Raw genomic sequence first — 57,671 nt, 5'->3', positions numbered from 1 at the left:
GCTCGTTAGCCGCTGGCTGCAACAGCGTCACTGTGTTTGGAACAACCGGTGAAGGCAGCACCATCGGCAACAGGGAACGCGCGGAAGTGCTGTCGGCATGCCTCGATGCGGGTCTCGATGCAAAGTTTCTGGTTGCGGGTGTGCTGGTCGACTCGGCGCAAGACGCCGCCGATCAGGCAGGAGCCGCGCTTGACGCCGGTGCACGCAACATTCTTCTGGCACCTCCTTCCTATTTCAAGAACGTCACCGATGATGGTCTGTTCGAATGGTTCTCGTCTGTTTNCCAGCAGCTTGGAGACAAGGCGCGCGACATTCTCGTTTACAACATCCCCTCTGTCACCATGGTGGCACTGTCGGTCGAACTGATCGGTCGCCTGCGCCATGCCTTTCCGGGTATCGTCACTGGCGTAAAGGATTCGTCCGGTGACTGGCCCTATACGCAAAGACTGCTGGCCGAACACCGTGACCTCATCATCCTCATCGGCGACGAGCGTCATCTGGCACAAGGTGTTCGCCTTGGGGGNCAGGGTGCGATTTCCGGCTGCGCAAACTTCCTACCGTCTGAAATCCGCGCCATGGCCGTGGACGGCGTGGAAGACAAGCGCATCGAAGACCTGGTCGTCGAGCTTCTGAAATATCCAGTCACACCCGCCGTCAAGGTTCTCGTCTCTCATGTGACCGGCGAAAAGATATGGCATTCCGTTCGTCCACCACTGGTTTCCATTTCCGCTGAAAACCGTACAAAGCTTGTGGCGGCGTTCGAGTCGCTTTTCCGCAGCCAAGCGGCTTAGAAAGAAAATGCATGGATGACACTGGCGAACAGACTACGTTGCGCGAAAGGGCCTATGAGAGCTTTACGCTCCATCTTCTCGCGCGTGATGTTCGCCCTGGTCAGTTTATTTCCCAACGCCGCCTCGTGGAACTGACAGGCTTACCGCTTGGCGCAATCCGCGAAGCTATTCCAAGGCTGGAAGCGGATGGATTGATCAAGACGGTGCCGCAGCGCGGACTTCAAGTGGCGCATATCGACATCAACCTCATCCGCGAAGCATTCCAGTTTCGCATCTTTATGGAAAAGGAGGCCGTGGCTATTTTTACGCGCACAGCTTCCGACGAGACGATTGCCGAGATGATAAAGGACCACCGTGATATTGGAGAGGCAGCCCAGAGCGGTAAAAGTTCACCGGAACTGGATGCGCGCGCCCAAGCGGTTGATTGGGGGATGCACGACGCCTTCATAGACTCGCTGGGTAATTCCATTATCTCGAATGCCTACCGCGTGAACTCGATCAAGATGCGACTGATCAACCAGGAACGCTTTCGCATTGCCGGTCACGTCAAATCCGTAATGGCTGAACATCTGACCATTCTCGAAGCCATCGAGCGGCGGGCACCCGAAGAGGCCTCGGAAAGACTGGTCGCCCACATTCGCAATGCGAGGGACCGGGCTCTGGCAGTTTAGACCATCGGTCGATCCGATGAGGAACGAATTATAAACAATCGGCCGAAGGTGAGGAGATTTTCGGCCAAACAGGAGGAGGAAAACATGACGCATTCACTGCTCAATCCTACACGCCGTGCATTTATGGCCGGAACGGCAGCCATTGCCGGGACTGCCGCGTTCGGCATTCGCCCCGCAGCCGCTGCTGTCGATTGGAAGAAGCACGCTGGCACGACGCTGGAAGTCAACCTCGTCAAAAGCCCGCGCAGCGAAACGCTTCTGAAATACATCAAGGAATTCGAAGAACTGACCGGCATCAAGGTCAATGCCGAGGCAACACCTGAACAGCAGCAGCGCCAGAAGGTCGTTATCGAACTATCCTCCGGAAGGCCAAGCTTCGACGTGGTGCATTTGAGCTACCACGTCCAGAAGCGCCAGTTCGAAAAAGGCAAGTGGCTGGCTGATATCAGCGGCTTCCTCAAGGACCCGACACTGACCGATACTTCGCTTGTCGAAAGCGATTTTGCAGAGGCGGGTATGCAGTTTGCCAAGGATAGCGATGGCGTTCTGCGCTCCCTGCCCTTCTCGGTGGATTACTGGATCCTCTACTGGAACAAGGAATTGTTTGCAGCCAAGGGCCTGAAATATCCACAGACCTTCGAAGAGCTTGTCACCGCAGCAGAAGCGCTGACCGATCCTTCCACCAATACCTATGGTTTCGTGGCACGAGGCCTCAAGAACGCCAACACGCCGGTCTGGACCTCGCTGATGCTGGGTTATGGCGCCGCGCCAATCGTGGACGGCAAAATCGACGCCATGACCAAGGAAGCGGTGGAGGCGGCAACGCTCTACCAGCGCTTGATGACCAAGTCGGCCCCTCCCGGCGTTTCCGGTTTCAACTGGGCGGAAGCGCAATCGGCCTTCCTTCAAGGCAAGATCGGCATGTGGTTCGATGGCGTCGGCTTTGCACCGCCAATCGAAAACCCGGAAAAGTCCCGCGTCGTTGGCAAGGCTGGTTACGGGGTCATGCCGAAGGGTCCGGCGCAACAGGCTGCAGGTACATTCGGTGATGGCCTTGGCGTGGTCGAAGCCTCCACCAAGAAAGAAGCAGCTTACCTCTTCTGCCAATGGGCAATTTCTCACGAAATGGGTGCGCGGCTGCTGCAGGCCGGTGCGGGTGTACCGTTCCGCCAGTCCATTCTGGAAGATGCCAAGGTACGTGAAGGCGTGAAGATGCCTGCCGAGTGGCTGGACGCCGTCGTCGGCTCCGGCAAGGTTTCCAAGCTGGCGCTACCCGTCATCATCCCGGTCACGGAATTCCGCGATATCTACGGCGTCGGCCTGACCAACATGATTGGTGGAGCAGACCCGGCGGCGGAACTCAAGAAAGCGACCGAGCAGTTCGCACCTGTTCTGGCACGTAGCGAGGGATAATGGTGTCCGTCAGCATCGAAAACACAGCAAAGACAACGAAACTCGTCAGAAGGAGCAAGCCCACGCGGCTTGCTCCCAACTACTGGCCTTTCGTTATTCCCGCACTCGTCGTCATCGCAGCTGTCATCGTTTTTCCGTGGGTGTTCACCCTGTGGATGAGCGCGCAACGCTGGACGCTGGGGCAGGAACAGAGCTTCATTGGTTTCGACAACTACATCCGTCTGGCAAGCGATGCGCGGTTCTGGGAGTCGCTCTGGCACACGCTGGTCTACACGACGCTATCGGTTGTCGCACCCTTGTTTCTTGGCACGCTGGCGGCATTGCTTTTCGATGCGCAATTTCCGCTGCGCGGCTTTCTGCGCGGCGTTTTCGTCATGCCGATGATGGCAACCCCGGTTGCNATCGCGCTGGTCTGGACCATGATGTTTCACCCGCAGCTCGGCGTGCTGAACTATCTCCTGTCCCTTATCGGCATCGGCCCGCTGGAATGGATCTACAACCAGTCTACCGTCATTCCCTCGCTGGTGCTGGTGGAAACATGGCAGTGGACACCGCTGGTCATGCTCATCGTTCTCGGTGGTCTCGCCGCCGTGCCGCGCGAGCCATACGAAAGTGCTGAAATCGACGGCGCAAACGCATGGCAGAAGTTCCGCTATCTCACCATGCCGATGATTGCGCCATTCCTGATGATAGCCGTCATCATCCGCTCCATAGATGCCGTCAAAAGCTTCGACATCATCTATGCGATGACGCAGGGCGGTCCCGGTACGGCGTCTGAGACGATCAACATCTATCTCTACAACACCGCCTTTGCCTATTACGACATCGGTTACGGCTCGGCCATGGCCGTCGTCTTCTTCATCGTCATCGTCGCGCTGTCCTTCGTACTCTTGATGGTACGTGCCCGCACCCAATGGAACGAGATGGAGGATCGCTGATGAAACGCAAGACACTCGACAAGATCGGCCTGTTCTTCGTGGCACTGGTCATGATCTCGCCCGTCATCCTGTTCTTTCTCTGGATGATCTCGCTGTCGCTAAANTATGAGATCGACAACGGTGCATATCCGCCCATCCTCATTCCAGAACGCTTTGCGTGGTCGAACTACATAAAGGTATTCGAGGAAAACAACTTCTTCCTCTATTTCTGGAATTCCGTACTCGTTACGGGAGCGGCAACCTTTCTCGCACTCGTCATCGGCGTTCCCGCAGGTTACGGCATTGCACGTCTGAAGGCAGAAAAGGCGGCCATCGTCATCATGATTGCGCGCATGACGCCCGGCCTCTCCTTCCTCATTCCGTTGTTTCTCCTGTTCCAATGGCTGAACCTGCTCGGCACGCTGTGGCCGCAGATCATCATCCATCTTGTCGTCACCGTGCCCATCGTGGTCTGGATCATGATCGGCTATTTCGAAACGACGCCGAAGGAACTGGAAGAGGCAGCAAGCATGGACGGCGCGTCCTCATGGCAAGTCTTCCGGCTTGTGGCACTGCCCATCGCCAAACCCGGCATCGTCGTATCCTTCATTCTCGCCGTCATTTTCTCATGGAACAACTTCGTCTTCGGCATCGTGCTGGCCAGCCGCGAAACGCGCACACTACCGGTCGCGGTCTATAACATGCTGTCTTTCGAGCAGGTCAGTTGGGGTCCGCTTGCGGCCGCTGCCCTCATCGTCACGCTGCCAGTGCTGTTACTGACGATGTTTGCGCAGAAACAGATTGTTGCCGGCCTTACCGCGGGCGCCGTCAAGGGCGGCTAACTCATCAAATTCATTACGGGATCAAAATCATGGCACCGGTCAATATTCAAAATGTTCAAAAGCGTTTCGGCTCAGTCAACGTCATCCACGGCATCGATATCGACATCGGCGATGGTGAGTTCGTGGTCCTTGTCGGCCCTTCTGGCTGCGGCAAGTCCACCTTGCTGCGCATGATTGCAGGCCTGGAAGAAGTCAGCGACGGAGAAATCCATATTGGCTCGCGTGAGGTCAGCAACCTGCCCGCCCGCGACCGGGATATCGCGATGGTGTTTCAGAACTACGCGCTTTATCCACATATGACGGTCAAAGAAANCATGGGGTTTGCGCTGAAGCTCAAGAAGGTCAGTGCCAACGAAACCGCAGAAAAGGTCAACAAGGCGGCGGCTATTCTCGGGCTCGACAAGCTACTGGATCGTTTCCCGCGCCAGCTCTCTGGCGGGCAACGCCAGCGTGTTGCCATGGGCCGCGCTCTTGTGCGTGATCCGCAAGTCTTCCTGTTCGATGAACCGCTGTCCAACCTCGATGCCAAGCTGCGTGTGCAGATGCGCGGCGAGATCAAGGCCCTGCACCAGCGCATCGGCACGACGACGATCTACGTTACGCATGACCAAGTGGAAGCCATGACCATGGCCGACAAGATCGTTGTGCTGCATGACGGCGTCATTGAGCAGATCGGCGCACCGCTTGAGCTTTACGACCGACCAGCCAACCTTTTTGTTGCCGGATTCATCGGCTCACCCGCGATGAATTTCATTCGCGGACACATCGAGGAAGGCGTTTTTCGTACGAGCAAGGGTCTCACACTGCCCTTGCCTGCAACGGCAAACCCTGCGGACCTTGGCGGGCGCGATCTCATTTACGGTATCAGGCCCGAACATATCCGCGTTGCCGAAAACGGGATTACGGGGCGCGTCGAACTGGTGGAAGGCACCGGCTCGGAAATCTATACGAAGCTGAACTGCATGGGCGAAGACGTCGCGTGCCTGTTCCGCGAGCGGCTGGATATCCGGTTCGGTGACACCGTCAGCGTTGCCATCGATCCCGCCTCCGTGCATCTGTTCGACCGGGAAACAGGCAAGCGAATCTGATCGCCCATGGATGACAACGCAAANCATCGCAAGCATGTGCTTTGCGTGGGTGCTGCTGTACTGGATACGCTGTTTCGGGTCCACGACATGCCCACCGGCCAGGGCAAGGTGTTGCCCTACGAGATGGTGCAGGTTGCCGAAGGTATGGCGTCGAGCGCAGCCTATGCCGTTCACCGCATGGGTGGTCGCGCCAGCCTCTGGGGAGCGGTCGGTGATGATGAAACAGGAAGCCGCATCCTTCGCGACCTTTCGGAAAGCGGCATCGACACATCCGGAATGACCATCGCGACGGNCGCACGCTCCGCCCTTTCGACCATCATTATCGATGACAGCGGCGAGCGATTGATCGTTCCCTTTTACGATCACAAACTGCATGAAACCAAACGTTCCTGCACGGCCGAAGACCTGTCGCCGTTCGATGCCGTACTGGTCGATGTCCGCTGGCCGGACTTGGCACTCGATGTGTTGACACTTGCCCGTTCTCTCGGCAAACCGGCTATTCTCGATGGCGATGTGGCGCCTGTGGAAACCTTGGAGCGCCTGGCGCCTGCTGCAACTCACATCATCTTTNCAGAACCCGCAGCCGAACGTCTGACCGGCACAGCCGACGTGCCCACCATGTTGCCGATCCTACATGCCCGATACCCCCAGACCTTCATCGCCGTAACAGCAGGACCTGCTGGCTGCTACTGGACAGAGCCGGGAAGTCCCGACGTTTACTTCCAATCCACATTAAAAGTGGTGGCGGTCGATACGCTGGCGGCGGGAGACGTATTTCATGGCACCTTCGCTCTTGCCATAGCCGAAGGGATGGCAAGCCGCACAGCAATCCAACTTTCCTCGGTCGCAGCCGCACTAAAATGTCAGGTCTTTGGTGGCCGCACAGGTACGCCGACACGTGCGGAAGCTGAAGCAGCGCTGAGTTTTNAAAAAAGTGGCGTCTACGAGAGGATTCGAACCTCCGACCCCAGGATTCATACCACTTCGGCTTTAACCGCCGCCCCATGAGGCGTTCGTGGTCTGGACTGTCCCTTCACCATGGACCTTGCGGCCTGTAGGTGCTGCCCTACCAGTCTCTACACCTTCACCCGGTTTCCCAGGAGCTTGGCTCGGGATTGGCATGCTGAAAGTTCAGCAAAGCGTTCCCCGAATTTGAGCAGATCGATCACGGAGTTTCCAACCGTAACCCCCAATTTAAAACCAGGAATCCTGTGCTCTATCCTACTGAGCTACGTAGACATTTCACTCGACTGCAAACAGCATTCTCCTAGCTGATATCATATTTGACATCAACCTCCTTCAATGCGTTTCCTGTTGAGGGGCCGCAAATGGGGGGNCTTCGGACTGACAGACGCTTTCAGTAGCATGCTCGTGTACCGCACGTCGCAATCCATATTTGCACAACAAGGCGGGGAAACGTTGCAACTGTGCAATTCAGCAACAGGCCTCTCGATAAAAATAATCAATCATTGCACGATCTTTTTNGGGACTAGCATCAGCGATCCGAGTTTNATAAACATGATAATTATTATCATGTTATCGGCGACCCATTCTCTGTCATATTTTGGGTCTTCCGAAAACTTTTGGAAACAGTTCATTTATGAGCAAGGCGTTGTTGCAGCTTTTAGAGACGGAGGAAGAGAACCGGCTGATGCGGTTTTTCCGTTACCGCCTTCAAGATCGTGAAGACGCAGCAGATGCAATGCAGGAGACGGCTTTGCGAGCGCTGGAAGTGTCCCAGGCGACCCTGATAGAAAACCCTCGCGCTTACCTCTACCAAATCGCGAAATCCGTTGCGCGCCTGACAATCATCCGACAATCGCGGGAGCGTCCTCTTCTCGTTTCCCTGGAAGACGGAGTGGGTGTTGCATGCGATAGACCTGACCAAGAACAGATCGTTACGGGACGCCAGCATCTTGCTGCGATGGCTGGTGAAATTGGACGTCTCCCAAAACGCTGCCAGCAGGTTTTCGTGCTCAGTCGCATTCATGGACTTCCCAACGGAGAGATCGCAGCCAAGCTCGGCATATCTCGAAACATGGTGGAAAAGCATATCATCAAAGCTTTGATTCACTGCCGCCAGGCCCGAGCTAAAATAAATAGCTGACCGAACATCAGGCCCTCGTATCTTTTNCACTCATTATATAAGGATGCACACCCCGACCCGAAATTGAGAGCGGCGATCTTCCCATGCGAAAAANCCCAGGCGACCTGATGGACGATGGTCTTGCTGAAGACGCCGCGCTTTGGGTTGCCCGCATGCAGTCTGCCGATGCTACCGAGGCAGATCATAACGCGTTTCGAGGCTGGCTCGCCTCAAATCCTGCCCACCAAGGCGCTTATGATGACATGAAGTCTGTTTGGGGGGATATGCGCGATGTCCCGTTTGCCCTTCCGGCAGATCGTCACCGGTCACGCTCCAGCAGAGCTGTCATAGCCACAGTTAGCCTTATCTGTCTTTTTNCCGTAGCGGCGTTCCTGTCTCGAGAAACGGGTATGATCGACCGACTGCAAGCCGACCACTATACCTCGATCGGCGAAACACGCGTAATAACCCTTGAGGACGGCACCGTCGTCAGCCTGAATTCCGATGCCGCTGTCCAGACACTTTATTCTGAGAAAGAACGACGCGTCGTACTTTTGAGAGGTGAAGCGTTTTTCGATGTAGCGAAGAATCCACACCGCCCNTTCATCGTGGAGAATAACGGTCTGAGGGCCAAAGCACTCGGGACGCATTACGCCGTGCGTGCTGCGCACGCGGCGCTGCCACAAGAGGTACAGGTCGAAGAAGGTCAGGTGGAGGTGGAAACCCCGACTGGCGTTACACTGCTTGGGACTGGAGATGTTGCAACGCTGGACAGCGACGGAAAAATAACCCGGTCGCGACAAGACGTGGCGAGCAATACGGCGTGGCGTGAGGGAAAACTTGTCTTTNCCGGGCAGTCGCTACAGGAGGTGCTGAGGATACTCGCACAATATCGCCATGGTCGGATCGTCATCCTTGATGACGCGGCGGCACGTCTGAGTGTTTCCGGCATTTNCGATCTCAAAGACACGGATCAGGCGCTTCACATTCTTGAAAGCAACCTACCCCTCGCCGTGACAAGACTATCGAGCATGATGGTGCTTGTGCGCTCCAGATAATTTTTTCACCATCCACATCAGGATGTCAGGTCACTTTTCACTCTAGGTCAACAGAAAGCATTGCGCGGTCGCGCAGTGAATTGCTGATCAGGCATGGAAGGGGACTAATATGACTTTGGCGAAGCGGGTACACAAACAGCTGTGGCTGACGACAACGGCGATAATTGGATTGTCTTTTGCAACTGTCGTCGGGACTGTTGACGCCNGGGCACAAAGCTCCACTGCTGCTACCCCTTTGTCGGTTCCCGCCGGACCGCTGGAAAGCGCAATCCTTACGCTTGGCCGTCAGGCCAACCTGCGCATGCTCTACCCATCCGCGATCACGAAGGGCAAGATGACGGCAGGGGTTCGTGGACCGCTCAGCGTGTCTGCAGCAGTCAGCCAGTTGCTCGCAGGTTCGGGTCTGAACTTCACGATCACCGGCTCCAACGTCCGCATTTTCGACCCNTCCGCTAGCACACAGCAGGCAGCAGTAAGCAATGATGGTTCAACGGTTCTGGAAACGATCGTCGTTCAAGGCACCGGCACCGGCGGCGTGACCGGTATCATCGAAACAAGCGGCTATGTTGCCAAATCCGGACGAACCGCAACGAAGACGGACACACCTGTCGCCGAGACGGCGCAGTCTGTGTCGGTCGTCAGCCGGAAGCAGTTGGATGACAGGCAACCTCAGAACCTGAAAGAGGCGATCAATTACACTCCTAGCGTTCGCAGTGGCGAGTATGGCGCCGAGCCGCGCTTTGACGCCTTTAAACTTCGCGGCATCGACCTAACCTACAATGGTGTCTTCCGCGACGGTTTGCGCCAGATCAGCAGTCCAAACGGTCTCTTTCGTCTGGAAACGTATGGAGCGGAAGCACTGACGATCCTGCGTGGTCCGGCAGCGTCAATCTATGGCGCAAGCAGCTCGGGTGGTATTGTGGACGTCATTTCTAAACGACCGACCGAAGAACCGTTGAGGGAAATCGAGCTGCAATACGGGTCGTATGGACGTGTCCAGGCTGCTTTTGATTTGGCTGGACCTGTTACGGATGACGGATCGGTCCTGTATCGACTGACAGGGGTCGGAAGAGATGCGCGCAACGAGGTCGAAGCGATCAAGGATGACCGCGTGATGATCGCACCGGCGATAACCTGGAAGCCGGACGAAGGCACTAAATTTACCATCCTTGGGGAGTATATGGACTCCACGACCGGCGCGACCTGGGGATATGTCAATGATGCAAACGGGGCGACGCCCGTCTATGGCGGCGACGAACGCTTTAATGATTTCAAGCAAAAGCAATGGCGAATTGGTTATGAGCTTGAACATGAATTGAACGAAAGCGTCACGCTGCATCAAAAGCTGCGTTATTCCGATCTTTCGACAGACCAGAAATATGCGTACCAGGGTTTTCCTGGGGTCGTTTATGAGGACAACAGAGGCCTTGCAACGGATACCTATCTGGAAGGCGAATTCCAAACTGGTGCCGCACAGCACAAGCTGATTGGCGGCATCGACTATAGCTTTATGGAATATCAGTCGCGCCAGGGTAGAGGAGGAACGCAGTTCACTGCGACCTCTATCTACGTTCCGACGGTTACCACCACCACAAATCAAAAGCAGAATTCAATCGGGATCTACGCTCAGGATCAGATTGAAATCGATGCATGGCGCATAGGCCTTGGTCTGCGTCACGACTGGCATGAAAGCGACTATGCGAGCAATGGCGTTGGAGGTTCACGGCGTGATAGCGAAACCACGTGGCGGGCATCGGTGGGCTACGTTACACCTTGGAATTTGATGCCATACATTAGCTACGGCACTTCCTATCTCGCAAACACAGGCGTGATCTTGGATGGTACGACCAGCCAGGCAAATCCAATGCTCGGCGAGCAATATGAAGTCGGTGTGAAGTATGAAGTTCCAGATCAGAACATTCTCATCTCTGCCGCCTATTTCGACATCGATCAGAAAAACGCCTCTCTTTATGACACCTCTTCGGGTACCTCCTTGCTGCGGCAGCTCGATCTCCGCTCACGTGGTTTCGAATTCGAGGTCACCGCTTCGCTTGACAACGGTTTGAGCTTCACTGGCGGTTACTCCTATAACGACGTTGAAATTACCAGGCAGTCTGCAGCGACTGTCGGTAATCAATTAGGTTCAACGCCGTATCATACGGCCTCGCTGTGGGCCGACTACGAGGTGCAGAGCGGCGTGCTTGAAGGGCTTGGCGTGGGAGCTGGCATACGTTACGTGGGCTCAAGCTTTGGCAACGATATTCACACGCCCGTCTACAATAACAAGCCCGGCACCTTCGTCGATGCAGCCTTGCGTTACGATCTCGGCAAACTCAACGACGCAATGGAGGGCGTGAAGTTGCAAGTCAATGCAACGAACCTGCTCAATGAGGTCAATCAGGTTTGCTCAAAAGGCTATTGCCTTTACGACGAGGGTAGAAAAGTTATCGGCAGCATAAAGTATAGCTTCTGATGTTGCAGCATGATCCCGCGCATAAAAGGCCCTCGCCAGCGTCCGTTTTTGCGGCCGTCGGCGGCCTTTATGTCGGGCAAAGCGTTATCGGTGGATTGACCTTTCTCGGCCTCCCGGCAGTCCTGAGAACTGCCGGACTGCCTCTCGATCAGATCGGACTATTGTATCTGATCGTTTTGCCATGGGCTCTGAAGTTTCTCTGGTCACCTTACATAGAGCGTTACAGGTTGCCCCGCTTTGGCAAAAACAGATCACGTATCATTGTCGGCGCTGGCGTCACCATTTGCGCGTCAGGCCTCGTCATTCTGGCGTTCACGGGGCCATCGCCCGTCAGCATGGCTATTGCCATTCTTTTCGTGGTCGCAGTGGTGACGGCAACGGTAGACATCGCGTGCGACGGCTATGCAGTCGAGACGCTGGCGGTGGAACATCACGGCTGGGGAAATGCTGCTCAGGTTGGAGGTTCGTATCTCGGCTCTGCCATCGGCGCGGGCCTGTTTCTTGTTCTTGTCGACTATTACGGGTGGCGAAATGCGACATTGGTCATGGCAGTCCTTGTCATGCTGCTCGCACTTCCCTTCATTTNCGGGCCCGCTGCGAAGGCGCAAGCTCAGACCCATGACCAGACGCCATCCATGCTGCGCGCACTTAAACGACCACAGGTCCAGGCGGGCCTGGTGATTGCGGCGGTCTACGTGGCTGCTCAGAAATGGGGACTGGCAATGCTGGGCCCGTTCCTGATCGACTACGGCTTTGATCTGGCGACTTTGGGAACGTTCAACGGTGCGGGGAGCATGATCGTGGGCTTTGGTGGGGCGCTTTTGGGTGGCTTTCTGGTGCGCCAGTACGGACCTTCGCGCGTGCTTGTTATGTCGATCATCGCCCAAACCGTACTTTNATGTGCCTTCGCCACCTTCAGCCTTCATCGCGACATCGCGCACTGGATTGTGATGATTGTAGCGATCACAAGTTCGTCCGGGATCATGTCGATTGGTTTCGTAGCACTCTATGCGTGTTTCATGGGCTGGTCCGACCCCCGTCAGGCAGGCATAGACTTCACCCTCTTCCAATGCATGGACGGCATCGTCAGCATGGCTGGCGGCATCGGCGCAGGTGCGATAGCCGAACGTTTTGGCTACCACACGTCCTTTCTAATCGCCGCGGCTGTTTCCGCGCTCTCCGCACCGGCGATTGCTCTTCTGCTGAAAAGTCAACTTGCTTCACAGCCCATGGGCCAAAACCCTCATAGGTAGAATTTATCTGCGACCGAATATTCTCGAGCTTAATGAGCGATGGAAATCCGCGCTCGGCGAAAACTGCATTCGCCATTAAACAGAAANCTCTAGGCGCCTGTTATAAAAATAAATAAATTCAATATTTTAATTATACGCCTCACACCCAGAATCAAAAACTTTCTAACCACATGAGCTTAAAAGAGCCTCCTAATATTTTTTCTTATCCCCAAAAAATCACCCTTTNAAATACTTGATTTATTTTCTCATGTTTATAAATCTACAAGAAAATTCTGGAGACACTCATGGAAGATGCAATTTATGATTTTACCGGCGTAGGCCTTGGGCCGTTTAACCTGGGCCTCGCTTGCCTTGCCAAGCCAGTACGTGAATTACGGTCGGTTTNCCTTGATCGTAACCAGGGATTCAATTGGCACCCTGGAATGCTTTTGGAGAACGCGACGCTGCAGACCCCTTTCATGGGTGATCTCGTCACATTGGCAGACCCGACCAGCCCGTTCACCTTCCTGAATTATATAAAAGAACAAGGGAAAATTTATTCGTTTTACACCAGGGAAGATTTCTTCCTGCTGCGCAACGAGTACAATCAGTACTGCCAGTGGGCTGCATCCAAACTCGACAATCTGAAGTTCGGTCACAGCGTCAAAGACGTCAGGCATGATAAGGCCACAGGCCTCTATAGATTGACAGTTGCCGACCGTCTTGGTGAGATAAAAAATATAAAAACCCGCCGACTGGTTGTGGGAACGGGTACTTCCCCTTCCATTCCAGCCTGCTGCAACAAGGTAGCGCCGCATACGACCCACTCCTCGCAGTATTTAAGCGACAAGAAGAGAACTCAGACACGCAAATCCATTGTCATCGTCGGAAGCGGTCAAAGCGCTGCCGAGATTTATTACGACCTTCTGTCGGACATCGACAGCCACGATTACAGCCTCGACTGGGTCACACGGTCGCCAAGATTCTTTCCGCTTGATTTGACGAAGCTCAATCTGGAAATGACCTCCCCCGACTATGCCCGCTACTTCCATAACCTGCCGGATGAAACGCGAGACCGTGTTTTACAGGAGCAGTCGGCATTGTTTAAGGGGATCAATGCGAGCCTTTTGAAAGACATTTACGATCTTCTCTACCGCAAAAGCCTGAAAGGAAATGTCGAGACCAACCTCATTCCCAACAGCGAGTTGATGGAGGTGCATCACTCACCGGCGAGGCAGGAATTTTCGCTGGAATTCAGGCAACGGGAGCAGGACATTACGTTCACACGCCAGGCGGACGCGGTCATTCTCGCAACCGGCTATAACTACAAGGAGCCGGAGTTTCTGAACGGCATTGCGGAGCGTCTGAAGCGAGACGGTAAAGGCAGGCTGGACGTAGGGGCCAACTATACGGTCGATCATAACGCTCGTGAGATCTTTGTTCAAANCCTCGACATTCATACGCATGGTTTCGTTGCGCCTGATCTTGGTATGGCCTGCCTGAGAAATGCGACGATCCTTCGCGAGATCGCCGGCTATGAGGTTTATCCCATCGAGCATGATACCGCGTTCCAGACTTTTGACGTCAGTGCTTTAAATGATCCTAAATCGGCACGCGTGGTGGCGTGATGCTGAGAATTGCTCTTCTGGTGATGACGGCCATCGCGGTCATCAGCGACACGATGCTTTNGCCCTATTACCCGCAGTTGTTTGTGGCGCGCTTTGATATTTCATCATCCTTCACCGTCGGCGCATATCTTGCATCGATCTCTTTGGCCGTCATGCTGGCCTTTCCAGCATGGGTCGCAGTCGCGAAGCGGCATGACACGATTGCAGTTTTGATCTGGACCCAGGTGGCGGCGGCGGGTTTCAGCCTTGCCTGCTACTGGGCGACAGACATTGCCAATTTCTGGATATTTNCAGTTTTGATGGTGTGCTTTAAGGCAAGCTACCTGTTGATGTACCCTTACGTCATCGCCATGCAGCCCATCGAAAAACACGCAGCGACCATCGGCGCGCTGGCCGTTATCGTCCATTTCGGAGGGATCATCGGCGCGGTATCCGGTGGCTATGTCGTGGAATCCTACGGATACGCCCTGCCCTATGTCGCCATGGCCGTAGGCGATATCGTTCAGGCCATCATTTGTGCCGTTTTGCTTAAAACTGCATCTGTAGCACGCGCCCGCCAGTCAAGCATGGACGACGCTCAACAACGCACTGTCGTGACGCAAGAGGACCGGAAACAGTTCGTCTTGCTTCTATTGGTGATGTTCGCCTTCTATTTNGGATTTNACATGTCGATGCCATTCATGACGGTGTGGTGGCAGTCCATTGCAACGGACGCTTTGCCCCACTGGACAGGTGTCGTTTACGCAATCCCTGGCTTCGTGGCCGTCGCAATATTGGCCTATGGCCACTGGCGCGGCGGCACCCGCTATGTCTGGCGGCACAACGAAGCAGGCCTTGCTCTCACAATGCTCGGCCTTGCCATACAGGCTGTGCCGAACGAAGCCTGCATCGTCATTGGTCGTATCATTNACGGAATCGGCCTTTACCAGGTCACCGTCGGTCTTGATGCGCTGTTTTNCGAGCGCGCCCAAAAGGCTCATTATGCTTCAGGATTCAGCCTCATCAACATCGCACGCAACAGCGGTGTCATGCTTGCTGCTTTGGCAAGCGGAATACTGACCCAGCAATTTGGCGAAGGCATCACGTTCCTTGCCGCAGCTTTCTTCGTCCTGGCAACGCTGCTTCTTTACGGCGCCACGCTTCGACAAAATCTGGCGGGTTCAAGCACCCGCACGAAACTCGCCTGACAAGGGGATGACAATGCTCAACAAGAAGATCTCGATCACAACAGAACGACCGGCGGTTTTTGCCCAGCATCACCAGCATGTGGGCGAGCTTAGTCTCAGCTTGCTGGACCCCGAAGAAGACAGCGCAAACCTTCATGACTGGTTCACTCGCGACTATGCGCGGTTCTGGAACATGGCGCATTGTTCAAAAGACGAGATCGCGGCGTTTTACACAAAGCTGAATGCCAGCGGACACGCGGCAAGCTATATGGGCTTTTNCCAGGGCGAGCCGACCTTCATCGTGGAATCGTACGATCCTCGACACGATCAGGTTGGCAAGCACTATGACCTGGAGACCGGCGATTGGGGAATGCATTTCCTCGTCGCGCCACCACGCCAGAAAATTCCCGGTTTCACGCTCAGCATCATCCGTACGATCCTGAGCTTTCACTTCAGCAACCCTCTCATACAGCGCCTGGTCGTTGAGCCGGACATCCGAAATGAGAAGGTTCATGAACTCAATCGAAAAGTCGGCTTCATCAGCGCCAGACCAATAGAGCTGGAAGAAAAAACCGCGCTTTTGTCATTCGTAACGCGCGATGCTTTTTACAACACTCTCGAACAGGACATAAAAGAATGAATATCTCCGCGTTCCAAACCACATCATTTCCACCTGAAANGGCCTCAGCACATCTCGGCCCGCTGGTGTGGGAAGACGTCAACAGGCACCTCGTGCACAAAGCACTGGCGGAGTTTTCACACGAGCTGATTTTGTCACCTACCCTTGTTTCGACAGAGGGGGCTTGGGGGACATACGAGGTTCGCCCGGAAGAGAACGGCGACACCGTTTACACATTCAAAGCCAGACGACTTGCCTTGGACCATTGGTCCATAGACCCGGCAACAATCGAGAAAAAGAGTGCAGGCAAGCCGACACCTCTCGATGCTCTTTCGCTGATCCTTGAATTTGCAGAGGTATTGGGCATACGCGAAGCCATGCTTCCGACCTATCTGGAGGAGGTCTCCACGACACTTTACGGCGCGTCATACAAGCGGGAGGAGCGCCATATTTCATCACGGCAGCTCGCTTTGGCGGACTATCAGACAATCGAGGCGGGCATGACCGAGGGACACCCCACTTTCATCGCCAATAACGGTCGCATTGGTTTCGACGCTGTCGATTATCGGCTCTATGCTCCAGAAGCCGCCCATCCGGTTCAGATCGTCTGGCTTGCGGTGAGCAAGGAGCGGGCAACGTTCACCTCGATCACGGCGCTAGATTACGACCGCTTGATCAGCTCCGAACTCGATGAAGCCACGTTGCACAGCTTCGAGACGCGGCTGACGCGGCTTGGTCTTGATCCTGATAATTACTGGCTGATGCCAGCCCATCCGTGGCAATGGTTCAACAAACTTGCCATCACCTTTGCAGCAGATGTCGCGCGACGTTACATCGTGTGCCTGGGATATGGCAGTGACAGCTACAACGCCCAGCAATCGATCAGGACATTTTTCAACACCACCGACAACCGCAAGCATTACGTAAAAACCGGTATTTCCGTTTTGAACATGGGCTTCATGCGCGGCCTTTCGCCGAAATACATGCTGACGACCCCNGCCATCAACGAATGGCTCGACGAGCTGATTTCAGCTGACGATTATTTGCGCCAGAACGGTTTCAGCATCCTGCGGGAAGTCGCCGCTATAGGCTACCGCTACCAGTATTATGATCAAGGGCTGAAACTGGATTCAGCCTACAAGAAAATGCTCTCGGCGCTATGGCGAGAAAGCCCCCTGCCGCGCCTGCGTGCAAACGAACGTATCATGACCATGGCGGCCGTGCTTCATAAGGACAAGGACGGCATATCTCTCGTGTCGGAACTGATCGCTGCATCAGGTCTGGATGCGGAAGACTGGGTATCGGCCTATCTGAAAGCCTATCTGGCGCCCCTCATTCATTGCTTCTACCGCTATGATTTGGCCTTCATGCCGCATGGCGAAAATCTGATCTTGGTTCTTGAAGACAATGTGCCTGTCCGGGCCATCATGAAGGATATCGGTGAGGAAATCGGCATTCTGAACGGATCGATAGACGTGCCTGCCGAGATATCTCGGATATCCTACACGCTAGACGAAAAAATGAAGCCAAATTGCATCTTCACCGACGTGTTCGACTGCTTTTTCCGTTATCTGTCCGCAATCCTGCATGAGACGGAGACGTTGCACGAAGATCGTTTCTGGGGCCTCGTCGCAGAGTGCATTCGTACCTATCAAACAGAGCACCCAGAATATGCTGACAAATACCAGCGCTACGACTTCTTCGCGGATCGGTTCGTGCGCAATTGCTTGAACAGGCTGCAACTCAACAACAATCAACAAATGTTGGACCTGCTCAACCCTGAAGATAGCCTGCAATATATCGGAGAGCTGGAAAATCCCTTGGCGCGCTTTCGCTAAGGCATCGCTTTTGATCAGGTGCGGGCCGTGAGGGCTCGCACCATTTATTGCTGACAGCATCCTCCTGCGTGATTGTTTTCGGGCCGATGATTTCGCCCTATTCGCCTGCCAAACTTGATGTGTTGCCGGTCAACAGAGATGCTACGCAGAAACTTCTGCGAGCATTTCCTCTTTGAATATCCAGCCGGTTATGCCATCGAGATCCAGAGATTCACAATCCAGATGTGGCAAAGCTTTTCCAATGAACAATGACGACCTAGATGGCTTCCTTTCTCGCGCACACGAGTTCGGTGCCGCTCAGCTTTTCGCCCTGCCTGACGCATCCATCGTCGATCTCGCGACAGGCTATATTCCGCTACTCGTCAATTTCACATTCGAGGATAGGGCGGTTAAGGTGCTGCCCAAACTGACCGCTCCGGCGGAGCTTGAACCCGCCATCTACTTCTCTGCGCTAGAANTGGTGCGTGATCATCCGGCAGTCGTTCTCACTGGAGAGACTGGAAGCGGTAAGACTACCTTTGCAAAGCATCTGGCTTATTCGTTGGCACAAGGCGCCTCTGCGCTGGCGCCACGTCCGGTTCCACGCAACGATCTCGGCGCGGTGCATGATGAGCATTGGACGCTGGACGGTATGCTGCCGCTTTATATTTTTGTCGAGCCTTCAAAAACGTTCGATGAGTTGCTTGCGTCTTCAACTGCTGCTTCCGTCTCTTCGGACAAGAAATTTTTGCTGATCCTCGATGGCATCGAGGTGGCGGGTGACGCTGGGGGTCGATTGCTGACCGATGCGCTGGCGTTCCAGAGCACCCGTCCCGGTACAAAGCTGCTCGTACTTGGAGAAATCTCTGTCGTCAAAAACTGGTCACTTCCGGCGGACTGTGTACGCTATGATCTGTTGCCGCTGTTGAAAATTCAACGCCGGGAAGCAGCATCGAGACTGGCTGGCCTCGACCTTGAAACGTCGGGCATCGCCCTTGGCAATGCCGCCGCCCACCCGGCGCAATTCATCATGGCCATGCATGGCGGCGATGCTGGTAACAGCGCAGAGGCCATCACTGACAGCTGGCTCGCAAAAGTTGCTGGCGATGCCCAGACGAGCGAACTGTTTTGCGGATTGGCGTTCGATGCGCTGACCGCCGAGGTTGATGACCCCACCATCATCCCNATCACGCGTGTGCGCCAATTGCTCGCTTCGGTCCATCTGGTTACCCAGCCAGTCAACGTCGCAGTCGAAAACTATCGCAAGAAGCCAGCCCTTTGGGCACCCGTCATGACCAGCCTTGCCGCGCGTCTATCCGGCACAGATGCCGCCAGCGCCTTGATCGAAGCACTGATCAAGGGCAGCGGTGACGAGGTTCTGAGGGGCGCGCTGCTGGCGGCGGATATTGTGGACGAAGCAGGATCATTGCGCGATCGCATCGCAGGACATTTACTCACCATCGTCAACGAGGGCGCTCTTTCCCCACCGGAGCGTGACGTTGCAGGCAGCACGCTGTCACGCTGGAGATCCTCTGGCGCTTCATCTTAGGGTCTGATAACCGTTCCAATTCTGCGACGCCTCATAACGTCACCGTAGCAGCCGACCTGAGAAGCCAGATCGGCGTCCGCTGCAAGGCATTCATCAGTAAGGTGCAATGCCACCGGGTGCCATAGCAACAGACTGTGATGCGGGCGTACCGGACATGACGACGATCGGTGTTCCATCTGGAACGCGGCTATAGAGGTCGACAATGTCCTGGTTCATCAGTCGGACGCAGCCCGAAGACACCGACTTCCCAATCGTCCACCACTCAGGCGAGCCGTGCAGGCGATAGATCGTATCCTGCCCATCCTTGAAGATGTAGAGGGCGCGGGCGCCAAGCGGATTTTTAAGGCTTGGCTCCATGCCACCGTTTGCGGCGCTGTAAGGCTGCAATTCCGGTTGACGGGCAATCATTTCATCCGGCGGCGTCCAGCGCGGCCACTGGCGTTTATATTGGATGACGCCCCTGCCCGCCCACTCGAACCCGGCGCGACCGAGGCCCACGCCATAACGCATGGCCTGATTACCCTCATAGGTCAGATAAAGGAAGTGATTGGCCGTATCGACCACAATCGTGCCCGGGCGTTCGCCGGTCGGATTATCGACCATCTGCCGGTAAAACCGCGGATCGATTTTTNCATAGGGTATAGCAGGCAGCGGGAATTGCTCATCCAGCTTCGGCCCGTAAATTTCAGCGTAGAAGGGATCTGCGACAGGTCGTGCCGTCTGCGCGACCTCGCGGGGCGTCGTCGTGCATCCGGCAAGCGCGGTTACGGCAAGGCCTCCCGTACCTAAAAGGAAAGACCTGCGGGTGGTGTCATACATTTTCAATCGATGTCCTTAAGATTATCTCGCACCCGCAAACGGGTCTGCCAAGGCCGCATCAGGGCGGCTGATGGGGTATTTCGTGCCGGAAACTTTTTCCGCCATGCTTTTCGCACCATTGTTTTTCAAAATGGCGCGGAAGCTCGGATGCATTCCTCCGTCGACATAGGAGTTCAGGGCGCTGGACGTTCCCTGGTTCAACGCAACGGCCAGTTTCTGCTGTTCGGCGTCAAGCTTCGCGGCAACTGCCGGTTCTGGCTGATTTATGATCTGGGGGCAGCTAGCAAGCGGGTCGGATGGCTCCCCACCTACAAACTCGCTGTTGAAGACATAGCGGCGGCCACAAACGGACACTTTCGGCTGGCGTCTGGTTAATTCGAAGGTGTCGGACCCTTCCTTCAATGTCTTCCAGAACGGAAAGTTGGCATCGTCCTTATATGCCGCCATATTCCGCGCCGTCATGCGGAATGGATAGGCCTGGACCTGAAACTGGTTCTGCCCGCCCTTCAGGGCTCTGTCGACAATCGCGTAGATTTCGCCGACTTGCTGATCCGTCATCGCGTAGCAGCCGGATGAAGAGCATGCGCCGTGTACCATCAATGCTTCACCGGTGTAGCCGAGTGCAGATTCCAGACGGTTCGGGTAACCGAGATTGAANGACACGAAATATTGCGAATTCGGATTCAGCATGCCGGAAGAGACATGATAGAAACCCTCTGGCGCTTGTCGATCTCCGCTCTTGGTCTTGGGACCAAGTTTCCCTGACCACCGGCACATTGGGTAGGTTTTGAACAGCGCATATCCACCCGTTTTATCGACCTTCCAGACTTCGAGTTCGCTCTCTTGCTTGAAGATGCGGACAAGAACGGGGCTTTCCGGCTTCATGCCTTTTGCAGACATGGATGCAGCAACTTTCGAGGATAGCTTCGGCGGTGCCTTGCTGGCGCTGTCGAGTCCCATTGATGTACAGGCAGCCAGCGCGCTGCACAGCACAGCGACTGCTGTGGCTTTCACCAACAGATCGATTAGGCTCCGTAGCCTCGCAGGTACGAACCTCGAAAGTCTTGAATCAGTCATTAAAACGCCTTGCCCGCCTCTTTAAGCGAAACCGTACATAGAGAAGTTGGCCGCATGACGGCAACCAACAATCAGGACAAAGAGTCGTGAATTTACGTTACAAGTTCGTTAATCATACGAACACAACATGGTGAAATCACACGAGAAGCCCCTGCCCGCCATCGATCCACACCGGCGTACCGGTGATGTGCCGGGACTTGGTACCTGCAAGAAATACGATGAGATCAGCGACATCTTCGCTGGTACCGGCCTCACCTTTCGATATCGGAATATTACCCTGCGGCCACTCCGCCGGAATAGCTGTTTCTTCCTTCGAGCGGATATGGGTATTGTCATTGATCTCCGTGTCGATCGCACCAGGACAGACAGCGTTTACGCGAATACCATGCCGGGCAAGCTCAAGGGCGAGCTGCTGCGCCATGGCCAGTTGTCCGGCCTTAGTGACGGAGTAGGCGGTGGCGCCCGGCGATGTGAACGTTCGTGTCCCATTGATGGAAGAGACGATGACGATCGAACCGCCATCCGATTTCATATGCGGCACGGCATTGTGTATGGTCAGATAGGTGCCGCGCAGATTGACACTCATCGTCTGGTCCCACTCGGCAGGCGTCAGGTCTTCGATGGGTGCCCATACTCCGTTGATGCCTGCATTGGCGACCACGACGTCAAGGCGACCAAACCGCTCGATAAGCTCAGACATCGCCGCAGCCATCTGTTTTNCAACAGAGACGTCAGCCAATAACGCGATTGCTTGGCGCCCGTCGTTCTGAATCTGATCCACAACAGCATCCAGTTCGTCTTTCGTGCGCCCCAGTAGTCCGACCGAATAACCATCCTTTGCCAGAGCAAGCGCAGCGGCGCGTCCTATTCCAGATCCTGCTCCTGTTACCAACGCAACTTTTGAAGCCGCCATGCCTGTCTCCTTAAACCAGATTTCTGTAAGCTATCCTTGGGGACAACCACACACAAACCGCGTTGTTCCAGCCAAANCCGGATCAAATGAGCATCATCCCGCAAGAATTCTATTCAAGAGACGCCGTCATTGTTGCAGGAGAGCTGATTGGCTGTGAGCTTCACATCCACGATACAGCCGGCATCATTGTCGAAACGGAAGCGTATCGTCCTGATGATCCTGCCTCTCACAGCTTCAGTGGACCTACGCTGCGAAACCGGACGATGTTCGGCTCGCCCGGTCACCTCTATGTCTACCGATCCTATGGGCTGCATTGGTGTGCCAACATCGTGTGCACGCCGGGTTCCGCGGTGCTGATCCGCGCTTTGCAGCCAACTGTCGGCATCGAACTGATGAAATTACGCCGAGGCATGACAGACATTGCCAACTTATGCTCCGGCCCGGGAAAACTTGCTCAGGCACTCGACATCAACAGAGAGATGGACGGCGCACCTCTCACATTCGGACCGTTCTTCGTCACCCATGGTCACTCGACGGCAGTTACCATTGTTGGTCCGCGCATCGGCATATCGAAGGCGATCGACCAACCGTGGCGCTTCGGACTCTACAAATCCCCGTTTCTCAGCCGAAAATTCAAAACATAGGTGGTCAGCGGGTCTGACCGCATGCAATAAATACCGCTAGTGCAACGGGCAGTTTCGACCCGGTGTAAANTGATAATGGGAACGAAGGAACCAGCATGACCATCATACCAAACTCGATGGAAGGCCGCGACATCGCCTATCAAATGCACCCAAACGTCAATCTCCGCAAATATGAGAAGACCGGCGGTGTTGTGATCGAATCGGGCGACGGCATCTATGTGTTCGACAATAACGGAAAGCGTTATATCGAAGGTCTTGCAGGTCTCTGGTCTGTCGCCGTTGGCTTTGGTGAAAAGCGGCTGGTGGAAGTGGCGAGAGCGCAGATGGAGAAGCTGCCCTATTACCATACATTCGCCTACAAGACGCATGGTCCGTCAATCGAACTTGCCGAAATGCTGATCCAGATGGCACCCGTGCCCATGTCGAAAGTGCATTTCACTTCGTCGGGCTCGGAAGCCAACGACCTTGCCTGCAAGATGGTCTGGTATCGCTCCAATGCACTTGGCAACAAAGACAAGAAAAAGGTTATCGGCCGCATCAAGGGCTATCATGGTGTGACCATCGCCGCGGGCTCGATCACCGGACTGCCGCGCAATCATGAAAGCTTCGATCTGCCGTTGGACCGGATGGTCCACACATCCTGCCCGTCCTATGTGCATTTCGGCCAAGAAAATGAGAGCGAAGCCGATTTCACGACACGTATGCTCACCGACCTCGAGGATTTGATCATCAGGGAAGGTCCTGAAACCGTGGCCGCATTCTGGGGAGAACCTGTCATGGGAGCGGGCGGCGTGTTGATGCCGCCAGAGGGTTATTGGGAGGGCGTGCAAAAANTCCTGCGGAAATACGATATTCTTCTGGTGGTCGATGAAGTCATCTGCGGCTTTGGTCGCACCGGGAACATGTTCGCTTGCCAGACATATGGTATCGAGCCCGACGTTCTGATCCTATCCAAGCAGATTTCGTCTTCCTATATGCCGCTTTCCGCGATCCTGATGAACGACCGGTTCTATCAGCCGATTGCAGATGAATCCGATCGGATCGGCGTGTTCGGTCACGGCTTCACAGCATCCGGCCACCCCGTCGCGACTGCCGTTGGCCTTGAAANTCTGAAGATCATCCAGGAGCGTGATCTGGTCGGTAATGCGGCAAGATTGGAAGAACAGTTCCTGTCGCGCCTCGCCGAACTGGCGAAACATCCCGTTGCCCATTCGTCGCGTGGTGTCGGTCTGCTGGGTGCCTTGGAGATCAAGCCTTTTGACGATGCAAAGGCGGGTGATGCGGCCTTGACCGTGACCGCGGCGTTGGAAAAAGAAGGTGTGATTGCCCGTGCGGTTGGCGAAGCCATCTGCTTTTGCCCGCCATTGATCATCACCTCAGAACAGATTGATGACATGTTCGATGCTCTCGAACGTGCGCTCGACGCGGTGGCCGCTGCCAGAGCCTGAATTCAGAGCTTTTTGCTTCCATTAAAATGTAAAGGGCGGCAGTCTTGCGATTGCCACCCTTCAAGTTGAATATCCAATAATTCGTTATGCGGTATTGAGCACATCATCCAGTGCGCTCAGCAACATATCTGCATGTTCACGCGCGAAAACGAGCGGAGGACGGATTTTCAGGATGTTGGCATTGGGGCCGGAGGCGCTGATGAGGATGCGCCGTTCACGCAAGCCATTGACGATCCGGGTCGTCAGGGCAGCGTCCGGGCGCTTCGTTGCTGTGTCACTAACAATCTCGACACCGATGAACAGGCCGGAGCCGCGCACATCTCCGATTGCAGTGTGCGACAGGCTCATCAAACCATCCATCAAGTAGCGTCCGACATCCAGTGCGTTATGTTGCAGGCCATCAATGCGAATGGCATCAAGCACGGCTTTGCCAGCAGCGGCAGCGACAGGGTTGCCGCCGAACGTATTGAAATAGCGTGCACGCGGCCCGAATTCCGCGATGATCTCCGGCCGCAGCACAATTCCCGCCATTGGGTATCCGTTGCCCATAGGCTTGCCGATGGTCACCATATCAGGGGAAACCCCGTGCCGCTCGAAACCCCACATGGTTTCACCCGTGCGGCCAAAACCAGGCTGCACTTCATCGGCCACGAAGAGGCCACCCGCCTCATGAATCGCATCCACAGCTGGCTTCAAAAAACCCTTCGGTCCGGCGAAAATGCCATCGCTCGAGAAGATCGTGTCGGTGACCAGCATGGCTGGCTTGATGCCGTGACGCTTAAGATCGGCGATTGCAGCGCAGACATCCCGGCCAAATTTCTCCATCACCTCCTCAGGCGAATTGCGATAGGCGTCTGGCGACGGCACTGTTCGCACGTGGGGGCCAAGCGTAACGGACTCACCAAGCGATGGAGAGAATTCTGCAACCGCACTGGTCAGGCCGTGATAGGCAAGCTCGGTTGCGATGATGCCAGTACCGCCTGTTACAAACCGGGCAATGCGGACCGCAAGGTCGTTTGCCTCGCTTCCGGTACAGGTGAACATCGCCTGGCTGAGTGTGTCAGGAAATGTTTCCGTCAGCGTTTCGGCGTAATCCACAATTCCTTCATGCAGATAGCGGGTATGGGTATTGAGGATCGCCGTCTGCTTGGTGATTGCCTCCACCACACGCGGGTGGCAATGGCCCAGTGACGCAACGTTGTTATAGGCGTCTAGATATTTTTCGCCTGCGACATCGTACAGGAAAACACCCTCGCCGCGCACCAGATGCAGTGGCTTTTCGTAAAAGAGACGGTAAGCGGGACCGAGTACCTTCTCACGACGCGCGATCAGCGCTCGCTCGCTGTCGTCCAGCCGGTCAAAGTCTTCGCGCGAAAANGCATTTACCATCGACATGATTTCAGGCCTTCGAAAGGTTGGGCGCGAGCGTCTTCAGCCCTGCCGGTGTGAGATCTGATATGTTGAGAAGCCCCTGCCAAACGGAGGCGTGGTTGCGCATGATGTAGTCGGCGTTCTCTGGAAACAACGCTGAACGCCATTCCCCTATGATGATGGACATCGCCAGCCGCGATCGCGTCAATACCGGCAGAAGCTCCATTTCCACTGGCTCAAGAGTGCGCGCCGACAGGAACCCTTGCAAAAAGGCTCCTGTCCGCGCAGCCCAATTTTCCGTTGCCAGATGGTAGGACAATGCGACCGCGAGATCGTTGACCAAGGGCGCGTACACCATGTCCCCGAAGTCGATGATCCCAACCACCTCATTCGGCTTGGCCGGGTCAAGAAGAATATTGTGCGGGTTGAAGTCGTTATGAATGATCTGGCGCCGACTGAGCTCCGAAATGGTAGGTGCGGCGCGCTCGAACTCGGAGAGCACAGCCTCCACATGCGCACGACGCTGCGGCGCGACGTGATCCGTGACAGTCGCCAGATCAAGGGTGTGGGAAATATCCCACATCAGCTTTCCGGCTGGCGGACGGCTTTGGCAGCTCTCAAGACCAAGCCCGAGTTGCGCCAATGCCCGGCCGACATTGCGGCTTTGTTCTTCGCTGGCCTGTGTCCGATATTGCAGTTCACCGCGTAAAAANGTCAGCAGCCGGATGATGCGTGGGCCGTCCGGTGTGGAAAGCATGTGGCTCGCCTCACCCTTGTTTGTCGGAACCAGCCTCGGCACCGGAACCGAGGGAGCGGCTGACGCCAGATGCATCAGCACCTCGTCCTGAAAGTCGAGCGCTGCCGGGTTTTCTACGGGATTGGCGATTTTGAGAACGAATTCGGTACCGTCATCGCGCGTGAACAGAAATGTCTCGTCGCGCTCGCTGGAGAGACGCTTTGCAGCACCTGCGACCCCGTAAATATCCGCGACCGCAGCCGCAGCATCGGCCAGCGAGGTCTGCTCCCATGTCGCCGACATGAAATCCTCTGTCTCGATGGCGGTCGATATCTTCGTCATCTGTACTCCATCGATCATCATGCCACTCGCCCCGGCAGCGCTAGCCTTCTAAACAACTTGTGCCGCCCTTGAAGATGGTAAAATGTATTTGAATTAGCAGACATCACTTGAAACACAGAAAAAANGATGCATCAAGTATCATATTGTTAATTTGCGGACCGACCATGCCTGAATTCTCTACACTGGAATATGAGAACCTGAATAGCGCAGTCTATGGCTCGCTTTGCGACGCGCTCATTCAGGGGCGTTTTCAGCCAGGGGATCGTTTGAAGATCCGTGATCTTGCAGAACAGTTCGGCACGAGCGTCACTCCCATCCGTGATGCGATCTTGAGGCTTGCAAATGACGAGGCTATCATCTTCAGGTCTCCACGCGATATTCGCATTCCTGGCCTGAGCGAAAGTCGCTATCAGGAAATCCGGGCGATCCGCATTCGACTGGAAGGACTGGCGGCGGAGACTGCTGCGCAGGTGGCAACCAGTGCAGATATCGAAGCTTTAGAACGGATTTTGCGTGAAANCGAGCAAGCGATCACCGCTGGAGATCGACTGAAAGGCACAGAGCTCAATCAGGCCTTCCACTTCATGCTGCCAAAAATCGCGGGGCTTCCGATGTTAAACGGCATCCTTAGAAGGCTGTGGTTACAAATGGGGCCGCATATTTCAGACGCCTATATTCAAGGCGGGCGAGCGATGATCGATCACCATTATCCCGTCATCGATGCCCTGAAACGACACGATCCTTCTGCCGCATCCATGGCCATCGTCGATGATATTCTACTGGGTGGCAAGCCTATTCTCGAGCGTATCGAACAAGGCAACGAACGCCAATCCTTGCGGGCATGACCTTGAAAAAGAGTGCGCTTGCATTTCGAAAATGACCCAATATGATGTATCAAGCATCAACGGAGATTGTGCGTATGACTGAAGAACGCCGCTACATGTTGTTGACGGGAGCAAGCCGCGGCATTGGCCACGCAACGGTAAAACTCTTCCAATCCAAGGGCTGGCGCATTCTTACCGTTTCTCGCCAACCCTTCTCCGAAGAATGTGCTTGGCCTTCCGCCCGCGAGAGCCACATTCAAGCCGATCTTGCTGACTTATCTCAAATCGACCGTCTTGCGGCAACGGTACGCGAGCGTCTGCCTCATGGCCGGTTGCATGCATTGGTCAACAATGCCGGAATCTCACCCAAAGGGCCGGAAAAAAGCCGGCTCGGCGTCATGGGAACCGATGCGGATATCTGGACGCAGGTGCTGAATGTCAACGTCGTCTCGACCGCGCTCATTGCCCGCGCCCTGATGCCGGAGCTTGAGGCCGCAAAAGGCTCGATCGTCAACGTCACGTCCATCGCCGGGACCCGCGTTCACCCCTTTGCTGGAGTGGCCTATGCAGCGTCCAAGGCTGCACTCGGCTCCCTGACCCGTGAAATGGCGCATGAATTCGGTCGGCGCGGTGTGCGAGCAAATGCCATCGCTCCGGGTGAGATCGAAACATCGATCCTATCGCCGGGAACAGAAGAACTGGTGGCAGCAGAAGTGCCAATGCAGAGACTGGGCGATCCGCGCGAAGTTGCAGAAACCATCTATTTTCTTTGCACCGAGCCTTCATCTTACATCAACGGTGCCGAAATTCACATCAATGGAGGGCAGCACGTCTGACAACGCCCAGATAATAAAGGGCTCGCAAAAANGCCAAAATACTCATCGGCTGAAGGCATTTACGAGGAAAATAATGCCGCAGACGGAAGAGCTGCCCTCCCCGCTGATACGCTAAAGGCGACGGTGGCACGGCAGTTGCAGGAGATCGTCATCGGGACCGGCTCAACCGGCTCCTACAATAACGACAAAGGGGAATGTTATGAAGACTTTCACGAAACCTGGAATTTCAGCGGTCGCAGCCGTCTTGCTGTCGGCAAGCATCGCCGCGCCAGCCTTTGCGCGCGACCTGACGGTCGTATCCTGGGGCGGCAACTATCAGGATGCTCAGCGCAACATCTATTTCAAACCCTTTTCTGAAAAGACTGGCAAACCCGTTCTCGACGAAGCCTGGGATGGCGGCATCGGTGTGATCCAGTCGAAGGTCAAGGCAGGCGCGCCAAACTGGGACGCCGTGCAGGTCGAAGCCGAAGAACTGGCATTGGGTTGTGCAGACGGCCTCTACGAGAAAATCGACTGGTCCAAAATGGGCGGCAAAGACAAGTTTCTCGACTCTGCTGTCAATGACTGCGGCGTCGGCGCCATCGTCTGGTCTACGGCAATTGCCTATGACGGCGATAAATTGAAGGAAGGCCCCTCCTCCTGGGCAGATTTCTGGGACGTCAAGAAGTTTCCCGGCAAGCGCTCGCTGCGCAAGGGACCGAAATACACGCTGGAATTCGCTTTGCTGGCCGATGGTGTCTCCAAGGACGAACTCTATGACGTACTGGCAACCGAAGAGGGTGTCACACGCGCTTTCAAGAAGTTGGACGAACTGAAGTCCAACATCGTCTGGTGGGAATCCGGTGCGCAGCCGCTACAGTTCCTCGCTTCCGGAGAAGTGGCCATGGCATCTGCCTATAATGGTCGCATCACCGGCATCAACCGTTCCGAGGGCAAAAACCTCAAGGTCGTTTTCCCCGGAAGCATCTATGCCGTCGATAGCTGGGTGGTGCTGAAGGATGCTGAAANCAAGGCCGCCGCGCAGGATTTCATCGCCTTTGCAAGTCTGCCTGAAANCCAGGCGAAGCTCCCGGAATTTGTTGCCTATGGTCTGCCTAACAAGGAAGCTGCAGCAAANGTACCGGAGAAATTTGCCAAGGACCTTCCGACAGATGCGGCAAACATGACGGATTCCATCCCGCTCAATGTCGACTTCTGGATCGACAATGCAGAAACGCTGACGCAGCGCTTCAACGCCTGGCTGGCCAAGTAAGACATCCGCAAAGAAGGGCACCTTTGCAATGTCCTTCTTTTCTGGCCGGGTGCGGTCTTGGCGATTTCCACCAAGTCCGCATGATCCGCCTCAAGCGATGGAGCCTTGCGTGGCAGAATTTATTAGATTTGACCGTATTACAAAATTTTATGGGCCACTTTGCGTGGTCGAAAATCTCGATCTATCTATCGACAAGGGCGAGTTTGTCAGTCTGCTAGGACCTTCCGGCTCCGGCAAGACGACGCTGCTGATGATGCTCGCCGGGTTCGAGCAGGCCACATCCGGCAACATTCTGCTGGACGGCACAGCCATCAACAATGTGCCCACCCACAAGCGTGACATGGGTGTTGTCTTTCAAAGCTATGCACTTTNCCCACATATGTCGGTGGGCGAAAATGTGGCCTTTCCGCTTCAGATGCGCGGCATGGGAAAGGCCGAAATTGCAAAGCGCGTGGCGCGGGCGTTGGATATGGTGCAATTGTCGACTTTTGCCGACCGCCGCCCATCACAGTTGTCCGGCGGCCAGCAACAGCGTGTGGCACTCTCGCGTGCCCTGGTTTTCGAACCACGCGTCGTTCTGATGGATGAGCCGCTTGGCGCACTCGACAAACATCTGCGCGAACAGATGCAACTCGACATTCGCGATCTGCACAGACGTCTCGGCCTGACAATCGTTTTCGTCACGCATGATCAGTCCGAAGCGCTGACCATGTCGGACCGAGTGGCCATTTTCAACAAGGGCAAGATCGAACAGATCGGGACACCGCGACAGGTCTATGACGAACCAGCGACTCGTTTCGTTGCGGAGTTCATTGGTGAGACCAATCTCGTGGAGGGTGTCGTGGAGGCGATACAGGGCAACGAAGCGGTCGTGCGCGTGGCATCCGGCGCGAAAATCGTGTCTGTGGTTTCTGCTACCGTATCACCCGGTCAGATTGTCCATGTTTCCATTCGCCCTGAAAGAGTTGATCTCACCGAGATCAAAGGAGACGCGCATAATTGTCTTGAGGCTGAGGTAACGGATTCCGTCTATCAGGGGGATCACCTTCGCGTACAGCTGCGCAACCCNTCCCACGAACTGATTGCCAAACTGGGCCGCCGATCACGCGAGTTCGAGCCGGGTGCAAAGGTCTATGCCTCCTTTNCAGCGGGTGATTGCCGGGTCATTGCGCCATGAACATCATCACATCGCGAACCGGGCGGTCGCTGCTGTTGCTGGGACCGCTGCTGATTTTNCTCATCGGCTTTTTCGTTTGGCCGCTGTTCAGCATGATGTCACAATCCGTTTCGGACACCGCCGTGCTGCGCCTTCTGCCGCGTAGCGCAGTGGTGCTGCCAGGCTGGGACCGCGTGTCTCCCCCGACCATGTCGATGCAGACCGCGCTGATGGAAGACTTGAAGGCGGTCGATAACGATCAGGCGCTGGGTGATATGGTGCGGCGCCTCAACAGCGCTCGGTCCGGCTTTCGTACGTTGATGTCGAAAACCACGAGTGCGCTGGGCGATGCGACAAACCCACCTGCGGATCTCGTTTCCATCGACAAGCGATGGGAAAGACCCGAGTTCTGGATTGCAATCGCGGATGCGCTCTCGCCATTGACCGACCGGAACCTGCTGGCAGCTGTCGATCTTGGTCGCAACACGGCTGGCGAAATACAACATCTGCCTGCCGATCAATCCGTCAACCGCGTCATTCTCGTTCGCACGTTCTGGATCGCCGCGCTGGTGACCTTAGCCTGCGCCTGCATAGGTTTNCCCTATGCGATCATTGCGGCGTCCCTTACCGGCTGGAAAAGGGACCTCATGCTGGGCGCCGTGCTGTTACCCCTATGGACATCACTGCTGGTACGCACAGCGGCATGGTTCATTCTGTTGCAGGAGAAAGGTCTGATCAATGATGTCTTGCAGACGCTCGGCCTGATCAACAGCCCGCTCGCACTCATATTCAACCGCACAGGCGTCATCATCGCCATGACCCATGTACTGCTGCCTTTCATGGTGCTACCGATTTATTCGGTCCTCATCACCATTCCAAAAANTCTGATGCCAGCGGCGGCATCGCTTGGAGCACACCCGCTGCGCGCCTTTTTGCGGGTACTTTTACCGCTCAGCCTGCGGGGCGTCGCCTCGGGAAGCCTGCTCGTTTTCATCTCTGCCATCGGCTACTACATCACGCCGGCGCTGATCGGCGGTCCGGGTGATCAGATGATCTCATCAATCATCGCCTTTTATGCAACAGGTTCGGCGAATTGGGGCATGGCTGGCGCGCTCGGCGTCGTGCTGCTTGTGGCGACGTTGATCCTCTACAGTGTCTATGCGCGGCTTTCAGCCGAAGAATCGGAAAGGTACTAGGCCATGCCGATCAAGCTCACAAAATTTACCTTCGCATCGCTGACGATCCTGTTTCTCATAGCGCCTCTCATCGCCATCATGCCGCTAGCCTTCACCTCAAGCGTCATTCTGACCTACCCCATTCCATCCTGGTCACTACGCTGGTTCGAAGAGCTGTTTACGGCAGACGCCTGGCGACGCGCCATCATCAACAGTTTCATCATTGGTGCCGGCACCACCTTGCTTGCCACCATTCTGGGAACTGCCGCGTCGCTCGGCTTGCGCAACCGGTTACTGTTCTTTCGCGGAACGATGAGGACATTGTTTCTGTTGCCGATGGTGGTGCCAGCCGTTGTGCTGGGCGTTGGCATGCAGGTCCTGCTGGCCCGCTTCGGGCTGACGAACAGCTATGCGGGGGTCATCATTGCGCACACTGTTGTTGCAGTACCATTCGTCGTCGTCAGCGTTACCGGTGCACTGTCGGNCATCGATACCCGTGTAGAACTCGCCGCACAAAGCCTTGGCGCGGCGCCTGCTACAGTCTTTCGTCGGGTGACATTGCCTCTCGCAATGCCCGGCGTGTTGTCCGGGGCGGTTCTGGCCTTTGCGACCTCGCTGGACGAAGTGGTTCTAACGCTGTTCGTTGCCGGGCCGAACCAGCGCACGTTGGCTCGTCAGATGTTTTCCAGCATCCGCGAAAACATCAGTCCNGCCATCGCTGCCGCCGCTTTCCTGTTCATAGTGCTCACAATTATCATCGGCCTTATCGTTATCATGTCTCGTCTTATGCTCGCGAAGCGCTGAATAGACGGCGGCCGTGCTTCTCCTGTTCTGCCCGATAGGTTGGGGTATAAACCTGTTTTCTGACATAGTTTCGGGTTCTGTGTGAAAGCTGGCAATTGGAGATTGGAAATGGGCATTTTCGACGGACTTTTAGGGCATGGATCGACCGTTGATCCATCCGATCTGACCAAACGTCTTGACGGTGTGCTCATCGATGGAGAAGAACCGCAACTTGCCTTCAAGGTCATTCGTGATTTTTTCGTCTTCACACAGCACCGCGTGATCGTGGTCGACATTCAGGGCATCACGGGCAGCAAAGTCGATTACACGTCGATCCCGTATCGCGCGATCACCCGCTTCTCGGTAGAGACGGCAGGAACATTCGACCTGGACTCAGAGCTCAAGATTTGGGTCTCCGGGTCCAGCACGCCGATCAGCAAGACGCTGAAAAAGGGTACTGATGTGCGTGGCATTCAACGTGCGCTGGCAACGGGTGTTTTGCGGTAAAAAACTGCAAGGTTTTTAACGAGTGGCAGGCTCAGGGTTGCGCTTCGTCTGCTGATACACACGATGCGGGTTCGCAGAGGCGATCGACTTGTAGATTTCCGCAGTCTTTAGACCGATCGTTCGCCAGTCGTATTTCGACAGGATTCTAGAACTTTGGCGCTGTGACGTGCGAGCACCCGGTGCGTTTTCCATTCTGTCCCGAAGCATTTCAGACAGCCTATGAATATTTCCCAGCGGAAANTAAGAGGACTGATCCAGCGCCAGACCGAGGTTGGCTTCGATATCACTGGCCAGAACCGGAAGTCCGTGAGCCATAGCCTCAAGTAGCGCAATCGGCATGCCTTCATGGCTCGACGGTAAGACAAAAAGCCCAGAATTGGCGAAAAGACTGGCTAACTTGCGTCCCGACTGCACCCCGGTCAGGACGACGCCGGGCGTGGCCTTGGCACGATCCTGAACTGCCGTGACATATTCGCTGTCCAGATCACCACCACCAACCAACACCAGCTTGGTGTCTTTCAGGTTCGTTCGCGCGAAGGCTTCGATAAGATCAAGCTGGCGTTTTTNCAGCGACGAGGCGGGCCACCAGCAGGATGTAGCGGCCCCTCTGCAAAGCGAATTCCTGAAGAACGCTGTCTTCAAGATCCTTGGTGTCTACCTTCACACCGTTGGGAATGAAATGAACGGGTGATCTGAAGTCTTTTTGCATTCGGTCCGCAATATGCTTTGCGATAGCAATGCGCGCGTGGGAAAACCGCATTCCCGCCCACTCGCCAAGCTGCAAAATCCGCTTCTCGACCGAGTTCCATTTTTCCCGGTCATAATCATAGCCGTGATGGGTAAACACCACCCTCAGTCCGAGTATCCGCGCGAGTGGCGCGACCAGAGATGGCCCCACGGCATGAATGTGAACGATATCTGGATTGAGGAGTCTGGCTTTGAACAGGGCAAGCGCCGTATGAAGAATAGCTTCCAGGCGTGTGTTGCGAGGAGCCCAAAGCGGATGAACGGTTATGCCACGCCATATATACGGCTTAGTATCCACAACATAGTTCTTGCGGGCAAAAACGTGGACGTCCGCTCCTAGCTCGACCAGATTGGATACCAGCTGCTCGACATGTGTCTCAACACCGCCTTGCACGTTGGGTATTCCACGCAGGCCGATCATACAGATCCGCATGGCCTCCAATATCCGGGCATTTTCGTTCTGGGGGTAAGCGCTTTCCTTCACCTCAAGCGTAGGCTCAGACTCTGTCGTTGAGACATTGTTCACAGCGCCCTCCCATTAAATATTAGCACATTAGTATATGATAACTTAATTTGACGCGGAGGCTAGTGCTTTNCCAAATTTGAACGTTTCATCTTACTGGCATAGTAAACGGCGAAGTTGCACCAAAGCCAAACACTAAGCCGAAACTTTCGACTCATTATTATCCTCACGCCTAATATACCTATACCCAAGGTTGATCATTGGCTTCTCCAAATAGTCATAGACGATCACTGAGAGAACGAGGGTTACGAACAGGCTGCCTGCGCCAATCGCAAAGTCCACACCTGTCCCAGTGAGAGGGAATATTGCAAAGACCATAAGCGCTGCTATGCCGTGGAAANGATAGATCGAATAGCTCAGAGCCCCGAGCCGGGAAAGGACCGGGTTGTTTGGCGCGCTTGTTTTAACGGACACCAGAAATACGCACAGCGCTGCCAGATAGCTCATCAGAATCGGCAAGGTGCCAACCAGAAAGAAGCCGTCCTGCCGTGACAGCGAAAACTCCCCAACGGTGAAAAGGACGACGGCCTGAACAAGCAGAACGCACAAGCTACCGATCAACGCGTCGGGAAGTTTGTCCACCAACGTCATCCTTAGCAACAGTCCAAGATAAAGGAAGGACACATGCAAGCTGAGGTATTGCACTGGCATCGAAATGCCAAAGTACCGCAAANGAATGGGAACGGCCGTCGCGGCCACAAGTGCGATCGCAAAAAGTGCAATAATCACGGGACGATACAGGAAACCCAGCGCAAACAGGCCCGCAGACAGAACATAGAACAAGATTTCGATCGTGAGGGTCCAATAGGCACCGGACATCCAGGGCTGGCGAAAGGCGGCAGGCACCATCGTCATATTGGCAAGAAATGTCGGCAGGGATGGCCATTGACCGTGCATGACCGAGGCGACGGTTAAGCAAAACAGTGCAAGCCACATTGCTGGGAATAGACGAAAGAAGCGCGAAATAGCGAAGCGATGCAGCGGATTATGACCCTTGATGCTGAAGGGAACGACGAAACCGCTGATGAGAAAGAAAAGCACCACACCAAACCGGCCGGCATCGAAATATGTGACACTGGATAGGGCCACGGAATATGCCGCGCCCTGCTGATTGGTCGCTTCGTGAATAATGTCCCCGAAGAAGTGCTGAACCACCACCGCCAGCGCGGCAATGCCTCTGAGAGCATCTATGTTTNCGTACCGATTGGCGGCTCGACGCGCATTGCCCTGATCTACGATGACTGTCGCCGGGACGTCTGATGCCTGCATCGAACCACGCCTTTTCGTTGAAATGATTGCAATACGTCCGCTCAACCTTCGACTGCAAACAAATATATACCAGTAAATTCTAAAATAACTAATTCAGCTTTAATATCGCAAGATGTTGACACCGCCTATGACGGGCAGCGTAAAATTATTCTGACTCAAAGCTGTATGGAAAATAGATGCCGGTTCTCTTTCGGAATTTGCTGTTCACGCTGACAGGCGGTTTAATCTTGATCGGTGTGTGGGCCAAACATCGATTGATGGGCTATCGAAAACCGAACACAGTCTCCGTCGAGGACAGAGACGCCCGCATTGCATATGTCCACGACGTCGTTGAATCATGGCTGCGATTTTTGCCCGCAAATGTCTCCGTCAGAGGACGCGCGGTTTTGGAACTCGGCCCAGGATCATCTTTGGCCACAGGCGCGCTTCTGCTGGCGCACGGCGCCAAAACCTACACGGCAGTCGATGCTTTCGGATTGGCAACAGACGAAACGGCGGATTTTCGACGCGATGCTATTTCCCGCTTTAACGGTGATCTGCGGCAGGAGGATATCAAGATCGCGCACGCCGCACTCCACGGTGCCTCTCCGAATTTTCAGTACCATGTGGACGCTGGCTTCAATATTCCGGCCATGTGCCTGGGACAAACATTCGATCTTATTCTCAGTTGCGCTGCCTTCGAGCATTTCGATGCCATCGAAACGACCATCGAAGGCCTGACGAAAGTCGCGCAAAGCGGCTGCATCAGCCTGCACATCATAGATCTTCAGACCCACACGAACGTCATTCGCGAACGTGATCCCAACAACATCTATCGTTTCTCGGCTTGGTTCTATTCGCTGCTTAGCTTTCCCGGCCAACCGAACCGCAAACGGCCAATAGACTACGTGCGGGCATTCGAGAGAAATGGCTGGGTGGACGTGCAAGTGATAGCGGCGAAATCCATATCCGGAGATCAGCGAAAGACGCTGATGTCAGGGCTTGCCAAACAATTCAGCACGCCAGAGATGGACATGGAGATGCTCGATGCTGTGATCATCAGCCGGTATCCTTAACCCCAAGCTCACTATAGAGCCTCGTTGTACGTTCCAGATAGGCGGCTTGCGAGAACTCCTGCCGAACCCATGCCCGCCCGCATGCGCCCATCTCCTGACGCGCATTTTTTGACAATTGGCTCATCGCCGTCAAAACGCCTGCCAAACTCTCCGTATCGAAGGGCTTAGCAATCAACCCGGTGTTGCCGTCTTTGATTAACTCGGGAATGCCGCCAATGGCGGTACCGATAACGGGGCGACCGAGGGCGTAGGATTCAAGAAGGCTCACAGGAGCGTTTTCATACCATTCCGAGGGCAGCACCAATGCTTTNGCGCGGGCAATCGCCGTGTGAAGCGCCTGACCTGAGAGATAGCCCATAAATTCGACATCCGCACCGACTTCCCGTGCCAATGCCCTTAAAGCCGCATCATCCGGTCCTGTGCCAGCGATACGAACACGCTGCCCGGAAAGTCCCGCAGCTTTGATCAAGGTCGCAATACCCTTCTCAGGAGCCAGACGCCCTGCAAAGAGGTAATAGTCACCTTCATCAACAGTGACTGGACGTTCGCTAATGGCCTGATCTACGAAATTAGGGATGTAGGTAAGCTGCTCCTCCGGCCATCCCCACTCGATCAATTTGGTCTTGTAGAAACGGCTGGGCACGACAAGCTTATCGATATGATTGCGATAGAGGCCAAGCGTACGATGAACTGCCGTTTCCACCATCACGAGGCCGCTGAGTGCAACGGACCCTTTCATACAACGGTTGGCGAGAACATTGTAAATCCGCCCACCCTTACACTGTTCACAGATGCCATGGGNAGACAGCATCTTGTAGGCAGGACACGCAAGTTTCAGGTCGTGGACCGTCATGATTGTGGGTATCCCGCGTTGTTTCAACAGTGGAAATATTGACGGCGAGATGTGGTGGTAGACATTATGTGCATGAGCGACGTCCGGCCGCACCCGGTCGATCAAGCCGCTCAAGCGCGCGCGTGCCTTCCGCGAATAGATAACCTCTAGACTGTGCTCGACTTTCTTGAGCAAGCCACTCTGACTACCGAATTCAATTTCGGGAACGAAGTATGACGACCAGTTGGAATTCAGATTGTTAGGATGCTGCATGGAGAAAGGCACGGCCTGCCAGCCCGCACGCTCGAACATGTCCATCTGGTCAAGAAAGATCGCTTCGGCCCNGCCCCGGCGGTAGAAATAGTTGTTGATTGCGAGCAGCGTGTTTCCCATTCAGCGCGCCTCAATCGTGGATATGTTGAAGGGCGTCACGCACCGGCAAAATGAGACAGCCTTTTGAAACGGCGTAGCGCACCAGAATGGAAANCGTGTCGGGCGTGCAGCCGTAGGGAGTTGGCGTCTCGCTGATATCGTGGGTGAAAAAANTGAGCCAGCCCGGCTGAGCGATGAGCGCATCGATCTGATTGGTCAGCGAAAGGGCATCGCTTTCGGGTTGCCTGATTTCCATTCCCCAAAGATAGGAGCGATTGATGGCACCGCGATTTATGCGATCCCCACCCCCACGGGCGGTCGTGAAGCGTTTTGCGAAAACCTTGCGATGGCGAAGCGAACCCTGATTGTAAGGATAGGCGAAGTTTCGCCTATCGGTGGTCGGGCTGAACTGATCCAGCAAATGCCGATTCCGGTCAAGATCCTCCGCCAACTCCAGCCCGCCAAGGGTTCGGACGGCTCTGTGTGCGTAGGTATGACAGCCGATCTCATGACCGGCATCGGCGAGCGACCTGCACCCTTCTACCGAAATCAGCTCTCGATCCGGCTCCTTCTTTCCCAACAGCCCACCAGCAATATAGAATGTTCCACAAACACCGCTGTGCTCAAGAATACGTGCGCCCGCTGACTGAGCGGTCGAAGGGACGTCATCAAAGGTGAAAGAGACAATCGGACGCGTGCAGGTCACATTCAAAGTGGAAACCGGCAGAGCCCGCATGGCTCTTTCCTCCAGCCGTTCCCGAACATATCCCAGTTTGGGCCATATTTCAGACAGCACTGACAGTTCTCCGCCCCCACGTGGCTCCTTCTGCCCCGTTGACGAGGCTCATTCGAGACTGCATCTCCAACCCGAAANTCGACACCAGCATGAAAANGCAAATCGGGCTGCCGCTCTGGAAAAAGATGACCTCGAGACATCCGGCATAGATGACGTAGAGCCAAACGCGCATGAACAGCCGCGATAGAGCCGGGCTGTTTGAAAACGCACCCAGCCGCCCAACTGCGCGCAACGGCACGAAAACGACGAGGCCGACGGTTAGGATGAGACCTGGAATACCGGTTGTGAGAAGCGCATCCACATAGGCATTGTGCCCGTTGAATGCCTTTACTGCCCAGGTTTCCAGCCCGGCTGAACTCTGCGTGATATCCGCTGTCCGCCAGAAGCCCTGAAAGCCGTATCCTAAAATGGGTGATTGAGCGATGGCGTCAAAAGCGATCTTCCAGATATCGGTTCTGTTCGTAAAGGTAGGATCTACACCAAGGGATGCGATGAGGCCGCGAAATCCTTCGGAAAGGGCTGCTCCCAGCGCCAGCAGATTGAATGCCAAGATACCGCCGACTGCGATTAGCCATCTGCTCCAGCGAAATTTTTCAAATATCCATTGCAAAGTGAGGATGAGAGGCAGCATTGCGGTGGAAGACTTGCCGCCCGTTTGAAGCAAAAAGACAACAGACAGGATGACGATCGCGAGACCACTTTTCTTCCAACCGACACTGCGCAGGTAAAGCCCGAAAAACGCTGCAACAAGCATTACCGCCGCTGCAAGATTTTTATGGGAATACTGCCCCCTCCAGAAGCCTGCATTCATCGGCTCGATAAGTTCGGTGGGCTGGTGAATGGACAGTGTCGGCAAGAAAATCACGCCGAAATAGGCGATGCCAAGCGTGATCGCCGTGCCATACAGCAAAAGCCGGGAAAATTGCTGTTCGGAACGTGGCAGCAAAAGAAACATACCCGCATTGACGCACGTCAGTATCGCAAGGATCGTTCTTTTGATGGCATCCATTGGATGGCTCGAGAGGCTAGANGAGATAAGAAACCACGAGAACAGCGCGATGACGAGCCATTGCGGCTGGCAGATTCTGGACCGCAACGGATGGGTGATTGCCGCATAAAGCGTCAATAGCGTCAGTATGAGAAACGTGAGCTGGTTGATGGCGTTGGAGCCACCTGTTGCATCCGAACCACTGGCCTCAACGGTGACGAGATCAACAAACGGATTGGTCGTGACCCAGAAAAACAGGAAAAGGCCCATGAAGAGCAGCGCCCTCATCTTGTCGTGCTTTTCTGATCTTCCTTGTTCCAATGCCGTGGCTGCCTGCATCAGCTTGCTCGCTCAAAACGCCAGTTGTTTTGCCGCGCAAGCAAGAAGAGGCGCGTTGCAAGAACACCGACGACACCCAATATGAGGCCAGCGAGAACACCGCCAACGGCCAATAGCAAGGTCGGTGGTGGCCAACTCCGCTTTTCAGGGGGCACCGGCTCTGTGACAATTCGCAGATTGGAGACGCTGATCTGCTGCTGCTCGCTGGTCTCGCCAACGCGCTTCAGAAACGTATCGTAAAGTGCTGCCTTCGCCTGGCTGTTACGCTCTAACTCCTGTAACTGCACCTGCGAGTTGTCGTCCGTGGAGACACGCTTTTGCGCCTCTTCTAGCTGCGCCCGCAATGTGGTCACGGAGTTTTCCGCCTGGTCCAGATCAACCTGAATGGCCTGCAGCGATCTTTCTGTTTCCCGTGCCATTTCCGCCCGAAGCGTTCCAAGCTGCGCGCGTGTGCTGACCAACTTCGGATAACGCGCACCATAAGTCAGAGCCAGTTCTTCATACTGCTGCTTGAGAGTGCTGTATTGCGACCGCAGCGTAACGAGGGTCGGAGAATCCAGCGTATCTGCGGGGACAACGCCATCGGCGATCGGTTGGCTCAGTCTTCTGTAGCGTGCCTGCACATCCGATAATCTCGATGACGCCTCGTTCAGAAGTGTGTTCAACTGCGATACGCTTTGAATATTGACCGAACCGGTACCACCCAAGTTCTGAAGATTGTTCTCCTGGCGGAACTGCACAACGGCATTCGCAGCCTGCGTCACCGCCAGTCTCAGCTCTTCCAGACGGTTGGAAAGCGCCGTACTGGCATTCTTGGCAAGATCGGTTTGTGTTGCCTCAAGTTCTTCCCGAAAGGACTGCGCCAATGTGGAAAGAACAGCCACGGAACGATCCGGATCGCGCGTCCAAAGACTGATGGAGACAAGATAGGTACCGCCCTGCCGCGCGACCTTTATTCGCTTTGCAAGATTGCGCATCGCGACGACGACACCATCATCAGTGGAAGCAGGCGGCGTCGGCTTGAGCCAGTCGAACATTCCCTCTTCCGTGTCTGCAGCAGCATTGAATTCCGGAAGCTGGTGAAGATTTTCCTGCTCGACGGTTCGTCGCAGCACATTTCCTGATGTGATCAATAGCAGTTTACTGGAAATATCCAGAATTTGTGCGTCGCTCTGAATGTTCGGCGTGGTCAACTCGTTAGGCACGACCTGTCCCGTCGGCGGGGGCAGAAGAATATCCATGCTGGATGCAAAGCGCGGCTTGACGACCATACCAAAGCCGACCGCTAACACACCACCCAAAAGTGCAAAAACAGCGATAATGAGCAGGCCACGCCTGAGCCAATCCAGCACTTTGGCCAGCGTAATCAATGGATCAGAAGTTGCGCGTGCCCTCGGATGAGCGGTCGCACGAGGCTGCGCTTCGTCATAAACAGGTCTCGCTCGCTTCTCGCTCGGGTACTCGTACATGCCTTATCGTAACCTTTATATCAATCAAANCGAAACGCTTTCATTATATACGACCTTACTAAATCACATAGTCCGCTGATAAATCGTTTACAGGACGTCCATTTTNGCGGCATGGAGATAAGGTGATGATCACCAGCGATAAAAAGGACAAGCCACGGTTGATTGGGATGTTGCTGTCCTACAGCGCGTCCTCGGCAAGTCTATTGATAGCCAATGCTGCTCAGCTCGTCACTTTCGCAATTTTGGCACGCTCTTTCGGCGCGGAAGAATTTGGCCGATACGTCGCATTCATCGCCATAACTAGCATTGCCGTGCACTTGTGCGGGCTCGGCGCATCGGAATGTCTGGTTCGTCGTGTGCCACAAGATCCCACCTGTTTTTCACGGATATTTGGGCACAATTTGATTCTGACATTCGTCAGCGGGGCTGTTCTCGTTGCTCTGGGAACGGCTATATTGCCGGAATTCATCAGTTTTGGCGAAACGACCGGCAGCAACGTGTGGACGACATTCCAACTGGTGTTAACCAATGTCGTGCTTGTCAGGTTGATCATGCTGGGGGAAAGCATATTTCTCGCGCATTCGAGATATGCCGCGGCCAATGCATCAGTCGTCGGCTTTGCCTTCATGCGCACGGTAACGGCGGCACTCGCCTGTCTGGCTTTTCAGGTTGAAACCGTGGAAGGCTGGGCGACATGGCAGCTTGCCGCTCACCTGTTCACTCTTGCCCTCTACGCCTATTTCGCCTTTCGCATTGGCCGTCCCCAGTATGTGATCGAAAAAGATGAAATCCGGCTCGGACTGCTGTTTGCAACGCCCTTCATCTTTCGGGCGATCCGCCAGAACGTCGATCTTCTGGTGTTGGGCTTTGTGGCAAGCGCAGAAGTCGTGGGGAGCTATGGAGTGGCGCGCCGTATCACAGACAGCAGCTATATGGCGATAGATGCTCTGAACCGGCTGGTTTATCCGCGGCTTGCCGTTGCCAGCATGTCGGGCATTCACAACGCCTTCCGATTGACGATACGCATATTGGGCGCCGCTATTTTCTTGGGGCTTATCGCCGCCGTTGCGATCACGATTTCCGCTTCATTCATGCCGCTAATTTTCGGACCGGAATACGTCTCGCTTCCGCAGTTTTTGCGCATCATGGCTTGGTTGATCGTATTTATCGCCATCTGGTCAATCGCAGTCGATCTGCTAGGTGCTGCGGGTCAACACTCGTCACGTGCCTGGGTTCTCAATCTGTCGAATGGTGTCGGCGCAGTTCTGATCGGCCTAGCCGCATGGGCATGGCCACCCTACGGTATTTTCATTGCGGGTTACACAATAGAGCTCAGCATCGTTCTGGCGGCATGGATCGTCGTGAAAATCCATGTTTCTCGATCCTATGCAAAANGTCAGGAGGTAAAGGCATGACATCAGATCAGAGCCCGAAGATCAGGCCCGCGCAACCGGCCGATGTTCCGCAGATCGCCGATCTGTTCACCTCCGTGTTTCGCAAGCGCTTTAAGCCGGACATGAAAGGCTTGAACACATATTTGTCGCAACTGTTATTCTCACATCCGAATTACATGCCGGAAAATGGAAGCATGGTCACTGCCGATGGCGCAGGGAGCGTCAAGAGCGCACTCATCACCGTGCCCCTTTCCTACAGAATCGGCGAAGAACCCGTAATCGCCCGATTGGCTTGCGCCTTCATGGCCGCAGAGGACGCAAATCCGCGCAGCATCGCGGTCCTCATTTTTCAATTGCGCCCACGAGGAGACCAGATCAGCTTTNCCGATAGCGCCGCACCCGTCAGCGTCGCTCACATGAAAGCAATCGGTGGCACCGAGCTGCCGGTGCAGGGGTTGCGATGGTACAAAATCTTTAAACCCATCTCAGCGACCGGCGGTTACATGAGACGCCGCATTGCCCCACGGCTTCCTCTTAACCTCGGCGCTGGAGGTCTGCCCAATCCTTCAATCATCGTCGGCAAACCACATGCCTCGGGCTACAGCGCAACAGAAGCGAAATCTGACGTGTACGCAGCTTATGCCAATCAATTTCTCACCCCTTACGCGGTCGCTCCGGTTTACACTGCTGACAGCCTTGAATGGACCATCAGCATGTCGAGCGGTCCCAACGGTCGTGGCAAGCTTACTCTCGCACAGGTGTATGATGAGAACGGCGACATATGCGGTGTCTTTTCGTTTGTCGGCGCTCCGGGCGGTGAAGCACAAATACTCGATCTTCTCTCACCAGCCAGCAAAANGGATGCGGTCCTGGAAACCGCACTGGCCGCCCTGAAAGACGCAGGTTTNGCATTTGTATCAGCTCAGCTCAGAACGGAAATGATATCCGCATTATCCAAGCATCACAGTATCTGGTATCGCCATGTCACCGGGGTTTGCGCATCGTCCCGTTCAAGCGAATTCAAACAGGCAATGCAGAATGGCCAGGCCTATTTAGGCGGCATCGCAGGAGAAAGCTGGAGCCGGTTGGTGCGCGACTTCTATTAGCCTAATCACGTTCCATGAGAAAGTAGGTCGTAGGGCCGCTCGGCACGTCGTTCGTCAGTATGACAGCGTTCTGCCCTTCAGCGGCAATGATTGGGTTATATACACGCCCGTCTAGACCCACTGGAGAAATCCTGAATGCGCTGTCCGTCTCGAAGCGAATGCCGATTTCCATCTTTCGGATCAGCACAGGCAAACGCCCAAAATCTTCGATGACACGCTCGTCCGCGTCCCGAAACCTCATATCGGTGTTGTGCGCATCAGAGGCGAGTATCAACAGCATTCGCTTGCTTTGCTCGAGCGGCATGTCATCCAGCGAAGACATCGCGAATAGCCCTCTTCCGTCTGCGGACCGCAAGGTTACGAAACCGAGATCGACATCCGCATCGATCCCGTCGAAAGCAAGCGCCTGCGTCATCGGCGAGCGCAGCGCGAGCTTCTTGTCAGGCGCATGCAACTCCAACTCTCCGGTCTGGCTAGTGATGTTTCCAGCGTCCAGGTCGGCAAGGTGCGATGCGTCCAGCTCTCCACGTTGTTTCAACTGTGAAACGATCGCCGCAGGCGTCTGGCCGCCGCGCACCGGAGGTACGGCAACGTTGGTCTGATCAAGGTCCTGTTGAGATTGAAGACCAATACGGCCCAGCAAGGCGAGACGAGTCAGCATCTCCGGTTCCATGTCATTGATGCCATCGGGGAGATGCGCCTGCCCATCGGCCAGAAACGGTATGCGCAGCGACGAGGATTTCATGTCTCCACGGCGGAAAACAAGTGCGGCAAGGGTCTCGCCCGCCCGGGCTATCGGGTCCAGTGCTATCGCATAGGGAAGCATCTGTTTCTTATGCGCAAAGTCCTCGCCATATTTTAGAATAATGGGGCCGTGCGCATGTCTGCACAGCACATCCCAATCCTGCAACGCGGCAAGCGCCGGAGCTGCCAGACCGGCCTCGTATCGGTAGGGATTCCAGAAANGATGATCATACTCAGTTAAAAAAANTGGCCGTCCCAACCAACGTGCGGCGGCTATCGTTCTGAGATAAAGCAGCCCATCCTCCAACGAACTCTTGCCCTGAATGCTGGTGCCGGGAGAATAGGAATCCACCCAATCCTGGTAGGTATTCATCGCAACAGCCTCTTGAATGCTGCGGGTAACGCCGGTCTGAATAGTCGGCCAGTTATTGTACGGAAGGATCACGCCGCGGAAACCAAGCTCGCGCAGCGCCTGCGTCATCTTGTGTGTCGCCCCCTGCTCCACCTCGATGAAAANCGACTGCAAGTCACGCATCCGCTCGCTACGCTCGTAGCGGTTGGTCGGCAAGGCGATGGACCGATCGGTCAGATTTCCCTTTGTTACCCACCAACCCCATTTCTGGATGAGCGCTTCGGACGTCTCATACTTGCGAGAAAGCCATTCATTGAACAGCGGCTTCAGTCGTTCGGAAAACGCAGCGCCACGCACACCTTCCTGCATCATGGAATCGAATTCCAATCCATTCTCATTGAATGGTACGATTGCGACCAGTGCCGGATCACGGACAGGCGCCGTACCTGTGTAAGGATTGACCTTGGCGAGAAAGCGTTTCTGAAATTCAAGCCAGTGATTGAAGTCGGCATCATCGATCTGGGCACCAAGTTTTAGATCGCCTTTCACCTCCCATCGATCGCTAAAACCGCCATGGGCGCCGCGAGAGGAACTGAGGCCATCCATGATCCAATAGATGCCGTTGCGCTTCAACGCTGCGAGCAAATAGTGGATTCGGCCTAAAACATCCGGGTTGAAATCGAAATCTGTTGACCGCCCCTCCATCAAGGCAGCGTCTACATAATGAAAACGGGCAACATTATAACCGTGCATTTTCAATTGAGCAGCGTAGCGGTCGGCTGTTTCGTGATCTGGAAAACCTCCCGACGCCGGGCTCCAGGCAAGGGAAGCACACAGAAAGCGAAGTGGCGCCTCACTGTTTTCAACCTTCGCCAGCTTTCCGGCGGCATTGATGACAATACGACCAGCCTCATCGATCGGCGAATTGGGGAGCATCCCGGAGAAGTCGAGTGGACTGCCGGGTCGAACCTCAAGCGATATGTCTCGCACGGGAAGCCAGTCGGCGGCCCAAATCGGCTGGTAGCTCAGCACTGAGGTGATTAGAATCGCGAAAAANGTACGTTTCATCCGGATTTCAAAAGCCTGCTCTCAATCCACTTGGATGGCGGTTGGCGAGAAGCGAAAAAGCCAAGTGGTAGAGCGGCGGCATGAAAGCACCACGCCACGACCGCATAAAACCCCAAGGACAGACTCTTTTGCTTGATGCTCATCAAAGCGATTGGAAGCAAAAGCGCGCATACAAATGCGATGAAGCCCCCAACAGTATAAAAACCAGCAATCAGACATGCCAGCAAAAACGCCCACCAGACATAGACGCCGAACCATAGCCGAATTTCCGAAAGCTCGTCTGCCAAAGCCTTCAGACGGGATTGCTCCGATCCGGCTCTTAAAAGCTCTCCCACACCGCGCAGATATTTCGAGGACCAGCGACGCGTCAACAGCACGTAAGAATTGATGCTGTGGCCAAAGTGATCCACGAACCGTCTGTCCAGACGGTACAGCGTCCAGCCGCGCATTCGCAGTCGTTGCCCGAGATCGAACTCTTCATAACCATGCAGGTTCCGGTCTGAGAGATATCCAACCTCCTCAATGGCCGTGCGACGATAGAGACCACCGCCATTCAGACGATCCAGAACGCCACTACGATTTTCCGGGGCATTTCTTTGTACGCGCCGGGTGAATTCAAGATTATCAAGGTTGACTTCGTTGACGTGGCCGCTCACCCCCGCCACCCTTGGGTTCTCCCGCAAATACTCCAGCGCAGCCGGTAAAAATGTTGCGTCCAGCAACATGTCTCCATCCATCAGACAGATGAATTCACCTTTGCTGTACTGGAAACCAAGCTGGGGCCCGACGCCGCAGCTTGCCTTGGCAGGAGCCTGGATTTGCGCAATGACAACCGGATAGCGGGATGCGATTTCGACAGTTTTGTCACGCGATCCGCTATCGGCAACAATGATTTCCCCATCTATGCCAGACAGCGCCGTCAGGACGCTTTCGATAGCGGAGCCAATCCGCTTTTCTTCGTTCAGGGTTTTAAGGATGACCGATATCTTCAAATCTCTACCCTGCAACTAAGAAGCGATACTTTAAAATACATATTCCTTACAGAACGTATATCAAACTTTTCTTAAATGCTTAACAGCTGAGGGACAATCGATGAAGACAAAGATAGACTTCGGTGAATGGCAGATGAGACGCCGCTTCGGGAGGCAACATGAGCATCGAACTTTTTAACCTGACAGGCAAGCGCGCCCTCATCACCGGCTCGTCGCAGGGCATCGGCTATGCCCTGGCGCAGGGACTTGCAGCGGCGGGCGCAGACATTATCCTGAACGGTCGCGACGAGGCACGGCTGGCCGCAGCGGCCGAAACACTCCGGGCAAGGCATGCGCTTGCCTTTGATGCCACCGACCATGAAGCCGTGCGGTCGGCTATCGACGCTTTCGAGGAAAAGATCGGCACAATCGACATTTTGGTAAACAATGCGGGTATGCAACACCGCACGCCGCTTGAAGACTTCCCGGCCGATGCATTCGAGAGACTGATGAAANCCAATGTCTCAACCGTTTTCAACGTTGGACAGGCCGTGGCCCGTCACATGATCAAACGTGGCGCGGGCAAAATTATCAATATAGCCAGCGTTCAGACGGCACTAGCCNGGCCGGGTATCGCGCCCTACACCGCCACCAAGGGTGCAGTTGCCAACCTCACAAAAGGCATGGCCACTGACTGGGCTAGATATGGCCTTCAATGCAATGCGATCGCACCTGGATATTTCGATACGCCACTCAATTCTGCACTGGTGGCCGACCCTGCATTTTCAACCTGGCTCGAAAAGCGCACTCCTGCTGGACGCTGGGGCAAGGTTGAAGAGCTTGTCGGTGCGTGCATCTTTCTTGCATCCAACGCCTCGACATTCGTCAACGGACATATTCTTTATGTCGATGGTGGTATCACGGCGTCACTCTGAACCATGGCTGGATAATCCAACTCACGACAAGGCGACACCGTGATTTCAAGGGATAATCAGGCGTCTACCTTTTCTGCGACCTCATCCAGCAAAAANTGTACGATCACATATTTNGTCTGATACGGCGTTCCGCTATCTGATACATCTTTTNCGATTCCGCCATCGACTGGATGCCAGTTTTGATAGTGGGGATTATTGGCGATCAAAGTAATCGCCTTACCGGCAAACCTGCCCTGCAACCTATAGCGCGCCTCTGCAAGAGGCCAGATCCGTTCGTAATCGGCTTGGGTCATACGGACTTTCAGGGATTGGCGGGTAACGGGTCCGCCATAGGGTTCACCCGATGGGTCTGTCGCTGGAACCTTTAGCGTGACCTCCTCCGCATCGGTCAGAATGGAATTAAATTCATCTGGCCACATCCGTCTCATGAAATGCTCCTCCCAAGCGCTTCTTCGTCAGAATGATACTATAACGGGTCTTCGACGGCGCGCAATCATGATCTCATCGAGGAGGCGAGGCATTCACGCGAACGCAAAAGTACCCTGGTTGACTGAAGAAATCTGCGTGGTGACGCGTTGTCTCAGGGCCACGCGGAATATGACATTGTCTGCGCCTGCAATGTCATGTGCGATATTGAGGGCGCGATAAAAATCGATCTCCTTTTCGACAAAGCCGGTAATGACGACGCATCGGCCATCGGCCTGTACCGCAATATCGTGACCGGAAAANTTCGGCAGATAGCAAATTTCCGCTTCAATGGCAGCACAACGAGAGACAAGGCTGCTTCCCATACCGAAGCTGAAGGTATTGCTGTCATAAACACTGCTCAAAAACATCGCCGTCTCCATCGCGAACATGAATGTATGATGAACAAGTGATCATCGTGCATTCTCGTTCCCGTGAAGCGCATCAAAAGACTTTTCCAAGCAAAGAAAGCTACCGCGCGTGGAAGTGACGATGCATTCTTCAGCTTTTAGCTGACGAAAGATAGACACGTTGTCCGGTTGACTCCCAACCACTTCATCGCGCGATCATATTATGCAGGCGAATAAGTACTGCCAGCCGCGGCACCGCGTAGCTTCGCCCATAACCGATCATCGGTGAAATCACTGATGACGTCTGACGCTCCATTTTGTCTCAAAACAGCGTCATCCAACGCACCTCTCATTCCAAAGGTGTAAATCCNGGCGCCGGAAGCAGAGCGAATGCCAGGCGCTGAATCTTCGAATGCAACAGCCGACTCTCGTTCGACGCCCAAACGCCGCATGCCTTCAAGATAAGGATAGGGATCGGGCTTGGCATTCGGCAATTCGTCACCGATGAGGATGTGGTCCATCAAATGGATAATCCCGAGACCACCGAGCATTTTTTCAGCATTTTCCCGTGGCGCATTGGTCACCACGCAAATGCCGAGGTCATTGTCCTTTACCCAGTGAACAAGATCGATGAGACCGGCCTTCGGCTCAAGCGGTCCTGTTAAACTTTCACGGAAAAACTTCTCCTTGCGCTCCCCCAGAGCAAGGCGCTCAGGTTTCGGCAGGTCAGGAAACAAATCAGCCATGATGGCATCAATCGAAGCCCCCATGATTTNGGTCATATAATAATCTTCGGTAATCGATCTGTCGTAATCGGCCAGCAACCGTTGAAAAGCAGCGATATGAAGCGGGTCGGTATCCAGCATCGTGCCGTCGAGATCAAAANGTAGGCTTGTTTTACCTGTCATCAACTATTCCTTGGGGTAGACCTGAACTCACAGCACTGTCATTGGCAAATGCCGGAAATCGCACAAGAAGCGATACCAGACCATTAATTTCTACGCTTATCAATGGCGCCGAGGCCGTCCATAATAGGTATATCGGCCCTGAACTCCTGGCGGTTTTAGAGAGTTTCGAACGGCCCTTTATCGACCTCACAAAAGCCGCATGACTTCACTGCGCGCAAACCCTTGCCTTGATAGCTCACTGCGTCCATATAGGCGCTATGACGGTTGATTCAAAAATATTCGTTGGGCTCAAATCTGCGCGCAAGAAGTCCGCTAGCGTAAGCGAACCCACAGGTCCGAAGTGCCAGTGGGACGGGTGCGAAAAGGTTGGAACCAATCGCGCCCCTGTCGGGCCCGGTGGTGAAGGTCTTTATCTGTTGTTCTGTCTTGAGCACGTCAAGGAGTATAACAAGGGCTACAGCTTTACGACTGCCCCTTCGAACGCGGATGTTGCGCGCTATCAGAAGGAAGCGGCGACGGGTAGCCGTGCGACGTTTGGAACGCGGGTTGATAAAGCCACCGAAATGCCGATGCCATCGACAGTCCGCTCCGGCTCTGCAAAAGCGTTGAATGCCCGCAAGACCGCAGCACAACGGCAGGCGCAAAAGGTAGAACTGCAAAAACGAAAGCTGAAGGTGCTCGAGGCCAAAGCCTTCGAAACGCTCGATCTTTCCTCTGAGGCGACACCGGAAGAAATCAGGACGCGCTACAGGGAACGGTTGAAAATGCACCATCCCGATGGCAATCAAGGTGACCGCACCTCTGAAGACGCCCTTCGCGCCACGATCGAGGCGCATAAAATTCTCAAACTGAATGGCTTTTGCTGATCAAAATAGACAAGAGAGTCGTCAATGGGTTGACGGCTGCCCGAGCATGGTCTGAAGCTCGTTCTTTGCCTCATCTGACAGATATGGCCGAAACAGGCTCGCCACCTGATTGAGCCCCCACTCAAGGTTCTCAGGCGCCAGTTCATCGACCCCTTCTTGGAGGTTGAGATAAACCGCCCAATAGGTCGATACGATCCAGACATTGGCCAGAAGTTGAGGCACCTCTTCGTCCGCTATAGAAATGAGCTGCGCTTGTCTCATCTTGCGAAGATTATCTTCAACGACAAGCCGCATTCCCAGACTGAGCGCACGGATTGGCTCTATAAGAGATGGAGCAATTGCGATGATACCCGGTAGATCGCGGAACATGTATCGATGTGCCCAAACGATCGAAAACCAACGTCGCAAAAACTGCGAGTAAATTCCAGCCTCGGCGGCGGAACTCAGGCTGGCTTGTGTCATGAACTGGGTGGCGTCCGACTCCAGTTTTTCAAATAATGCTTTNAAAAGCGCCTCCTTCGTTTTGAAGTGGTAATAGAGATTACCTTCATTGATGCCGACCGTCCGGGCAATCTGCGCCGTCGTCACGCGATCCGGGCCCATCTCATTGAACAAANCGAGCGTAGCATTCAAGATACGCTCTCGTGTGCCGACGCCCTTTTCGCTTCCTCTGTCTTTATCCAATGTCTTCGGCATGCACGCCCCTTGCATTACTAAGGTACTCACCTTAGATATTTGAGGTAAATACCTTAAATCAGGTATCCCATCGGTGGCTGGCAATCAAGGATATGACCCGTGGATATGACAGATATGACCGACCACAAACTGAAGAAAAGCTTCCCTCTGACGCGGCAATCGACACTCGGCGCGCTTGCCGCGATCGTGCGAAACCCGTTGGACGCGATTCCGCCATCAATCTTTACAGAACCGCTCGTCTTTTCGAAGACCGCGGGCGATATGAAGGTTTATCTGGCAGATCCAGTGCTCATCCATGAGGCATTGGTAAAGAACGCGGATGCTCTAGAAAAAGGCGAGCAGGTACGACGCGCTTTGGGGCCAGCTCTCGGCCAGGGCTTGCTGACGTCTGATGGGNCTCACTGGAAATGGCAACGGCAGTCGGTCGCTGGTGCTTTTCGCCATGACAAACTGCGAGAGCTGCAGCCGGTGATGATCGCTGCGGCGGAACGGACCCGGGACAGGTTGGCGGCAGTGCATGGTCGCACGGTCGACATCGGCCATGAGATGATGCGTACCACCTTCGATATCATTGTCGAAACGATGATGTCCGGCGGTTACGGTATCGATGTTGATCGCGTCGAGAGTGGTATTTCCGATTTCCTCAAGCCGACGGGCTGGAGTTTCGCACTCGGCCTTTTGAACGCACCGGAATGGATACCCTATCCCGGAAAACGCAAGGCGAAAGCAGCGGTTGAATTTCTGCGAACCAGCCTCATGGGCGTGGTCGAAGAAAGGCGAAGAACCCCTAGTGATCGCCATGATCTGGTAAATCTGCTCCTCGCTGCATCGGACCCGGAAACAGGTCGGACAATGTCCGACGCCGAAATCGTTGACAATCTGATGACTTTCATCACGGCAGGTCATGAAACAACGGCGCTTGGTCTTGCATGGACACTGGACCTGCTCGCCAGAAACCCGGCGGTGGAGAACAAAGTATGGGCCGAACTCCAAGCGGTTACGGAGGGGCAAACAGTCACTGCCGAACATATTGCTGGGCTCGCCTATACGCAGCAAGTGTTTTCCGAAGCGATGCGCCTTTATCCACCTGCACCTATCATCACCAGAGCCGCGCTCAAGGACTTTCAGCTGGGTGATTACCTGATTCCGAAGGGCACTGTGTTGATCGTGCCGATATATGCGGTTCATCACCATGCCAGTCTCTGGCCGGACCCTGACGTGTTTGATCCTGATCGCTTCGGTCCTGATACGGCAAAGACCAGGCATCGATATGCATATATGCCTTTCGGCGCAGGTCCTCGAGTGTGTATCGGAAACGCTTTNGCGATGATGGAGGCGACGGCCATTCTGGCAGTTCTGCTACAAAAATTTCGACCCGTTGCCATCGCACCGAAGGCTCCTATGCCGGTCATGAAGATAACGCTCCGTCCCAGAAACACACTCACCATGAGGCTCGTTGCCCGGTGATGGCTGGCTCACGTCATATTTTTCTCCCACATCGGCTGCTTTTAATAATCAGTCGACCGGGTGGAATTCAGGTTTGCCGCGAAAGGTTATAGAGCTTACTGGTGGCATGAGGTGGGAGAGCTTTATCGAGTGTTCCCGCCTAACATCCGAGCCGCAGATCGAAAATCAGGCGCCTTATTTCAGGATAAACACATGACAAAAACACCGCGTAGACCCGTGAACGCAATGGACGCCGCAGAGGCCTTGTTTAAACCCGCCAAAAAACCTGCGCCCCCTGCCCCGGAACGACCAGCAATTCCAAACGGCAAGGAAATGGTTTCAATTCGCATCGACAATGACATTCTCGCATTTTTNCAGGAAGATGGCCCTGGTTGGCAGGACCGAATTAACGACGCATTGCGCGCGGCAATCAAACTCGAACGCTGAACAGCAATCTATTTGCTGCACTTATTGCTCTCCTAAGTTGAAGATTTCCATCCCAAGCTGGACGAGGCCTCCATGGTGGTATAACCCTTCCATGTGACCATCATCGGCTTGATTCAATGATACAATCAAGTCCGGAATAGAATCGAGAAGGGTTATAAAAGTGCTTTCACTTCCAGCTATCTTGGGCATTTCAATCGGCGCCGCTGGCTTTGCAGCTTTTAGCCGCAAAAACAAACCTTGGAGTACCCTAAAAAGAATTTGCTATTTCGTTGCCGCCACGATCGGCATTCTGATTGTGATGCTGGCTGTGAATTTTGGCCTGTATTATGCCGAGCTGAAGTCCTGACTATCAGGTGGAAACCGGGCACTTGGGTGCAGTATTGAGTTCGAAACAAAAACGGCCTGGAAATTTCCAGGCCGTTTTTGTTTTCGGAATAAAACTCAGTGCGACTGTGGCTATCGCGCAGCCTGAGACAAATCCACATCGTCAGCGACGATTGCAACGGCTTCATCCCGCAGAACGTCTTTTGCATTTTTCCTTGCGTTTTCAATCGCAAGATTGGCGCTCAAACTACGCTCATTCGCTTGCAGACCATCATCCTCATTCCGTAGGACACCGTCGTCTGCCTGCTCACGCGCCTTGAGGCGACTTGCAAGAGCCGTCATTTCATTTCTGCGTTGGGTCTCGTTCAAAGAGATCGTGCGCTTTTCTCGTTGGGCCTTGAGATCGGCAACGTCTTCCACGAAACGCTGGAAAGCCTGATCGTCTTTGATCCGGGCTTCATGGCGGGTGCCAAGTTGCGGCAACAGCTTTGCCATGTTGTCGTTGGCCGCATATTTGGCAGGCTTGATCTCAACAAAAGGCAATGCATTGTCATAACTGGATTCACCCAGAAGCTTGGGATCCGAAAGCCCCGGCAGACTGATGTCTGGCGTCACACCGCGCAACTGGGTCGTACCACCGTTGATGCGGAAGAATTGCGCGATCGTCAATTTCAGCTGGCCCAGCTCCGGTGTGCTCTTTCGCGCTACCCTGTCGAGATCGACCACAGTCTGCACGGTGCCTTTGCCGAAGCTCGGTTCACCGATAATCACGCCGCGCCCGTAATCCTGGATTGCTGCGGCAAAAATTTCCGATGCCGAAGCGGAGCCGCGGTTGATTAACACACCCAGCGGACCTGCCCAAGCGGGTGCGGAAAGATCGTCGCTTTCGACCTTGATGTTGCCTTCTGCATCGCGCTGCTGAACGATTGGGCCCTTGCCCACGAACAAGCCGGTCAAATCAATTGCCTCAGCCAGCGAGCCGCCGCCATTGTCACGCAGGTCGATCAAGACGCCATCGACTTTCTCACTCTTCAGTTCGCCAAGGAGCTTGGCGACGTCACGGCTTGCGCTTCTATAATTCTTGTCGCCATTTCGCCGGGCGTCGAAATCCTCATAGAATGTCGGTAGCGTGATAACGCCTACCTTGCGCGTGACACCGTCTTTTACAACGGGCAGAACGGTTTTCTTCGCAGCCTGTTTTNCAAGACTCACCTTGTCGCGTACAAGGTTGATCGTGCGGTGGTTTCCATTTTCTCCAGCGTCTGCTGGCAAAATGTCGAGACGCACGATGGAATCTTTTTCGCCGCGTATCATCTGAACCACTTCATCAAGCCGAGTACCGACGACCTCCTTGACGGCACCGTCTTTGCCCTGACCGACGCCGATGATACGATCACCCACCGCCAGCTTGCCGGACAATTGCGCCGGGCCACCGGCTACCAACTCTCTGATTGTCGTATAACCGTCTCGCTCCTGCAAGACTGCGCCAATACCGACGAGCGAGAGCTTCATCGAAATGTCGAACTCGTTAGAGGCTGCTGCGCTGAAATAGTCCGTATGCGGATCGACAGCCGTTGTGTACGCAGCCATGAATGTCTGGAACACATCGTCACTCTTGTAGGGATAAACGCGTTCCAGAATATTCTTATATCGTTTGTCGAGCGTATCGCGAATGGCAGCATCGGCTTGACCCGCCAGTTTCAGACGCAGCCAATCACTTTTGACCCGCTTGCGCCAAAGTTCATGACTTTGCGCATCCGATTGTGCCCAAGGCGCATCCTCTCGGAAGATAGGGTAATCCTCCTGAACGCTGAAGTCGAAACCCTGCTTGAGCAGGCTTCGCGCGTAGGTCATCCGATCAAGGACGCGTTGCGTGTAGACATTGAAANTCGAAANTGGAATATCGAGATCTTCATTCAGAATGGCATCATCGATACTGGTGCGATCAGCCATGAACTTGTCGATGTCGGCCTGCATGAACAACATGCGGTCTGGGTCCAGCGACCTGATGAACTTGTCCATGATTTTCGTCGACAGAACATCATCCAGCGGAACAGGCTTGTAGGCATAGCGCCCCAGGAACTGAGCGCTTAAATTTGCCGCCTCGGCTTGGCTTTTTGAAGGTGCCAAAACAGGAGGAGGTGCGACCTCCTGAGCAAATGCAGAGGACGCGACCAAAATCAAGCCGACTAAACCGTACTTCATGCGCATTCAGCGTTATTCCTTGTTGGCATCTCGAACCATATTGCCTCATCCTAAAGAGCAATTATGATCTTTNCACAAGTATGCATTGGATGTTTCCGCGAAAAGGACGAGATCTTGGTTCGCTATCACGCGAGCAAACAGATACAGCACGGCTGTAAGAGACAGCCACGGAGAAGAGAAAATTATAAAGATAATGGTATTACTGCACAGCGCGCAGGGCATGGAGTGGCAGTCTCCGCCGAAAGGCACGAGCCTGAAGACATTGGGCGAAGCTGAAGAGCAAGGCTTCATTCTTATCCGTGGCGAGTTCCAAAAACGACAATTCCGCCTGACCAGTCTTGGTTTCGAGTATGTCGAGCGCGACAAGAGACGTCTGGAAGCGCGCAGACTTTAATCTGATGAGTCCGACGGGAAATGTGCTTACGAAACTGGACCACGCTTTNCATCTTGATGAAAGGGAACCGACAACAGCTGTGGCCGGTTTCACGGCGGATCGTCGTGCCGCAAACCTCAAGTGGCTTCTCAAGAGATGTTTAATCGTCAACCGATCCTAAAATGCCCGTGGATAAGCCTAGTGCTTTTGAACAGGGCCGTTCCGGCACCGTCAATCTGACGAAATCGCATTTGGAAATGATGAGGCGCAGCATGGGACAAAGGGACGGATGGTCGTGGCAATCACTGCGTGAAAATTATCTGACCATACCAACGTTGTTGCGTTCGATACCGATCGGCGTCGTTATCGCTGCCGGGGTTCTTGCAACGACGTGGACCCACAATCTTCTAAGCGATCACCAGGACATGGTTGTTCATACCTACGAGGCAATCGACAAGACGAAAGACGTTCTTATCGCGTTGGATGACGCTGAAACTGGACAAAGAGGTTATCTGGTCAGCAGCGACCGACGCTACCTTGCCCCGTATGAGGGTGCGCTGACGCGTCTGAAAACGTTGGAAAGCGAGCTGCTGAACAGGGTATCCGATAACTCCAGCCAGGTTGAGAGGGTCAAACAGCTGGGCGGACTCATCGATAGGAAGCTGGCTGAACTGAGCCAATCCATAAAGCTTCACGACGCGGAAGGCGCTGAAGCCGCACGGACTCAGGAAATCGGATACATGGCAGAGGCCACAATGGATCGAATTCGCGAGGTCATCCGCGAAATTACCGATAGTGAGCGCAATTTGGTGCAGACCCGCCAAGCGGAAGTCGACGCCGACGAACTTCGGGTGCGATTGGTAGCGATCGTGGTCGGACTGGCATCGTTTCTCACCCGCGCCGGCGTCGAAATCTACCTGACACGGAAACGGCGCTCACCTGGCAACGACTTGTCGCTTTGACCTTGCGACCTGCCTTCCGCCTCAGTCAGCTCGTTCGTCTTTTGTGCAAACACCTGCTAGAACGATAGACGGCTGATTATGAGGTTTTGGTATCATCTTCAGAGTTTTAAACACTGGACCGAATCTGGAGAGCATTCATGGGCTGGAAAACACCAAAGTTTGAATATGTGAATGGGTACAAGATCGTCGAGATCGACGGACCTGCCTTCAAAGTCTACGATGGTGACCAACAATTGGGAGACCATTTCCCCTATTCCGGCGAGGCCGCTGCCTACGCAAACTCTTTGCCAAAGCGAGATAGTCAGCGCAGCTAGGCGGCGAGCCTGCAGCATAACCGTCAAACTCTGCCAATGAATGCGAAGTGAAATTGACAAACACACCTCTTCACTCAGGCTTGGAATCTCTTGGTTGGTCCAGCTTTTTCGCGGATCAGGTC

General features: G+C 54.5%; 53 protein-coding genes (2 of these 53 running past the window's edge). 36 read left to right on the top strand and 17 right to left on the bottom strand.

The annotated features are described in order from the left end of the window. From CUC55_RS13195 to CUC55_RS23425, 16 genes are all read left to right on the top strand, one after another. Positions 1-791 carry the 3' portion of a dihydrodipicolinate synthase family protein gene (locus tag CUC55_RS13195; protein ID WP_103088146.1) on the top strand. Its footprint begins 94 nt before the window's first position, so the window shows 791 of its 885 coding nt (coding positions 95-885); its start codon lies beyond the left edge, outside the window; the stop codon is at positions 789-791. A gap of 11 nt (positions 792-802) precedes the next feature. After that, on the top strand, positions 803-1,462 hold the full coding sequence (locus CUC55_RS13190; RefSeq protein ID WP_067647986.1) for a GntR family transcriptional regulator: 660 nt from the start codon (positions 803-805) through the stop codon (positions 1,460-1,462). Positions 1,463-1,546: 84 nt separating this feature from the next. Further along, positions 1,547-2,875, top strand: coding sequence for an ABC transporter substrate-binding protein (locus tag CUC55_RS13185; RefSeq protein WP_067647981.1), 1,329 nt, complete (start codon positions 1,547-1,549; stop codon positions 2,873-2,875). Beyond that, positions 2,875-3,813, top strand: coding sequence for a carbohydrate ABC transporter permease (locus tag CUC55_RS13180; protein ID WP_067647978.1), 939 nt, complete (start codon positions 2,875-2,877; stop codon positions 3,811-3,813). The genes CUC55_RS13185 and CUC55_RS13180 overlap by 1 nt, the downstream gene beginning before the upstream one ends. Next, positions 3,813-4,634, top strand: coding sequence for a carbohydrate ABC transporter permease (locus tag CUC55_RS13175; RefSeq protein WP_170063883.1), 822 nt, complete (start codon positions 3,813-3,815; stop codon positions 4,632-4,634). Before CUC55_RS13180 ends, CUC55_RS13175 begins: the two co-directional genes overlap by 1 nt. Before the next feature lie 29 nt (positions 4,635-4,663). Next, positions 4,664-5,722, top strand: coding sequence for an ABC transporter ATP-binding protein (locus CUC55_RS13170; protein WP_103088144.1), 1,059 nt, complete (start codon positions 4,664-4,666; stop codon positions 5,720-5,722). Between the two features lie 6 nt (positions 5,723-5,728). Beyond that, complete coding sequence (locus CUC55_RS13165; protein WP_103088143.1) at positions 5,729-6,730, top strand: sugar kinase; 1,002 nt, start codon at positions 5,729-5,731, stop codon at positions 6,728-6,730. Between the two features lie 592 nt (positions 6,731-7,322). Continuing rightward, a complete protein-coding gene (locus CUC55_RS13160; RefSeq protein WP_067647962.1) occupies positions 7,323-7,829 on the top strand; it encodes a sigma-70 family RNA polymerase sigma factor in 507 nt (168 codons plus the stop codon). 83 nt (positions 7,830-7,912) lie between these two features. After that, a complete protein-coding gene (locus tag CUC55_RS13155; RefSeq protein WP_103088142.1) occupies positions 7,913-8,866 on the top strand; it encodes a FecR family protein in 954 nt (317 codons plus the stop codon). 109 nt (positions 8,867-8,975) lie between these two features. After that, positions 8,976-11,339, top strand: coding sequence for a TonB-dependent siderophore receptor (locus CUC55_RS13150; protein ID WP_245417756.1), 2,364 nt, complete (start codon positions 8,976-8,978; stop codon positions 11,337-11,339). Then, positions 11,339-12,592 carry an MFS transporter gene (locus CUC55_RS13145; protein WP_103088141.1) on the top strand — a complete coding sequence of 418 codons (1,254 nt, stop codon included), beginning with the start codon at positions 11,339-11,341 and terminating at the stop codon, positions 12,590-12,592. The genes CUC55_RS13150 and CUC55_RS13145 overlap by 1 nt, the downstream gene beginning before the upstream one ends. Positions 12,593-12,876: 284 nt before the next feature. Beyond that, positions 12,877-14,199: a lysine N(6)-hydroxylase/L-ornithine N(5)-oxygenase family protein gene (locus tag CUC55_RS13140; RefSeq protein WP_103088140.1), complete on the top strand. Its 1,323-nt coding sequence runs from the start codon at positions 12,877-12,879 to the stop codon at positions 14,197-14,199. Then, positions 14,199-15,386, top strand: coding sequence for an MFS transporter (locus CUC55_RS13135; RefSeq protein WP_103088139.1), 1,188 nt, complete (start codon positions 14,199-14,201; stop codon positions 15,384-15,386). Before CUC55_RS13140 ends, CUC55_RS13135 begins: the two co-directional genes overlap by 1 nt. 7 nt (positions 15,387-15,393) lie before the next feature. Continuing rightward, positions 15,394-16,005, top strand: a complete 612-nt coding sequence (locus tag CUC55_RS22750; protein WP_157940956.1) for a GNAT family N-acetyltransferase — start codon at positions 15,394-15,396, stop codon at positions 16,003-16,005. Further along, positions 16,002-17,822: an IucA/IucC family protein gene (locus CUC55_RS13130; RefSeq protein WP_157940955.1), complete on the top strand. Its 1,821-nt coding sequence runs from the start codon at positions 16,002-16,004 to the stop codon at positions 17,820-17,822. Before CUC55_RS22750 ends, CUC55_RS13130 begins: the two co-directional genes overlap by 4 nt. Positions 17,823-18,012: 190 nt before the next feature. Beyond that, positions 18,013-19,350, top strand: coding sequence for an nSTAND3 domain-containing NTPase (locus CUC55_RS23425; RefSeq protein ID WP_425352829.1), 1,338 nt, complete (start codon positions 18,013-18,015; stop codon positions 19,348-19,350). Between the two features lie 93 nt (positions 19,351-19,443). Here CUC55_RS23425 and CUC55_RS13115 read toward each other — a convergent pair whose 3' ends face one another. The 3 genes from CUC55_RS13115 to CUC55_RS13105 all read right to left on the bottom strand — a co-directional run bounded on the left by CUC55_RS13115 (position 19,444) and on the right by CUC55_RS13105 (position 22,159). Beyond that, positions 19,444-20,169, bottom strand: a complete 726-nt coding sequence (locus CUC55_RS13115; RefSeq protein ID WP_103088137.1) for a L,D-transpeptidase — start codon at positions 20,167-20,169, stop codon at positions 19,444-19,446. A 21-nt stretch (positions 20,170-20,190) separates the two neighbouring features. Then, a complete protein-coding gene (locus tag CUC55_RS13110) occupies positions 20,191-21,246 on the bottom strand; it encodes a L,D-transpeptidase family protein (protein ID WP_067647931.1) in 1,056 nt (351 codons plus the stop codon). Between the two features lie 136 nt (positions 21,247-21,382). Continuing rightward, positions 21,383-22,159 carry an SDR family oxidoreductase gene (locus CUC55_RS13105; RefSeq protein WP_103088136.1) on the bottom strand — a complete coding sequence of 259 codons (777 nt, stop codon included), beginning with the start codon at positions 22,157-22,159 and terminating at the stop codon, positions 21,383-21,385. 86 nt (positions 22,160-22,245) lie between these two features. Between CUC55_RS13105 and CUC55_RS13100 the strand changes: the two genes are divergently transcribed. Further along, positions 22,246-22,803, top strand: a complete 558-nt coding sequence (locus tag CUC55_RS13100; RefSeq protein WP_067647924.1) for a DNA-3-methyladenine glycosylase — start codon at positions 22,246-22,248, stop codon at positions 22,801-22,803. Positions 22,804-22,898: 95 nt separating this feature from the next. Continuing rightward, positions 22,899-24,251 carry an aspartate aminotransferase family protein gene (locus CUC55_RS13095; protein WP_103088135.1) on the top strand — a complete coding sequence of 451 codons (1,353 nt, stop codon included), beginning with the start codon at positions 22,899-22,901 and terminating at the stop codon, positions 24,249-24,251. Between the two features lie 84 nt (positions 24,252-24,335). Here CUC55_RS13095 and CUC55_RS13090 read toward each other — a convergent pair whose 3' ends face one another. Both CUC55_RS13090 and CUC55_RS13085 read right to left on the bottom strand, forming a co-directional pair. Next, positions 24,336-25,646, bottom strand: coding sequence for an aspartate aminotransferase family protein (locus CUC55_RS13090; RefSeq protein WP_067647916.1), 1,311 nt, complete (start codon positions 25,644-25,646; stop codon positions 24,336-24,338). 4 nt (positions 25,647-25,650) lie between these two features. Beyond that, the gene (locus tag CUC55_RS13085) at positions 25,651-26,700 is read right to left on the bottom strand and encodes a phosphotransferase (protein WP_067648302.1); all 1,050 of its coding nucleotides are present in this window, start codon (positions 26,698-26,700) and stop codon (positions 25,651-25,653) included. A gap of 164 nt (positions 26,701-26,864) precedes the next feature. Here CUC55_RS13085 and CUC55_RS13080 point away from each other — a divergent pair, with 164 nt between their 5' ends. From CUC55_RS13080 to CUC55_RS13050, 7 genes are all read left to right on the top strand, one after another. Next, complete coding sequence (locus CUC55_RS13080; protein WP_103088134.1) at positions 26,865-27,545, top strand: GntR family transcriptional regulator; 681 nt, start codon at positions 26,865-26,867, stop codon at positions 27,543-27,545. Positions 27,546-27,619: 74 nt separating this feature from the next. Then, positions 27,620-28,360, top strand: a complete 741-nt coding sequence (locus tag CUC55_RS13075) for an SDR family NAD(P)-dependent oxidoreductase (RefSeq protein WP_067648300.1) — start codon at positions 27,620-27,622, stop codon at positions 28,358-28,360. Positions 28,361-28,559: 199 nt separating this feature from the next. Continuing rightward, a complete protein-coding gene (locus CUC55_RS13070; RefSeq protein ID WP_103088133.1) occupies positions 28,560-29,612 on the top strand; it encodes an ABC transporter substrate-binding protein in 1,053 nt (350 codons plus the stop codon). 97 nt (positions 29,613-29,709) lie between these two features. Further along, positions 29,710-30,789: an ABC transporter ATP-binding protein gene (locus CUC55_RS13065; RefSeq protein WP_103088132.1), complete on the top strand. Its 1,080-nt coding sequence runs from the start codon at positions 29,710-29,712 to the stop codon at positions 30,787-30,789. Then, on the top strand, positions 30,786-31,964 hold the full coding sequence (locus CUC55_RS13060; RefSeq protein ID WP_103088131.1) for an ABC transporter permease: 1,179 nt from the start codon (positions 30,786-30,788) through the stop codon (positions 31,962-31,964). The genes CUC55_RS13065 and CUC55_RS13060 overlap by 4 nt, the downstream gene beginning before the upstream one ends. A gap of 3 nt (positions 31,965-31,967) precedes the next feature. Beyond that, positions 31,968-32,747, top strand: coding sequence for an ABC transporter permease (locus tag CUC55_RS13055; RefSeq protein ID WP_103088130.1), 780 nt, complete (start codon positions 31,968-31,970; stop codon positions 32,745-32,747). 108 nt (positions 32,748-32,855) lie between these two features. Then, positions 32,856-33,233 carry a PH domain-containing protein gene (locus CUC55_RS13050; protein ID WP_067647897.1) on the top strand — a complete coding sequence of 126 codons (378 nt, stop codon included), beginning with the start codon at positions 32,856-32,858 and terminating at the stop codon, positions 33,231-33,233. 15 nt (positions 33,234-33,248) lie between these two features. On the opposite strand, the gene CUC55_RS23220 is transcribed toward CUC55_RS13050, so the two are convergent. The 3 genes from CUC55_RS23220 to CUC55_RS13040 form a co-directional block, all read right to left on the bottom strand. Beyond that, complete coding sequence (locus tag CUC55_RS23220; RefSeq protein WP_342587817.1) at positions 33,249-33,875, bottom strand: glycosyltransferase family 4 protein; 627 nt, start codon at positions 33,873-33,875, stop codon at positions 33,249-33,251. Next, positions 33,784-34,401 carry a glycosyltransferase family 4 protein gene (locus CUC55_RS23215; protein ID WP_425352837.1) on the bottom strand — a complete coding sequence of 206 codons (618 nt, stop codon included), beginning with the start codon at positions 34,399-34,401 and terminating at the stop codon, positions 33,784-33,786. The genes CUC55_RS23220 and CUC55_RS23215 overlap by 92 nt, the downstream gene beginning before the upstream one ends. A gap of 237 nt (positions 34,402-34,638) precedes the next feature. Next, a complete protein-coding gene (locus tag CUC55_RS13040) occupies positions 34,639-35,772 on the bottom strand; it encodes an acyltransferase family protein (protein ID WP_103088129.1) in 1,134 nt (377 codons plus the stop codon). 176 nt (positions 35,773-35,948) lie between these two features. Here CUC55_RS13040 and CUC55_RS13035 point away from each other — a divergent pair, with 176 nt between their 5' ends. After that, positions 35,949-36,827 carry a class I SAM-dependent methyltransferase gene (locus tag CUC55_RS13035; RefSeq protein WP_067647888.1) on the top strand — a complete coding sequence of 293 codons (879 nt, stop codon included), beginning with the start codon at positions 35,949-35,951 and terminating at the stop codon, positions 36,825-36,827. On the opposite strand, the gene CUC55_RS13030 is transcribed toward CUC55_RS13035, so the two are convergent. The 4 genes from CUC55_RS13030 to CUC55_RS13015 all read right to left on the bottom strand — a co-directional run bounded on the left by CUC55_RS13030 (position 36,811) and on the right by CUC55_RS13015 (position 41,623). Next, positions 36,811-38,052, bottom strand: coding sequence for a glycosyltransferase family 4 protein (locus CUC55_RS13030; protein WP_103088128.1), 1,242 nt, complete (start codon positions 38,050-38,052; stop codon positions 36,811-36,813). The two genes, CUC55_RS13035 and CUC55_RS13030, sit on opposite strands and share 17 nt — an antisense overlap. Positions 38,053-38,062: 10 nt before the next feature. Continuing rightward, positions 38,063-38,767 (bottom strand): polysaccharide deacetylase family protein, encoded by a 705-nt coding sequence (locus CUC55_RS13025; RefSeq protein WP_425352836.1) that lies wholly within the window; start codon positions 38,765-38,767, stop codon positions 38,063-38,065. Positions 38,768-38,816: 49 nt separating this feature from the next. After that, positions 38,817-39,581 carry an O-antigen ligase family protein gene (locus CUC55_RS23645; protein WP_425352835.1) on the bottom strand — a complete coding sequence of 255 codons (765 nt, stop codon included), beginning with the start codon at positions 39,579-39,581 and terminating at the stop codon, positions 38,817-38,819. A gap of 572 nt (positions 39,582-40,153) precedes the next feature. Continuing rightward, positions 40,154-41,623, bottom strand: coding sequence for a GumC family protein (locus tag CUC55_RS13015; protein ID WP_082760225.1), 1,470 nt, complete (start codon positions 41,621-41,623; stop codon positions 40,154-40,156). A 125-nt stretch (positions 41,624-41,748) separates the two neighbouring features. Between CUC55_RS13015 and CUC55_RS13010 the strand changes: the two genes are divergently transcribed. After that, positions 41,749-43,038, top strand: coding sequence for a lipopolysaccharide biosynthesis protein (locus CUC55_RS13010; protein WP_103088126.1), 1,290 nt, complete (start codon positions 41,749-41,751; stop codon positions 43,036-43,038). Positions 43,039-46,283: 3,245 nt separating this feature from the next. Here CUC55_RS13010 and CUC55_RS12995 read toward each other — a convergent pair. Continuing rightward, complete coding sequence (locus tag CUC55_RS12995; protein ID WP_067647873.1) at positions 46,284-47,279, bottom strand: glycosyltransferase family 2 protein; 996 nt, start codon at positions 47,277-47,279, stop codon at positions 46,284-46,286. Between the two features lie 158 nt (positions 47,280-47,437). Between CUC55_RS12995 and CUC55_RS12990 the strand changes: the two genes are divergently transcribed. Next, complete coding sequence (locus CUC55_RS12990) at positions 47,438-48,193, top strand: SDR family oxidoreductase (protein WP_103088123.1); 756 nt, start codon at positions 47,438-47,440, stop codon at positions 48,191-48,193. 56 nt (positions 48,194-48,249) lie between these two features. Here CUC55_RS12990 and CUC55_RS12985 read toward each other — a convergent pair whose 3' ends face one another. Together CUC55_RS12985 and CUC55_RS12975 are read right to left on the bottom strand one after the other, a co-directional pair. Next, a complete protein-coding gene (locus CUC55_RS12985) occupies positions 48,250-48,612 on the bottom strand; it encodes a hypothetical protein (protein WP_103088122.1) in 363 nt (120 codons plus the stop codon). A gap of 617 nt (positions 48,613-49,229) precedes the next feature. Continuing rightward, positions 49,230-49,916 (bottom strand): HAD family hydrolase, encoded by a 687-nt coding sequence (locus CUC55_RS12975; RefSeq protein WP_103088120.1) that lies wholly within the window; start codon positions 49,914-49,916, stop codon positions 49,230-49,232. Positions 49,917-50,173: 257 nt separating this feature from the next. Between CUC55_RS12975 and CUC55_RS12970 the strand changes: the two genes are divergently transcribed. Then, positions 50,174-50,782 carry a J domain-containing protein gene (locus CUC55_RS12970; RefSeq protein ID WP_067647858.1) on the top strand — a complete coding sequence of 203 codons (609 nt, stop codon included), beginning with the start codon at positions 50,174-50,176 and terminating at the stop codon, positions 50,780-50,782. Positions 50,783-50,803: 21 nt separating this feature from the next. Here CUC55_RS12970 and CUC55_RS12965 read toward each other — a convergent pair whose 3' ends face one another. Then, positions 50,804-51,478, bottom strand: a complete 675-nt coding sequence (locus CUC55_RS12965; RefSeq protein ID WP_103088119.1) for a TetR/AcrR family transcriptional regulator — start codon at positions 51,476-51,478, stop codon at positions 50,804-50,806. 105 nt (positions 51,479-51,583) lie between these two features. Here CUC55_RS12965 and CUC55_RS12960 point away from each other — a divergent pair, with 105 nt between their 5' ends. The 3 genes from CUC55_RS12960 to CUC55_RS22745 all read left to right on the top strand — a co-directional run bounded on the left by CUC55_RS12960 (position 51,584) and on the right by CUC55_RS22745 (position 53,717). Continuing rightward, positions 51,584-52,945, top strand: coding sequence for a cytochrome P450 (locus CUC55_RS12960; RefSeq protein WP_103088118.1), 1,362 nt, complete (start codon positions 51,584-51,586; stop codon positions 52,943-52,945). A gap of 192 nt (positions 52,946-53,137) precedes the next feature. Then, positions 53,138-53,371 (top strand): BrnA antitoxin family protein, encoded by a 234-nt coding sequence (locus tag CUC55_RS12955; protein WP_103088117.1) that lies wholly within the window; start codon positions 53,138-53,140, stop codon positions 53,369-53,371. Between the two features lie 160 nt (positions 53,372-53,531). Then, a complete protein-coding gene (locus tag CUC55_RS22745; RefSeq protein ID WP_157940953.1) occupies positions 53,532-53,717 on the top strand; it encodes a hypothetical protein in 186 nt (61 codons plus the stop codon). A 110-nt stretch (positions 53,718-53,827) separates the two neighbouring features. Here the strand turns inward: CUC55_RS22745 and CUC55_RS12950 are convergent, their stop codons facing one another. Next, the gene (locus tag CUC55_RS12950; protein ID WP_103088116.1) at positions 53,828-55,906 is read right to left on the bottom strand and encodes a carboxy terminal-processing peptidase; all 2,079 of its coding nucleotides are present in this window, start codon (positions 55,904-55,906) and stop codon (positions 53,828-53,830) included. A gap of 187 nt (positions 55,907-56,093) precedes the next feature. On the opposite strand from CUC55_RS12950, the gene CUC55_RS12945 reads away from it, so the two are divergent. From CUC55_RS12945 to rsgA, 4 genes are all read left to right on the top strand, one after another. Beyond that, on the top strand, positions 56,094-56,294 hold the full coding sequence (locus tag CUC55_RS12945) for a hypothetical protein (protein WP_067647842.1): 201 nt from the start codon (positions 56,094-56,096) through the stop codon (positions 56,292-56,294). Between the two features lie 251 nt (positions 56,295-56,545). After that, entirely contained in the window at positions 56,546-57,235 is a 690-nt protein-coding gene (locus CUC55_RS12940) for a CHASE3 domain-containing protein (protein ID WP_157940952.1), read from the top strand. Between the two features lie 137 nt (positions 57,236-57,372). Beyond that, positions 57,373-57,549, top strand: a complete 177-nt coding sequence (locus tag CUC55_RS22885; RefSeq protein WP_170063882.1) for a hypothetical protein — start codon at positions 57,373-57,375, stop codon at positions 57,547-57,549. Positions 57,550-57,596: 47 nt separating this feature from the next. Further along, a protein-coding gene (gene rsgA, locus CUC55_RS12935; RefSeq protein ID WP_425352827.1) for a ribosome small subunit-dependent GTPase A crosses the window boundary here: on the top strand, positions 57,597-57,671 show its 5' end (the start). 951 nt of this gene lie beyond the right edge of the window; the window shows 75 of its 1,026 coding nt (coding positions 1-75); the start codon lies at positions 57,597-57,599; its stop codon lies off the right edge, out of view.

The organism is Agrobacterium bohemicum, from assembly GCF_002896715.1.
GTDB lineage: Bacteria > Pseudomonadota > Alphaproteobacteria > Rhizobiales > Rhizobiaceae > Agrobacterium > Agrobacterium bohemicum.
Note: the sequence above shows the minus strand (reverse complement) of the source record. Positions and strands in the feature narration are given on the sequence as shown.

What these genes read in the sequence shown, in the direction of transcription:
- CUC55_RS13190 (WP_067647986.1), top strand. Translation starts at nt 803, where the DNA reads ATGGATGACACTGGCGAACAGACTACGTTGCGCGAAAGGGCCTATGAG.
- CUC55_RS13185 (WP_067647981.1), top strand. Translation starts at nt 1,547, where the DNA reads ATGACGCATTCACTGCTCAATCCTACACGCCGTGCATTTATGGCCGGA.
- CUC55_RS12940 (WP_157940952.1), top strand. Translation starts at nt 56,546, where the DNA reads ATGGGACAAAGGGACGGATGGTCGTGGCAATCACTGCGTGAAAATTAT.
- CUC55_RS13075 (WP_067648300.1), top strand. Translation starts at nt 27,620, where the DNA reads ATGACTGAAGAACGCCGCTACATGTTGTTGACGGGAGCAAGCCGCGGC.
- CUC55_RS13050 (WP_067647897.1), top strand. Translation starts at nt 32,856, where the DNA reads ATGGGCATTTTCGACGGACTTTTAGGGCATGGATCGACCGTTGATCCA.
- CUC55_RS13035 (WP_067647888.1), top strand. Translation starts at nt 35,949, where the DNA reads ATGCCGGTTCTCTTTCGGAATTTGCTGTTCACGCTGACAGGCGGTTTA.
- CUC55_RS12945 (WP_067647842.1), top strand. Translation starts at nt 56,094, where the DNA reads ATGGTATTACTGCACAGCGCGCAGGGCATGGAGTGGCAGTCTCCGCCG.
- CUC55_RS13100 (WP_067647924.1), top strand. Translation starts at nt 22,246, where the DNA reads ATGAGCATCATCCCGCAAGAATTCTATTCAAGAGACGCCGTCATTGTT.
- CUC55_RS13015 (WP_082760225.1), bottom strand. Translation starts at nt 41,623, where the DNA reads ATGTACGAGTACCCGAGCGAGAAGCGAGCGAGACCTGTTTATGACGAA.
- CUC55_RS12970 (WP_067647858.1), top strand. Translation starts at nt 50,174, where the DNA reads ATGACGGTTGATTCAAAAATATTCGTTGGGCTCAAATCTGCGCGCAAG.
- CUC55_RS22885 (WP_170063882.1), top strand. Translation starts at nt 57,373, where the DNA reads ATGGGCTGGAAAACACCAAAGTTTGAATATGTGAATGGGTACAAGATC.
- CUC55_RS13160 (WP_067647962.1), top strand. Translation starts at nt 7,323, where the DNA reads ATGAGCAAGGCGTTGTTGCAGCTTTTAGAGACGGAGGAAGAGAACCGG.